The organism is Alicycliphilus sp. T452 (assembly GCF_054512775.1).
The window spans coordinates 1-56101 of record NZ_JBTNEH010000022.1; the positions used below are offsets into that span (position 1 = coordinate 1).

The 56101-nt window shown below is 67.4% G+C and carries 52 protein-coding genes and 1 tRNA gene (1 of these 53 cut by a window edge); 37 read left to right on the forward strand and 16 right to left on the reverse strand.

Translation table 11 applies throughout. From position 1 onward, the window contains the following. Positions 1 to 124: 124 nt before the first annotated feature. Both ACX12L_RS17590 and ACX12L_RS17595 read right to left on the reverse strand, forming a co-directional pair. Positions 125 to 664 carry a DUF924 family protein gene (locus tag ACX12L_RS17590; RefSeq protein WP_459263750.1) on the reverse strand — a complete coding sequence of 180 codons (540 nt, stop codon included), beginning with the start codon at positions 662 to 664 and terminating at the stop codon, positions 125 to 127. A gap of 16 nt (positions 665 to 680) precedes the next feature. Then, the gene (locus ACX12L_RS17595; RefSeq protein WP_459263751.1) at positions 681 to 2492 is read right to left on the reverse strand and encodes a glutamine--tRNA ligase/YqeY domain fusion protein; all 1812 of its coding nucleotides are present in this window, start codon (positions 2490 to 2492) and stop codon (positions 681 to 683) included. Between the two features lie 139 nt (positions 2493 to 2631). Between ACX12L_RS17595 and ACX12L_RS17600 the strand changes: the two genes are divergently transcribed. The 5 genes from ACX12L_RS17600 to ACX12L_RS17620 all read left to right on the forward strand — a co-directional run bounded on the left by ACX12L_RS17600 (position 2632) and on the right by ACX12L_RS17620 (position 5761). Continuing rightward, entirely contained in the window at positions 2632 to 2973 is a 342-nt protein-coding gene (locus ACX12L_RS17600; RefSeq protein WP_459263752.1) for a hypothetical protein, read from the forward strand. A gap of 108 nt (positions 2974 to 3081) precedes the next feature. Then, on the forward strand, positions 3082 to 3531 hold the full coding sequence (gene aroQ / locus ACX12L_RS17605) for a type II 3-dehydroquinate dehydratase (RefSeq protein ID WP_459263753.1): 450 nt from the start codon (positions 3082 to 3084) through the stop codon (positions 3529 to 3531). Further along, complete coding sequence (locus ACX12L_RS17610; protein WP_459263754.1) at positions 3525 to 4418, forward strand: alpha/beta fold hydrolase; 894 nt, start codon at positions 3525 to 3527, stop codon at positions 4416 to 4418. Before aroQ ends, ACX12L_RS17610 begins: the two co-directional genes overlap by 7 nt. After that, the gene (gene arfB, locus ACX12L_RS17615; RefSeq protein WP_459263755.1) at positions 4415 to 4840 is read left to right on the forward strand and encodes an alternative ribosome rescue aminoacyl-tRNA hydrolase ArfB; all 426 of its coding nucleotides are present in this window, start codon (positions 4415 to 4417) and stop codon (positions 4838 to 4840) included. Before ACX12L_RS17610 ends, arfB begins: the two co-directional genes overlap by 4 nt. 87 nt (positions 4841 to 4927) lie before the next feature. After that, on the forward strand, positions 4928 to 5761 hold the full coding sequence (locus ACX12L_RS17620) for a DODA-type extradiol aromatic ring-opening family dioxygenase (protein WP_459263756.1): 834 nt from the start codon (positions 4928 to 4930) through the stop codon (positions 5759 to 5761). Positions 5762 to 5776: 15 nt separating this feature from the next. Here ACX12L_RS17620 and ACX12L_RS17625 read toward each other — a convergent pair whose 3' ends face one another. Beyond that, on the reverse strand, positions 5777 to 6244 hold the full coding sequence (locus ACX12L_RS17625; RefSeq protein WP_459263757.1) for an Lrp/AsnC family transcriptional regulator: 468 nt from the start codon (positions 6242 to 6244) through the stop codon (positions 5777 to 5779). Between the two features lie 102 nt (positions 6245 to 6346). Between ACX12L_RS17625 and mdeB the strand changes: the two genes are divergently transcribed. Continuing rightward, positions 6347 to 8989 (forward strand): alpha-ketoglutarate dehydrogenase, encoded by a 2643-nt coding sequence (gene mdeB, locus ACX12L_RS17630; protein ID WP_459263758.1) that lies wholly within the window; start codon positions 6347 to 6349, stop codon positions 8987 to 8989. A gap of 16 nt (positions 8990 to 9005) precedes the next feature. Here the strand turns inward: mdeB and ACX12L_RS17635 are convergent, their stop codons facing one another. Both ACX12L_RS17635 and ACX12L_RS17640 read right to left on the reverse strand, forming a co-directional pair. After that, positions 9006 to 10289: an amidase gene (locus ACX12L_RS17635; protein ID WP_459263759.1), complete on the reverse strand. Its 1284-nt coding sequence runs from the start codon at positions 10287 to 10289 to the stop codon at positions 9006 to 9008. Between the two features lie 8 nt (positions 10290 to 10297). Further along, positions 10298 to 11299, reverse strand: coding sequence for a tripartite tricarboxylate transporter substrate binding protein (locus tag ACX12L_RS17640; protein WP_094436503.1), 1002 nt, complete (start codon positions 11297 to 11299; stop codon positions 10298 to 10300). A gap of 113 nt (positions 11300 to 11412) precedes the next feature. Between ACX12L_RS17640 and ACX12L_RS17645 the strand changes: the two genes are divergently transcribed. Continuing rightward, a complete protein-coding gene (locus ACX12L_RS17645) occupies positions 11413 to 12342 on the forward strand; it encodes a LysR family transcriptional regulator (RefSeq protein WP_459263760.1) in 930 nt (309 codons plus the stop codon). A 315-nt stretch (positions 12343 to 12657) separates the two neighbouring features. Beyond that, positions 12658 to 13437: a FadR/GntR family transcriptional regulator gene (locus ACX12L_RS17650; RefSeq protein WP_459263761.1), complete on the forward strand. Its 780-nt coding sequence runs from the start codon at positions 12658 to 12660 to the stop codon at positions 13435 to 13437. Positions 13438 to 13453: 16 nt separating this feature from the next. On the opposite strand, the gene ACX12L_RS17655 is transcribed toward ACX12L_RS17650, so the two are convergent. Beyond that, a complete protein-coding gene (locus ACX12L_RS17655; RefSeq protein WP_459263762.1) occupies positions 13454 to 13591 on the reverse strand; it encodes a hypothetical protein in 138 nt (45 codons plus the stop codon). On the opposite strand from ACX12L_RS17655, the gene ACX12L_RS17660 reads away from it, so the two are divergent. The 6 genes from ACX12L_RS17660 (at position 13590) to otnI (ending at position 19824) form a co-directional block, all read left to right on the forward strand. After that, positions 13590 to 14912, forward strand: coding sequence for an MFS transporter (locus ACX12L_RS17660; RefSeq protein WP_459263763.1), 1323 nt, complete (start codon positions 13590 to 13592; stop codon positions 14910 to 14912). The two genes, ACX12L_RS17655 and ACX12L_RS17660, sit on opposite strands and share 2 nt — an antisense overlap. Before the next feature lie 164 nt (positions 14913 to 15076). Further along, positions 15077 to 15973: an L-threonate dehydrogenase gene (ltnD, locus tag ACX12L_RS17665; RefSeq protein WP_459263764.1), complete on the forward strand. Its 897-nt coding sequence runs from the start codon at positions 15077 to 15079 to the stop codon at positions 15971 to 15973. A gap of 90 nt (positions 15974 to 16063) precedes the next feature. Then, the gene (denD, locus tag ACX12L_RS17670; RefSeq protein WP_459263765.1) at positions 16064 to 17077 is read left to right on the forward strand and encodes a D-erythronate dehydrogenase; all 1014 of its coding nucleotides are present in this window, start codon (positions 16064 to 16066) and stop codon (positions 17075 to 17077) included. Positions 17078 to 17080: 3 nt separating this feature from the next. Further along, entirely contained in the window at positions 17081 to 18343 is a 1263-nt protein-coding gene (gene otnK, locus ACX12L_RS17675; protein WP_459263766.1) for a 3-oxo-tetronate kinase, read from the forward strand. Beyond that, positions 18340 to 19005 carry a class II aldolase/adducin family protein gene (locus tag ACX12L_RS17680; RefSeq protein ID WP_459263767.1) on the forward strand — a complete coding sequence of 222 codons (666 nt, stop codon included), beginning with the start codon at positions 18340 to 18342 and terminating at the stop codon, positions 19003 to 19005. The genes otnK and ACX12L_RS17680 overlap by 4 nt, the downstream gene beginning before the upstream one ends. Before the next feature lie 9 nt (positions 19006 to 19014). Further along, complete coding sequence (gene otnI, locus ACX12L_RS17685) at positions 19015 to 19824, forward strand: 2-oxo-tetronate isomerase (RefSeq protein ID WP_459263768.1); 810 nt, start codon at positions 19015 to 19017, stop codon at positions 19822 to 19824. 49 nt (positions 19825 to 19873) lie between these two features. On the opposite strand, the gene ACX12L_RS17690 is transcribed toward otnI, so the two are convergent. After that, a complete protein-coding gene (locus tag ACX12L_RS17690) occupies positions 19874 to 20056 on the reverse strand; it encodes a hypothetical protein (RefSeq protein WP_459263769.1) in 183 nt (60 codons plus the stop codon). A gap of 251 nt (positions 20057 to 20307) precedes the next feature. On the opposite strand from ACX12L_RS17690, the gene ACX12L_RS17695 reads away from it, so the two are divergent. After that, the gene (locus ACX12L_RS17695; protein ID WP_459263770.1) at positions 20308 to 21177 is read left to right on the forward strand and encodes a DUF3014 domain-containing protein; all 870 of its coding nucleotides are present in this window, start codon (positions 20308 to 20310) and stop codon (positions 21175 to 21177) included. Between the two features lie 118 nt (positions 21178 to 21295). Here ACX12L_RS17695 and ACX12L_RS17700 read toward each other — a convergent pair whose 3' ends face one another. The 6 genes from ACX12L_RS17700 to ACX12L_RS17725 all read right to left on the reverse strand — a co-directional run bounded on the left by ACX12L_RS17700 (position 21296) and on the right by ACX12L_RS17725 (position 26556). After that, positions 21296 to 22117: a M90 family metallopeptidase gene (locus ACX12L_RS17700; protein ID WP_459263771.1), complete on the reverse strand. Its 822-nt coding sequence runs from the start codon at positions 22115 to 22117 to the stop codon at positions 21296 to 21298. 4 nt (positions 22118 to 22121) lie between these two features. After that, positions 22122 to 22904 carry a UDP-2,3-diacylglucosamine diphosphatase gene (locus ACX12L_RS17705; RefSeq protein WP_459263772.1) on the reverse strand — a complete coding sequence of 261 codons (783 nt, stop codon included), beginning with the start codon at positions 22902 to 22904 and terminating at the stop codon, positions 22122 to 22124. After that, the gene (locus tag ACX12L_RS17710) at positions 22904 to 23431 is read right to left on the reverse strand and encodes a peptidylprolyl isomerase (protein ID WP_459263773.1); all 528 of its coding nucleotides are present in this window, start codon (positions 23429 to 23431) and stop codon (positions 22904 to 22906) included. The genes ACX12L_RS17705 and ACX12L_RS17710 overlap by 1 nt, the downstream gene beginning before the upstream one ends. A 21-nt stretch (positions 23432 to 23452) precedes the next feature. Then, positions 23453 to 24040: a peptidylprolyl isomerase gene (locus ACX12L_RS17715; protein ID WP_459263774.1), complete on the reverse strand. Its 588-nt coding sequence runs from the start codon at positions 24038 to 24040 to the stop codon at positions 23453 to 23455. Continuing rightward, positions 24037 to 25419, reverse strand: a complete 1383-nt coding sequence (locus tag ACX12L_RS17720) for a L,D-transpeptidase family protein (protein ID WP_459263775.1) — start codon at positions 25417 to 25419, stop codon at positions 24037 to 24039. Before ACX12L_RS17720 ends, ACX12L_RS17715 begins: the two co-directional genes overlap by 4 nt. Before the next feature lie 78 nt (positions 25420 to 25497). Then, the gene (locus ACX12L_RS17725; protein WP_459263776.1) at positions 25498 to 26556 is read right to left on the reverse strand and encodes a YybH family protein; all 1059 of its coding nucleotides are present in this window, start codon (positions 26554 to 26556) and stop codon (positions 25498 to 25500) included. A 223-nt stretch (positions 26557 to 26779) separates the two neighbouring features. On the opposite strand from ACX12L_RS17725, the gene cysS reads away from it, so the two are divergent. The 19 genes from cysS (at position 26780) to ACX12L_RS17820 (ending at position 48480) form a co-directional block, all read left to right on the forward strand. Further along, the gene (gene cysS / locus ACX12L_RS17730; RefSeq protein WP_459263777.1) at positions 26780 to 28156 is read left to right on the forward strand and encodes a cysteine--tRNA ligase; all 1377 of its coding nucleotides are present in this window, start codon (positions 26780 to 26782) and stop codon (positions 28154 to 28156) included. A 45-nt stretch (positions 28157 to 28201) separates the two neighbouring features. Then, positions 28202 to 28849 (forward strand): DNA-3-methyladenine glycosylase family protein, encoded by a 648-nt coding sequence (locus tag ACX12L_RS17735; protein ID WP_459263778.1) that lies wholly within the window; start codon positions 28202 to 28204, stop codon positions 28847 to 28849. 53 nt (positions 28850 to 28902) lie between these two features. Further along, positions 28903 to 29880, forward strand: a complete 978-nt coding sequence (locus ACX12L_RS17740) for an acetyl-CoA carboxylase carboxyltransferase subunit alpha (RefSeq protein WP_459263779.1) — start codon at positions 28903 to 28905, stop codon at positions 29878 to 29880. Positions 29881 to 29947: 67 nt separating this feature from the next. Continuing rightward, the gene (gene tilS / locus ACX12L_RS17745) at positions 29948 to 30955 is read left to right on the forward strand and encodes a tRNA lysidine(34) synthetase TilS (protein WP_459263780.1); all 1008 of its coding nucleotides are present in this window, start codon (positions 29948 to 29950) and stop codon (positions 30953 to 30955) included. A 36-nt stretch (positions 30956 to 30991) separates the two neighbouring features. Beyond that, positions 30992 to 32260 carry an aspartate kinase gene (locus ACX12L_RS17750; RefSeq protein ID WP_459263781.1) on the forward strand — a complete coding sequence of 423 codons (1269 nt, stop codon included), beginning with the start codon at positions 30992 to 30994 and terminating at the stop codon, positions 32258 to 32260. A gap of 44 nt (positions 32261 to 32304) precedes the next feature. After that, a tRNA-Ser gene (locus tag ACX12L_RS17755) sits at positions 32305 to 32397 on the forward strand. A 686-nt stretch (positions 32398 to 33083) separates the two neighbouring features. Next, positions 33084 to 34142 carry a LacI family DNA-binding transcriptional regulator gene (locus ACX12L_RS17760; protein WP_459263782.1) on the forward strand — a complete coding sequence of 353 codons (1059 nt, stop codon included), beginning with the start codon at positions 33084 to 33086 and terminating at the stop codon, positions 34140 to 34142. Between the two features lie 65 nt (positions 34143 to 34207). After that, positions 34208 to 35506 carry an ABC transporter substrate-binding protein gene (locus tag ACX12L_RS17765; RefSeq protein ID WP_459263783.1) on the forward strand — a complete coding sequence of 433 codons (1299 nt, stop codon included), beginning with the start codon at positions 34208 to 34210 and terminating at the stop codon, positions 35504 to 35506. A gap of 71 nt (positions 35507 to 35577) precedes the next feature. Next, a complete protein-coding gene (locus ACX12L_RS17770; RefSeq protein ID WP_459263784.1) occupies positions 35578 to 36432 on the forward strand; it encodes a carbohydrate ABC transporter permease in 855 nt (284 codons plus the stop codon). Continuing rightward, positions 36425 to 37252 (forward strand): carbohydrate ABC transporter permease, encoded by an 828-nt coding sequence (locus ACX12L_RS17775; RefSeq protein ID WP_459263785.1) that lies wholly within the window; start codon positions 36425 to 36427, stop codon positions 37250 to 37252. The genes ACX12L_RS17770 and ACX12L_RS17775 overlap by 8 nt, the downstream gene beginning before the upstream one ends. A 47-nt stretch (positions 37253 to 37299) precedes the next feature. Then, the gene (locus ACX12L_RS17780; protein ID WP_459263786.1) at positions 37300 to 38928 is read left to right on the forward strand and encodes a GMC family oxidoreductase; all 1629 of its coding nucleotides are present in this window, start codon (positions 37300 to 37302) and stop codon (positions 38926 to 38928) included. Position 38929: 1 nt separating this feature from the next. Further along, complete coding sequence (locus ACX12L_RS17785; RefSeq protein ID WP_459263787.1) at positions 38930 to 40369, forward strand: NAD-dependent succinate-semialdehyde dehydrogenase; 1440 nt, start codon at positions 38930 to 38932, stop codon at positions 40367 to 40369. Positions 40370 to 40386: 17 nt separating this feature from the next. Beyond that, a complete protein-coding gene (locus ACX12L_RS17790) occupies positions 40387 to 41445 on the forward strand; it encodes an ABC transporter ATP-binding protein (RefSeq protein WP_459263788.1) in 1059 nt (352 codons plus the stop codon). After that, the gene (locus ACX12L_RS17795; protein WP_459263789.1) at positions 41442 to 42773 is read left to right on the forward strand and encodes an FAD-dependent oxidoreductase; all 1332 of its coding nucleotides are present in this window, start codon (positions 41442 to 41444) and stop codon (positions 42771 to 42773) included. Before ACX12L_RS17790 ends, ACX12L_RS17795 begins: the two co-directional genes overlap by 4 nt. 27 nt (positions 42774 to 42800) lie before the next feature. Next, the gene (gene ilvD / locus ACX12L_RS17800; protein WP_459263790.1) at positions 42801 to 44486 is read left to right on the forward strand and encodes a dihydroxy-acid dehydratase; all 1686 of its coding nucleotides are present in this window, start codon (positions 42801 to 42803) and stop codon (positions 44484 to 44486) included. A 326-nt stretch (positions 44487 to 44812) separates the two neighbouring features. After that, positions 44813 to 45418, forward strand: a complete 606-nt coding sequence (locus tag ACX12L_RS17805; protein WP_459263791.1) for a TetR/AcrR family transcriptional regulator — start codon at positions 44813 to 44815, stop codon at positions 45416 to 45418. Further along, positions 45418 to 46569, forward strand: coding sequence for an efflux RND transporter periplasmic adaptor subunit (locus ACX12L_RS17810; RefSeq protein WP_459263792.1), 1152 nt, complete (start codon positions 45418 to 45420; stop codon positions 46567 to 46569). The genes ACX12L_RS17805 and ACX12L_RS17810 overlap by 1 nt, the downstream gene beginning before the upstream one ends. Then, positions 46566 to 47765, forward strand: coding sequence for an ABC transporter permease (locus ACX12L_RS17815; protein WP_459263793.1), 1200 nt, complete (start codon positions 46566 to 46568; stop codon positions 47763 to 47765). Before ACX12L_RS17810 ends, ACX12L_RS17815 begins: the two co-directional genes overlap by 4 nt. 4 nt (positions 47766 to 47769) lie before the next feature. Further along, on the forward strand, positions 47770 to 48480 hold the full coding sequence (locus ACX12L_RS17820) for an ABC transporter ATP-binding protein (RefSeq protein ID WP_459263794.1): 711 nt from the start codon (positions 47770 to 47772) through the stop codon (positions 48478 to 48480). 70 nt (positions 48481 to 48550) lie between these two features. Here the strand turns inward: ACX12L_RS17820 and ACX12L_RS17825 are convergent, their stop codons facing one another. Further along, positions 48551 to 49876 (reverse strand): lytic murein transglycosylase, encoded by a 1326-nt coding sequence (locus ACX12L_RS17825; protein ID WP_459263795.1) that lies wholly within the window; start codon positions 49874 to 49876, stop codon positions 48551 to 48553. Positions 49877 to 49922: 46 nt separating this feature from the next. On the opposite strand from ACX12L_RS17825, the gene sbcB reads away from it, so the two are divergent. From sbcB to ACX12L_RS17840, 3 genes are all read left to right on the forward strand, one after another. Then, positions 49923 to 51359: an exodeoxyribonuclease I gene (gene sbcB / locus ACX12L_RS17830; protein WP_459263796.1), complete on the forward strand. Its 1437-nt coding sequence runs from the start codon at positions 49923 to 49925 to the stop codon at positions 51357 to 51359. Continuing rightward, positions 51331 to 52179, forward strand: coding sequence for an NAD-dependent protein deacetylase (locus ACX12L_RS17835; RefSeq protein ID WP_459263818.1), 849 nt, complete (start codon positions 51331 to 51333; stop codon positions 52177 to 52179). The genes sbcB and ACX12L_RS17835 overlap by 29 nt, the downstream gene beginning before the upstream one ends. Before the next feature lie 132 nt (positions 52180 to 52311). Further along, positions 52312 to 54675, forward strand: a complete 2364-nt coding sequence (locus tag ACX12L_RS17840) for an AI-2E family transporter (protein ID WP_459263797.1) — start codon at positions 52312 to 52314, stop codon at positions 54673 to 54675. 73 nt (positions 54676 to 54748) lie between these two features. On the opposite strand, the gene upp is transcribed toward ACX12L_RS17840, so the two are convergent. Together upp and ACX12L_RS17850 are read right to left on the reverse strand one after the other, a co-directional pair. Then, positions 54749 to 55378 carry a uracil phosphoribosyltransferase gene (gene upp / locus ACX12L_RS17845; RefSeq protein ID WP_459263798.1) on the reverse strand — a complete coding sequence of 210 codons (630 nt, stop codon included), beginning with the start codon at positions 55376 to 55378 and terminating at the stop codon, positions 54749 to 54751. A gap of 87 nt (positions 55379 to 55465) precedes the next feature. After that, positions 55466 to 56101, reverse strand: the 3' portion of a protein-coding gene (locus ACX12L_RS17850; RefSeq protein WP_459263799.1) for a threo-3-hydroxy-L-aspartate ammonia-lyase. Its footprint extends 351 nt past the window's final position; the window shows 636 of its 987 coding nt (coding positions 352–987); the start codon falls outside the window, past its right edge; its stop codon occupies positions 55466 to 55468.

Consider the following 56101-nt stretch of genomic DNA (forward strand, 5'->3'; position numbering starts at 1 on the left):
TCGTGCGCCTGACGCTGCGCAGTAACAGCTCTATCTCGGCAAACTTCTCTCGGCTGATGTCGCTCGGGTATTGCTTTCTTTTCACACCCCTATTGTCTGAGGTCGGAAGATCGCAAACAGGCTCTTAGAACGAGGAGCCGGGCTCGCGCAGGAACGCCAGTTCCTCGTCGCTGGACTCGCGCCCCAGGATGGCGTTGCGGTGCGGGTAGCGGCCGAAGCGCTCGATGATGGCCCGGTGCTGCAGCGCGAACGGCAGGTTGCCCTCCAGCCCTGGCTCGGCGAAAAGCCGCACCGACTGCGCCTGCACCACGCGGGATTCGCTGTGCATGTAGGGCATGTAGGCAAAGGCACGCTGCGCGGGCGGCAGGGCGCCGGCCTGCCCGCTGGCCACGAGTTCCTGCGCCAGCACCAGCGCCATGCCGTCCTGCCCGAAGGCGCGCGGCGTGTCGCGGTATACGTTGCGCGAGAACTGGTCCAGCACCACGATCTCCGCCAGGCGCCCCCGGGCGCTTTGGCGCCAGCCGGACAGCTCGCCGCCCGCGGCGGCCTGCAGCGTGGCGCCGAAGCGTTGGGCGATGGCGGCGTCCAGCGCAGCGTCCTTGGCGAACTGCTGCGCGGGGGCCAGTTCCTCGAACCAGAAGTGCAGGATGGATTCGGGCGTCATGTGCGAAGGCGCAGGTTCATTTGCCCCAACTGTCCTTGAGCCCCGTGATGCGGTTGAACACGGGCCTGCCGGGCGCGTGGTCCTTGCGGTCGGCCACGAAGTAGCCGAAGCGCTCGAACTGGAACTTCTCGTCGGGCCGGGCGGCGGCCAGCGAGGGCTCCACGTAGGCGTTCACCACCTTGAGGCTGTCCGGGTTGAGCAGCGCCAGGAAGTCCTTGCCGCCCGCGTCGGGCTGGGCATCGGTGAACAGGCGGTCGTACAGCCGCACCTCGGCCTGCAGGCCGTCCTGCACGCCCACCCAGGTGATGGCGGCCTTGACCTTGACGCTGTCGGCGCCGGGCGTGCCGCTCTTGGTGTCCGGCACCACGGTGGCCAGCACCTTGGCCACGCGGCCTTCGGCATCCTTCTCGCAGCCCGTGCATTCGATCACGTAGCCGCCCTTGAGGCGCACCCTGTTGCCAGGGAACAGGCGCTTGTAGCCCTTGGGCGGCACCTCCTCGAAGTCCTCGCGCTCGATCCAGACCTCGCGGCCCAGCGTGAAGCGGCGCTCGGGCGCGCCTTCGTGCGCCCCATCGTGGGAATGCGGCAGGGCGGGCAGGCTGCAGGGCTCCAGGTGGTCCGCGCTGCCGAACACCTCGGCCCAGTTGGTCAGCTCCAGCCTGAGCGGGTCGAGCGCCACCATGGCGCGGTGCGCCTTGGCCTCCAGGTCCTCGCGCAGGCAGCCTTCCAGCGTGGCGTAGTCGATCCAGCTGTAGTCCTTGGTCACGCCGATGCGCTCGCAGAACATCTGTATGGATTCGGGCGTGTAGCCGCGCCGGCGCAGGCCCACGATGGTGGGCATGCGCGGGTCGTCCCAGCCGCTCACGATGCCGTTGTCCACCAGGTGCCTGAGCTTGCGCTTGCTGGTGACCACGTAGGTCAGGTTGAGCCGCGCGAACTCGTACTGGCGCGGCTGCGGCGTGGCGATCAGGCCGCCCTCGGCCAGGCGGTCGAGCAGCCAGTCGTAGAACGGGCGCTGGTCCTCGAACTCCAGCGTGCAGATGCTGTGGGTGATGCACTCCAGCGCGTCCTCGACCGGGTGCGCGAAGGTGTACATGGGATAGATGCACCACGCATTGCCGGTGTTGTGGTGCTCGGCGTGCTTGATGCGGTAGATGGCCGGGTCGCGCAGGTTGATGTTGGGCGACGCCATGTCGATCTTCGCGCGCAGCACGGCGGCGCCGTCGGGCAGCTTGCCGCCCTTCATCTCGCGAAAGCGCGCCAGGTTCTCGGCCGGCGTGCGGCTGCGGTAGGGGCTGTCCACGCCGGGCCTGCCGAAATCGCCGCGGTTCGCGCGCATCTCCTCGGGCGTCTGCTCGTCCACGTAGGCGTGGCCGGTCTCGATGAGGTACTCGGCCGCGCGGTACATGAAGCCGAAGTAGCTGCTGGCGTAGTACAGGTTCTCGTGGCCGTCCGGGTCCTTCCAGTCGAAGCCGAGCCAGTGCACGGCGTCGATGATGCCGTCCACGTATTCCTGGTCTTCCTTCTCGGGGTTGGTGTCGTCGAAGCGCAGGTGGCACACGCCGCCGTAATCGCGCGCCAGGCCGAAGTTCAGGCAGATGCTCTTGGCGTGGCCCACGTGCAGGTAGCCGTTGGGCTCGGGCGGGAAGCGCGTGCGGATTTTCGCGGGGTCTGCCGGGCCGGCGCCCTGGTGGGCCGCGTCGCCGGGGCTGCCGGCCCAGCGGTTGCGTGCATGCGTGCCCTGGGCCAGGTCGGCTTCTATGATCTGGCGCAGGAAGTTGCTGGGTTTGACGGTATCCGTGCTGTCGTTGTGGACTGGGGTGCTCATGCCCGGATTCTAGGCCGCGCCAGGGCCTGGACAGGCCCTGGCGGCAACGTTCGGAAACAACATGGATGCCGATCCATGCCAACCTGTCGCCGGTCTGGCGCGTTGAGAGCAGGCCTCGCAGTCAAAGGAGATTTTCATCATGACCCAACGTCGCTCTTGGTTTGCCGCCGCCGCATCGGCCGGCGTGGCCCTGGCCTTGATGACGGGCGCTGGCGCTGCGCAGGCGCGCAGTGACGTGTACTGGTCCGTCGGCGTGGGCGCCCCCGGCGTGGCCCTGGGGGTGGGCAATGCCGCCCCGGTGTACTACGCACCGCCCCCGCCCGTGTACTACGCGCCGCCTCCGGTGGTCTATGCGCCGCCGCGCCCCGTGTACTACGCGCCGCCGCCTCCCGTGGTGTACGTGCCGCCCGTGGGCTACTACCAACGCGGCTGGGGCGGCCACCGCCACCATCATCACCACGGCCGTCGCGATTGGCGCTGAGGCACTTGGCGGATTGCCGAGACGAGCGGCCCTGCGGGGCCGCTTTTGCATGGTGGCCGCCCCGCATAATGAAGGGCTGCGGGTCAGATCCCGCCCGGATTGCACTTCATGACCACCAAAACCGTCTACGTTCTCAACGGCCCCAATCTCAACCTGCTGGGCACGCGCGAGCCGCAGGTCTATGGCTCCCAGACCCTGGCCGACGTGGAGCAGATCTGCGCGGCGGCCTGCGCGCGCCATGGCCTTTCGCTGGTGTTCCGCCAGAGCAACCATGAGGGCGCCCTCGTGGACTGGATCCACGAGGCGGGCCGGCTGCACGCCGAGGGCAAGCTGGCCGGCGTGGTGCTCAACGCCGCGGCCTATACGCACACCAGCGTGGCGCTGCTCGACGCCGTCAAGGGCACGGGCGTGCCGCTGGTGGAACTGCACATCAGCAACGTGCACGCGCGCGAGAACTTCCGCCACCGCTCCTACCTGGCCGGCGCCGCGCGCGCCGTGATGTGCGGCTTCGGCGTGCAGGGCTACGCGCTGGCCATCGCCGGGGTGGCGCAATGGTGACGGCGCGGGCGCTCGCCACGCTGCCCGTGCCCGCCCAGGTGCTGGCCCTGGAGCGGCAGGCCAGGCGCGAGACCACGCCCTGCGGTGCCGGCGACATGGTCTGGCACACCTGGGGCACGCCGCGCGACGGCGTGCCGCCGCTGGTGCTGCTGCATGGCGGCAGCGGCAGCTGGACGCACTGGGTGCGCAACATCGCCGGCCTGGTGGACGCGGGGCGCGAGCTGTGGATCCCCGACCTGCCGGGTTTCGGCGATTCGGCCTCGCCCGCCTCGGGCGGGGACGCCGACGCCCTGGCCGGGCCGATGGCCGAGGGCCTGCGCGCGCTGTTCGGCCCGCGCCAGTGCGACCTGGTGGGCTTCTCGTTCGGCGGACTGACGGCCGGCCTGCTGCTGGCGGCCCACCCCGAGCTGGCGCGCCAGCTGGTGGTGGTGGGCGCTCCGGCCATGGGCGTGGTGCCGCAGCGGCAGGTCGCGCTCAAGGCCTGGCGCCACCTGCCCGAGGCCGCCCAGATCGCGGCGCACCGCTACAACCTGGCCGCGCTCATGCTCGAGGACGAGGCCCTGATCGACGCCCTGGACGGCCTGGCGCTGGGCCTGCACGTGGCCAACGTGGTGCGCGACCGCATGCCGCGCCGCCGCCTGGCGTACACCGATGCGCTGGCGCGCGCGTTGTCGCGGGTCGATTGCCCCGTGCATGCCATCTATGGCCGCAGCGACGCGCTCTACAAGGAGTGGATAGGCGCGCTGGAGGGCGCCTACGCCGCCGCCGCGCCCGATTTCCGCGGCCTGGCGCTCATCGATGACGCGGGCCACTGGGTGCAGTTCGAGCGCCCGCAGGCCTTCATGCAGGCGCTGCTGGCGGCGCTGCGCGCGGGCGCCGGCGAGTGACCGGACGCCATTGCCCGCCGGCCCTGCGGGTGGACCCCGCCGAGGTGGAGCTGACCGCCATGCGCGCCCAGGGCGCGGGCGGGCAGAACGTGAACAAGGTGTCGAGCGCCGTGCACCTGCGCTTCGACATCGCGGCCTCGTCGCTGCCCGGCGACGTGAAGCAGCGCCTGCTGGCCCTGCGCGACAGCCGCATCACGCAGCAGGGCGTGCTCGTCATCAAGGCCCAGCAGTACCGCACGCAGGAGGCCAACCGTCTGGACGCGCTGGCCCGCCTGCAGGCCCTGGTGGACAGCGTGGCCCGGCCGCCGCGCGTGCGCCGCGCCACGCGGCCCACGCGGGGGTCGCAGCAGCGGCGGCGGGAATCCAAGAGCCGGCGCGCGGGCATCAAGGCGCTGCGCGGCCGCCCGGCCGCGATGGATTGACGCCCGCACGGGTGCGGCGGATGGAACGCACCATCCCATGCATGGCCCTTGGCATTGCCCCGGCCGCACCCACATGATGGCCTGACCATGACCACCGACACCCTCCCTTCCTCCTCCACGGCGGCCGGCCCCGGCGCGCTGCCCGCGCTGTTCGTCTCGCATGGCGCGCCGCTGTTCGCGCTCGAACCCGGCAGCACCGGCCCGGCGCTCGCGCACTGGGCCGCCGGGCTCGGGCGCAGCCACCCCGGCCTGCGCGGCGTGGTCGTCATGTCGCCGCACTGGATGGCGCGCAGCGCCACCGTCATGACCGGCGCGCGGCCCGCCACCTGGCACGACTTCGGCGGCTTTCCGCCCGCGCTCTACACGCTGCAATACCCGGCCGCGGGCGATCCGGCCCTGGCCCGGCAGGTGCTGGACCTGCTGCGGCAGGCCGGCATCGCCGCGCAGGGCGACGCGGCGCGCCCCTTCGACCACGGCGCCTGGGTGCCGCTCATGCACCTGTTTCCGCAGGCCGGCCTGCCGGTCGTGCAGGTGGCGCTGCCCGCGGGCGCCGGCCCGGCCCAGGTGCATGCCATGGGGGCGGCCCTGCGCGGCCTGCGCGCGCAGGGCGTGCTGGTCGTGGGCTCGGGCAGCATGACGCACAACCTGGCCGAGTTCTTCGGCGGCGTCCATGACGAGGCCGCGCCCTATGTGCTGGAGTTCAGCCGCTGGATCGAGCGACAGGTCGAGCGCGGCGACCTCGCCGCGCTGCTGGACTACCGCGCCCGGGCGCCGCACGCCCGGCGCGCCCATCCCACCGAGGAGCATTTCCTCCCGCTGTTCTTCGCGCTGGGCGCCGCGGCCGAGGGCGCCCGGGTGCAGTACCTGAGCCGCGAGGTGATGTACGGGGTGCTGGCCATGGATGCGTTCGCGCTGGAGTGACGCCGGGCAGCCGCGCTATGCCTTGGGCAGGGGCAGGGCGGTCTTGTAGCGCACCTGCTTGAGCGTGAAGCTGGTGCGGATCTTCTCGATGCCCGGGATGGGCGTGAGCTGCTCCAGGATGAAGCGCTCCAGCGCGGCGATGTCGGGCAGCGCCACGCGGATCAGGTAGTCGCTGTCGCCCGTCATCAGGTAGCACTCCATCACCGGGTCGTGCTCGGCGATGCGCTGCTCGAACGCGGCCAGCGCCTCCTTGCTCTGGCTCTTGAGGCTGATGCTGATGAACACGTTGAGCCCCAGCCCCAGCGCCCCCGGGTTGGCCAGCGCCACGTAGCGCTGGATGACGCCCGCCGCCTCCAGCGCCTTCACGCGCGCCAGGCAGGGCGAGGGCGACAGGTGCACGCGCCGCGCGAGCTCCACGTTCGAGAGCGAGCCGTCGGCCTGCAGTTCGGCGAGTATGCGCAGATCGGTAGTGTCGAGCTTCATGTGCTGTTGTTGATTCGGAAGTCGGCAGATTGTGCTGCAGATATTCGCCACGGCCTGCAAATCGGCACCCTGTTTTACCGGCGCCGGAATACAGTGGCGGGCATGAACGCATGCACACCTCCCTCCACCCCGTCCACCGCCGGCACCGCGGTGGATACCGACCCCCAGGAAACCGCCGAGTGGCGCGATGCCTTCGCGGCGCTGGTGGCCACGCAGGGCCCGCAGCGCGCCCGCTTCGTGCTGGACGAGCTGGCGCGCGCCGCCCATGCGGGCCAGGTGGGCTGGCGGCCGGACCTGAACAGCCCCTACGTCAACACCATCGCCGCGCAGGCGCAGCCGGTGTTCCCGGGCGACCTTGCGATCGAGGAGCGGCTGGCGTCGCTGATGCGCTGGAACGCGCTGGCCATGGTGGTGCGCGCCAACCAAGCCTATGGCGAGCTGGGCGGCCATATCGCCAGCTACGCGAGCGCGGCCGATCTGTTCGAGGTGGGCTTCAACCATTTCTTCCATGCCCGCGAGGGCCTGGAGCCCGGCCAGCACCGGGGCGACCTGGTGTTCTTCCAGCCGCACAGCGCGCCCGGCGTCTATGCCCGCGCCTTTCTGGAGGGGCGCCTGTCCGAGCAGGACCTGCTGCATTTCCGCCAGGAGATCACCGCGCCCGGCCAGGGCGCGCGCGGCCTGTGCAGCTACCCCCACCCCTGGCTGATGCCGGACTTCTGGCAGTTCCCGACCGGCTCCATGGGCATAGGGCCCATCAGCAGCATCTACCACGCGCGTTTCATGCACTTCCTGACCGACCGGGGCCTGCTGGACTGCGCGGGCCGCAAGGTTTGGGGCGTGTTCGGCGACGGGGAGATGGACGAGCCCGAGAGCACCAGTGCCCTGACGCTGGCCGCGCGCGAGGGCCTGGACAACCTGGTCTGGGTGGTCAACTGCAACCTGCAGCGCCTGGACGGCCCGGTGCGCGGCAACGGCCGCATCGTCGACGAGCTCGAGCGCCTGTTCACCGGCAGCGGCTGGAACGTCATCAAGCTCCTGTGGGGCAGCGACTGGGACGGGCTGTTCGCCCGGGACCTGACCGGCACCCTGGTGCGCACGCTGGGCGACACCGTGGACGGCCAGATGCAGACCTTCGCCGCCAAGGACGGGCGCTTCAACCGCGACCACTTCTTCGGCCAGACCCCCGAACTCGCCGCGCTGGCCCAGGGCCTGACCGACGAGCAGATCGACCGCTTGAAGCGCGGCGGCCACGACCTGGTGAAGATCCACGCCGCCTACGCCGCGGCCGCCGCCCACCGGGGCCAGCCCACGGTGATCCTGGCCCACACCAAGAAGGGCTACGGCATGGGCCAGGCCGGCCAGGGCAAGATGACCACGCACAGCCAGAAGAAGCTGGACGAGACGGACCTCATCGAGTTCCGCAACCGCTTCAACCTGCCGCTCACCGACGCGCAGGCCACGGGCCTGGCCTTCCTCAAACCCGCAGCCGACAGCCCCGAGATGCAGTACCTGCAGGCGCGGCGCAAGCGCCTGGGCGGCTACCTGCCCCGGCGCGAGAGCCGCTGCGAAACCCTGCCCGTGCCGCCGCTGCAGCAATACGCGCAGTTCGCGCTGGCGGCCGATGGCAAGGAGATGAGCACCACCATGGCCTTCGTGCGCATGCTGGGCGCGCTGCTCAAGGACGCCACGCTGGGCCCGCGCATCGTGCCCATCGTGGCCGACGAGGCGCGCACCTTCGGCATGGCCAACCTGTTCAAGCAGGTGGGCATCTACAGCAGCGTAGGCCAGCAGTACGCGCCGGAGGACATCGGCTCGGTGCTCTCGTACCGCGAGGCGCTGGACGGCCAGATCCTGGAAGAGGGCATCAGCGAGGCCGGCGCCATCGCGAGCTGGACGGCGGCGGCGACGAGCTACAGCGTGCACGGCCTGGCCATGCTGCCGTTCTACATCTACTACTCCATGTTCGGCTTTCAGCGCGTGGGCGACGCGATCTGGGCCGCCGCCGACCAGCGCGCGCGGGGCTTCCTGCTGGGCGCCACGTCGGGGCGCACCACGCTGGGCGGCGAGGGCCTGCAGCACCAGGACGGCAGCAGCCACCTGGTGGCGGCCACCATCCCCAACTGCAAGGCCTACGACCCGGCCCATGCGGGCGAGCTGGCCGTGATCCTGGACGCGGGCATGCGCGAGATGATGGTGGAGCAGAAGGACGTGTTCTATTACGTCACGCTCATGAACGAGAACTACGCCCAGCCCGACCTGCCCGCCGCGGCGCACGAGGGTGTGCTGCGCGGGTGCTATGTTATGGATAGCTGCCAGCGCTTGCTGGACAAGCCTGGGGGCCCGATTTCATCTGAAAAACAGGTGACCTTGCTGGGCTCCGGCGCCATCCTCACCGAGGCCGCCCGGGCCGCCGCCCTGCTGGCCGCCGAGGGCATCGCCGCCACCGTGGTCAGCGTCACGAGCTGGAGCGAGCTGGCGCGCGACGGCATGGCCTGCGAGCAGGGCGGCGGCACGCCGTGGATCGCCCGGGTGCTGGCCGGCACGCACGGCCCCATCGTCGCCGCCACCGACTACGTGCGCGCCGTGCCCGAGAGCGTGCGCGCCTACCTGCCCGAGGGCCGGCGCTACCGCACCCTGGGCACCGACGGCTTCGGGCGCAGCGACACGCGCGCCGCGCTGCGAGGCTTCTTCGGCGTGGATGCGGCGCGCATCGCGCAGGCGGCGCGGGAGGCGCTCGCATCCTGATCGCCGGCGGGGGCCGTCATGCCAGCGCGGCCTGCTGCGCCACGTGGTGGATAAAGGCCGCCGCCTGCAGGGTGCGCAGATCGTCACCGTAGGCGCCGATCGCCTGCACCCCCATGGGCAGGCCGCGCGGCCCCCGGGCGATGGGCACGCAGACGCAGGGCACGTGCATCAGGCTCCAGAGCGCGCCGAACTGCGCGGAGCCCGAATCGGCGATGCCTTCGTCCGCCTCGCCCTGCGCGGGCGGGTACAGGATCGCGTCCACGTCGCCAAACAGGCCCGCCAGGGCCTGGCGCCCGGCCAGGGCGCGCTGGCGCATGGCGAGGTATTGCGCGGCGTCGATGCCTTCGCCGCCCGCCAGGCGCGCCTGTAGCCGCGGGCTGAACAGCGCCGCATGGTGCTGCCGCTCGTATGCCAGGGACTGGCGCGCCTCGAAGGCGAAGAGCCGGCCCTGCATCCCGATCAGCGGCTCCAGCGCGGCCGGCAGCCGCATGCGCCGGACGGTGGCGCCCGCGCGCTGCGCCGCGGCGGCGATGCGCTCGATGGCCTCGGCCATCTCGGGGCGGACGGCATCCCATTGCGACGACTGGCACACCGCGAGCCGGGGGCGCTCCAGCGGGCCGGCCTGCACGCGCATGCCGTGCAGGCCGAAGGCGCACAGCGCCGCGTCCTGCACCGTTCTCGCCAGCAGCGTGATGGTGTCCTGCGACGGGCTCAAGGGCTTGAGGCCGGCCGTGTTGAGAAAGCCGAAGGTCGGCTTGTAGCCCACGATGCCGCAATAGGACGCGGGCCGCACCGTGGAGGCCGTGGTCTGCGTGCCGAAGGCCACGGGCGCCATGAAGTCGGCCACGGCCGCGGCCGAGCCGCTGGACGAGCCGCCGGGCGTGTGCTCTAGGTCGAGCGGGTTGCGCGTGCTGCTCGGCGTCTGCGTGGCGAACTCGCTCGTGGCCGCCTTGCCGAGGACCAGCCCGCCGAACTCCCGCACCCGCGCCACGCAGGCCGCATCGACCGCGGGCCGGTGGCCGGCGTAGATGGGCGAGCCGTAGGCGGTGGCCAGGTGCCGGGTGTCCAGCACGTCCTTCACGGCGAACGGAATGCCCCGCAGCGGCGCGGCGCCGGCGCGGTCCGCGGCGCGCGCCTGCGCCAGCGCCCAGCCGGCGTCCATGGCGGTGAAGGCCTGCACCTGGCCGTTGCGTTCCTCGATGCGCTCCAGGCATGCCTGCGTGAGCGCCTCGCTCGTGAGGCTGCCTTCCTCCATGGCGCGCAGGGCCTGCAGGACCGACAGGCGGTTCGGCGACTCCATGGGCGCGCTCATTGCGGGGCGATGCCTGCTTCGCGGATGGTCTTGGCCCAGCGGTCGTGCTCCTTCTTCACGAAGGCCGCGAACGCCTCGGGGCTGTCGCCGATGGGCTCGGCCCCCTGGGCCAGCAGCGATTCCTTGACCTTGGGGTCCTGCAGGATGCGCACCACCTCGTGGTTCAGCCGCTGGATGATGGGCCGCGGCACGCCCGCGGGGGCGAAGAGGCCGAACCAGCCTTCCACCTCGTAGCCGGGCACGCCGCTCTCCGCGATGGTCGGCACCTCGGGCAGCAGCGGCGTGCGCCTGGCGGAAGTCACGCCGAGAGCCTGGAGCTTGCCCGCCCGGATATGCGGCAGGCACAGCGGCAGGTTGCAGAACATGGCGCTGACCCGCCCGCCCATCACGTCGGTGACGGGAGCGCTGCCGCCCTTGTAGGGGATGTGCAGGAAGTCGGGGATCTGGGCCATGCTCTTGAACAGCTCGCCCGACAGATGCATGCTGCCGCCCGCGCCGCTGGAGGCGAAGCTGTATTTCTCCGTCTTCGCGGCCTGGATGAAGTCCTTGACGCTGCGCGCCGTCACCTGCGGCCCCACGACCAGCACGTTGGGCATGGACGCGACGTTGGTGATGGGCGCGAAGTCCTTGATGGCGTTGAACTTCAGGTTCTTGTGCAGGCTGGGGTTGATGGCGTTGGTGCTGGCCGCGCCCATCATCAAGGTGTAGCCGTCGGGCGCCGCCGCGGCGGCGTATGCGGCGCCGATGTTGCCGTCGGCCCCGGCCCTGTTGTCCACGACCACGGGCTGCCCCAGCGCATCGCCCAGGCGCTGGGCCACGATGCGCGCCAGCAGGTCGGTCACGCTGCCGGCGGCGAAGGGCACCACCATGGTGACGGGCTTGGCGGGGTAGTCTGCCGGCGCAGGCGCCTGCGCGTGTGCCGGAGCGGCCGTGGCGGCCAGGGCGAGGATGGCGGACGCGAGCAGGGCGCGGCGATGGGTGGAGCGGGGCAGGGGCATGGCTGTGTGAGGGATGAGTGGATGGGCGACGTTGCTTGCCGAAGGCTATGGCCGTCCAACTGATATGTCCAATATAAAATTAACGAACAATTAGGACGTAATTTGAAATAATGATGCTCTCCCGCAACCTGCTGGCCTTCATCGCGGTGGCCGAGGAACTGCATTTCGGCAAGGCCGCGCAGCGGCTGCACATCAGCCAGCCGCCGCTGAGCCAGCAGATCCGCCAGTTCGAGGAAGAGGTCGGGGCGCCGCTGCTGGTGCGCACCACGCGCTCGGTGCAGCTCACCCCCGCGGGCCGCCTGATGCTGGAGCGCGCCCACCTGCTGCTGGCCGAGGCGGGCGCCGCGCTGCACTCCGTCCGGCGCCATGCCGTGGGCGACGAGGGCGTGCTCACGCTGGGGTTCACCCACAGCACGGTCTACCGCGTGCTGCCCAAGGTGCTGCACGCTTTTCGGCAGGCATGCCCCGACGTGGTGCTGGAGCTGCGGCAGCTCACGTCCGACCTGCTGGTGCAGGAGGTGCGCAGCGGCCGCCTGGACGTGGCGATGCTGCGGTTTTCCTCCTCCATGGAGAGCGCTGACCTGATGTCGCGGGTGATCACCCACGACCCGATGGTGCTGGTCCTGCCGCTGGGGCACCCGCTCGCGGCGCATCGGCGCGTGCCGGTCCGGCTCCTGCAGGGGCTGCCCTGGGTGGGTTATGAGATACAGGGCGCGCGCTATTTCCATGAACTGGAGGAAAAGGTGCTTGCCGGCGCGCGGGTGCGCCCCAGCGTGCAGCACCGCAGCCTGCTGCCGACCCTGCTTGCCCTGGTGGAGGCGGGCATGGGCGCGGCGCTCGCCCCCGCGTCCGCCGTGCAAGGGGTGGCGGGGCGCATCGAGTGGCGGGAACTGGCGCTGCCTGAGGGCTGTGCGCCCCTGGATGCGGTGCTTTCCTGCGTCTGGGCCGCGGACAACTACAACCCGGTGGTGCAGCGGTTCCTGGGCTGCCTGTCCGACGCGGTACCGCCGGACGAAAGGTCGGGTATGGATGCCAGGGGTTGACTCAGAGCCTGTTCAATATCTTTTCATGGTGCCCGCAAGGCAGCAAAAAGCCGCAATCGAGGCGCGCGCCGCAGGCCATGCTGGCGGCCTGGACAAGGTGCGCAACGACGAGTGCGGCTTTTTGCTGCCTTGCCCGAAGGGTTGTCCCGAAAAGGCAGCGTCTGCGGCGTTGCAAATCCTCGCCGGGCCACCAGCCCGGCTGCGGTTTGCGCCTTGCATCCACTGCCTTTTCGGGGCAACGGGCACCATGAAAAGATATTGAACAGGCTCTCAGACGTTAGAGTGGCGGGCCACGCCACCAGAACGAACCACACGATGACCCTGCAGTTCCAGCCCGTCGCCTCCGGCGCCCGCCTTGCCGACCAGGTGGCCGATGCCCTGGAGGCAGAGATCCGCGGCGGCCGGCTGGCGCCCGGCGCGCGGCTGCCGACCGAGGCGGTGCTGGCCACGCAGTTCGCCGTGAGCCGCACGGTGGTGCGCGAGGCGGTGTCGCGGCTCAAGTCGCTGGGCATGGTGGATTCGCGGCAGGGCAGCGGCGTGTACGTGCGCGCGGCCGGCGCCGAGCCGCTGCGCTTCGAGGCGGCGCACCTGGCCTCGCGCGATGCGGTGGTCCAGATGGCCGAGCTGCGCCGGCCGCTCGAATCCGAAGTCGCCGCGCTGGCCGCCGAGCGGCGCACGCCGCAGGACCTGGAGCGCATCCGCGCGGCCATCGGCGCGCTGGACGAGGCCGTGGCCGCGGGGCAGGGCGGGGCCGAGCAGGACCTGGCCTTCCACCTCGCGGTGGCCGAGTCGGCCCACAACCCGTTCCTGATCGGCACGCTGCAGTACCTGCACGGCTTGCTGCAGGGCGCGATCCGCGTCACGCGGGCCAACGAGGCGCGGCGCGACGATTTCGCGCGCGAGGTCGCGCGCGAGCATGAGCGCATCGTCCAGGCCATCGAGGCTGGCGATCCCGTGGCCGCGCGCGAGGCGGCCAAGGCGCACATGGACAACGCCATCCGCCGCATCGGGCAGGCCGACCCTGCGTTCTGGCGGCAGGAGGGCGCGCGGCTCGCGCAGCCGCTGGTCGAAGGGCGCGCCACGCGCCAGCGCTGATTCCTCATCGTCAGGGTTAACCCTTATCGGCATGGAATCCCATAATTTGTATGATGACCTGATGAATTAATCCTTCGCCCAGCAAGGATGGCACCCGCGGACAGGGCCTTTCGCGCTCCTGCGCCGTCATTTCGATCCGGGAATCAACGCTCATGTCTTCTTCTGTTTCCGCCGTGCTTGCGGCGGCCGGCGCCGAGGGCGCGCTCGAAAAGCGGGCCTACGGCAAGGTGTTCTGGCGCCTCGTGCCCTTCCTCATGCTCTGCTATGTGGTCGCGTACCTCGACCGCGTCAACGTGGGCTTCGCCAAGCTCCAGATGGCGCAGGACCTGGGCTTCAGCGAGACGGTGTTCGGCCTGGGCGCCGGCATCTTCTTCCTGGGCTATTTCCTGTTCGAGGTGCCCAGCAACCTGCTGCTGCACCGTGTGGGCGCGCGCATGTGGATCGCGCGCATCATGATCACCTGGGGCATCCTGTCGGGCTGCTTCATGTTCGTGGAGTCGCCCACCGGCTTCTACGTCCTGCGCTTCCTGCTGGGCGTGGCCGAGGCGGGCTTCTACCCCGGCGTGATCCTCTACCTGACCTACTGGTACCCGGCGCACCGGCGCGCGCGCATCATCGCCGTGTTCATGTCGGCCATTCCCGTGGCGGGCATCTTCGGCAACCCGCTGTCGGGCTGGATCATGGACGCGTTCCACGGCGCGTCCTCGCTGCAGGGCTGGCAGTGGATGTTCCTGATCGAGGCCGTGCCCGCGGTGCTGGTCGGCATCATGGTGCTGCTGTACCTGGACAACGGAATCCAGAAGGCCCGCTGGCTCACCGCTGAGGAAAAGGCGCTGCTGGAGCGCGAAATCGAGGCCGACCACGCCCAGGGCGGAGCGCAGGGCCCGCATTCGGTGGCGGGCGTGTTCCGCGACATGCGCGTGTGGTGGATGGCGCTGATCTACTTCGCCTTCGTCATGGGCCAGTACGCGCTGACCTTCTGGATGCCCACGCTGGTCAAGGCCACGGGCGTGCAGGGCAACTTCCACATCGGGCTCCTGAGCGCGATTCCCTTCCTCTGCGCCATCGTCGCCATGAACTTCTTCGGCCGCAGCGCCGACACGCGCCGCGAGCGCCGCTGGCACCTGATCGTGCCCTCGCTGATGGGCGCGGTGGGCTTCACCATGGCGGCCTCGTACACGCAGAACACGGTGGTGGCGCTGGCCTTCCTGTCGCTGGCGGCCGCCGGCGTGCTGACCTGCGCGCCGCTGTTCTGGTCGCTGCCCACGGCCTTCCTGTCGGGCACGGCCGCGGCGGCGGGCATTGCGGCCATCAATTCCGTGGGTAACCTTGCGGGGTTCGCGAGCCCCTACCTGATCGGCTACCTCAAGGACCTGACCGGCAGCACGCAGATCGGCATGTACGTGCTCTCGGCCGTGCTGGTGCTGGGCGCCATCGGCGTCTGGCTGGTGCCCAGGAAACTCGTCAACCGCTAGAGTGAGAAACAACCCCCTGAGCGGCTGCGCCGCTTCCCCCTTCTCTCGGCTTCGCCGGGAAGGGGGACGCCGCCAGCGCGGCGGGGCGGCCCTTGCGCGGCGGCCTTCGCTTAGGCAGTGCGCCAGTTTCATGGGTGGCGCAATGAGCAACTGAAAGGGAACTTATGAGCAGCAGCGCATCGCAATCTACCGTCGGCCTCGTGGGCCTGGGCGCCATGGGCCTGGGCATGGCGCAGTCGCTGCGCCGCGCGGGCCACGCGCCCCACGTGTTCGACCTGCGGCGCGAGGTGGCCCAGGACTTCGCCAGGGACGGCGGCACGGCCTGCGAGACGCTGGCCGAGCTGGGCGCGCGCTGCGACGTGGTGGTCTCGGTGGTCGTCAACGCCGCGCAGACCGAAAGCGTGCTGTTCGGCGACGATGGCGTGGCCGCCGGCATGCGGCCCGGCAGCCTGTTCGTGATGTGCTCCACCGTCGATCCCAACTGGTCGGTGGCGCTGGAATCGCGCCTGGCCAGGCTGGGCATCCTGTACCTGGACGCGCCGATTTCCGGCGGCGCCGCCAAGGCCGCGAGCGGCCAGATCACCATGATGACCGCCGGCACGCCCGAGGCCTATGCGCGCGCGGGCGGCGTGCTCGACGCCATGGCCGCCAAGGTCTACCGCCTGGGCGACAAGGCGGGCGCGGGCAGCAAGGTCAAGATCATCAACCAATTGCTGGCCGGCGTGCACATCGCCGCCGCGGCCGAGGCCATGGCGCTGGGCCTGCGCGAGGGCGTGGACCCCGCGGCGCTCTACGAGGTGATCACGCACAGCGCGGGCAACAGCTGGATGTTCGAGAACCGCATGGCCCACGTGCTGGCCGGCGACTATCGCGCACTGTCGGCCGTGGACATCTTCGTGAAGGACCTGGGGCTGGTGCTGGACGTGGCGCGCGCGAGCAAGTTTCCGCTGCCGCTCTCGTCCACCGCGCACCAGATGTTCATGCAGGCCTCCACCGCGGGCTTCGCGCGCGAGGACGACAGTGCCGTCATCAAGATCTTCCCCGGCATCACGCTGCCCTAGGAAAACTCCTGTTTCCATAGCTGCTCGCGCTTGATACACAAGCGCTAGAGCCCGATCTGGCTTGTAACTCCACACACAAGGACCCCTCCCATGAACATCCTCATCACCGGCGGCAGCGGTTTCCTCGGCGCGCGCTTGGCGCGCACGCTGCTGGCCCAAGGCAGTCTGGCACTGGCCGGCGCGCCCGCGCAGCCCATCCAGCGCGTGGTACTGGTCGACCGCGTGGCGCCGCCCGCAGACCTGGCCGCCGACGCGCGCGTGCAATCGCTGCAGGGCGACCTGGTCGAGCAGCTCGCCGCGGGTGCGCTGCCGCTGGCCGAGGTGCAGGCCGTGTTCCACCTCGCGGCGGCGGTCAGCGGCGAGTGCGAGGCCGACTTCGACCTCGGCATGCGCAGCAACCTCGACGCCACGCGCCAGCTGCTCGAAGGCTGCCGCCGCGCCGGCCACGCGCCGGTGTTCGTGTTCTCCAGCTCGGTCGCGGTGTTCGGCGATTCGCCCGAGCAGCGCCTGCCCGACGTGATCGAGGACACCACGCTGCCCACGCCGCAGAACAGCTACGGCATCCAGAAGTTCATCGGCGAGCAGCTCGTGGCCGACTGCACGCGCAAGGGCTTCGTGCAGGGCCGCAACGTGCGCCTGATGACGGTGAGCGTGCGCCCCGGCCGCCCGAACGGCGCGGCCTCCAGCTTCCTCTCGGGCATGCTGCGCGAGCCGCTGGCCGGCGAGCGCGCGCGCTGCCCCGTGGCGCCCGAAACGGCCGTGGCGCTCTCGTCGCCCGGCAACACGGTGCGCGGCATCATCCGCGCATCGACTGCCAGCGCTGCCGAGTGGGGCGCGCGCACCGCCGTCAACCTGCCCCCCATCACCACCACCGTGGGCGAGATGGCCCAGGCCCTGGAGCGCGTGGCCGGCAAGGAGGCCACGGCGCTGATCGACTGGGAGCCCGATGCGCAGATCGCCAGGATCATCACGGGCTGGCCCAGCCGCTTCAACCCGAAGCGCGCCCAGGCCCTGGGCCTGGCGGCTGACGAGAGCTTCGAGGCCATCCTGCGCGACTACGTGCGCGAGAACCCGCAGGCCGTCAAGCTCGCGGTGAAGGGCTGAGCCATGGGCAAGCTGCTGCTGGGCTGCATCGCCGACGACTTCACGGGCGCCACCGACCTCGCCAACAACCTCGTGCGCGCGGGCATGCGCGTGGTGCAGGCCATCGGCGTGCCGGAGGGCCCGCTGGCGGCGGACGTGGATGCCGTCGTCGTCGCGCTCAAGTCGCGCACCAACCCCGTTGACGAGGCCGTGGCGCAGTCGCTCGCCGCGCTGCGCTGGCTGCAGGGACAGGGCGCGCACCAGATCTACTTCAAGTACTGCTCCACCTTCGACAGCACCCCGGCCGGCAACATCGGCCCCGTGACCGAGGCGCTGATGGACGCGCTGGGCACCGAATTCACCATCGCCACCCCGGCCTTCCCCGACAACAAGCGCACCGTGTTCAAGGGCTACCTGTTCGTGGGCGACGTGCTGCTGAGCGAGAGCGGCATGCAGAACCACCCGCTCACGCCCATGGCGGACCCCAACCTCGTGCGCGTGATGCAGGCGCAGTGCCGGCGCAAGGTGGGCCTGATCGACCACGCGGTGGTCGCGCGCGGCGCCGCAGCCGTCACCGAGCGCATCGCGCGGCTCAGGGCCGAGGGCGTCGCCATCGCCATCGTCGATGCCGTCTCCAACGACGACCTGCTGCGCATGGGCCCCGCGCTCGCGGCGCTGCCGCTGGTCACGGCGGGCTCGGGCGTGGCGATCGCGCTGCCGGCCAACTTCGGCTTCGCGCCGTCGCCCGCGGCGAGCGTGCTGCCCTTCGGGAGCGGCCTGCGCGCCGTGGTGTCGGGCAGCTGCTCGCTGGCGACCAACCGGCAGGTGCAGGACTTCATCGCGCGCGGCGGCGCGGCGCTCGCCATCGACCCGCTGCGCATCGCCGATGGCGCCGACGTGGTGGCCGAGGCGCTCGCCTGGGCCACGCCGCTGCTCGCGCGCGGCCCCGTGCTCGTCTATTCCACGGCCGACAGCGGCGCGGTGAAATCCGTGCAGTCGCGCCTGGGCGCGGAAGAGGCGGGCGCGATGGTGGAGCGCACCATCGCGGCCATCGCGCGTGGTTTGGTCGAGCGCGGCGTGCGCCAGCTCGTGGTGGCGGGCGGCGAGACCTCGGGCGCCTGTGTGCAGGCGCTGGGCATCACGCAGATGCAGATCGGCCCGCAGATCGACCCGGGGGTGCCATGGTGCCATGCGCAGGCGCTCGGCGCCGGCCTGCACATCACGCTCAAATCCGGAAATTTCGGCGGCGACGATTTCTTCACGCGCGCGTTCGAGGTGCTCGCATGACCGAGGCACAGGCGCGCGAGGAGATCTGCCGCGTGGGCCGCAGCCTGTTCGAGCGCGGCTACGCGCACGCCACGGCCGGCAACATCAGCGTGCGGCTCGATGACGGCGGCTTTCTCATCACGCCCACCGACGCCTGCCTGGGCTTCCTTGACCCCGCGCGCCTCGCGCGCCTGGACGCGCAGGGCCGGCAGGTGAGCGGCGACCGCGCGAGCAAGACCATCGCGCTGCACGCGCGCATCTACGCCGCCGCGCGCGCGTTCGACGCGCAGACCGCCTGCGTCATCCACACGCACGGCACGCACTGCGTGGCCCTCACGCTGCAGCCTGCGGAGGGCGAACTGCTGCCCGCCATCACGCCGTACTTCGTGATGAAAGTCGGCCACGTGCCCGTGATCCCCTACTACCGCCCCGGCGCGCCCGAGGCGGCCGAGGCCGTGGCCCAGGCCATCGCGCGCTACGGCGCGCAAGGCACGCCGCTGCGCGCCGTGATGTTGGAGCGCCTGGGCCCCAACGTCTGGCATGACACCCCCGCCGCCGCGATGGCGACGCTGGAGGAACTGGAGGAAACGGCGCGCCTGTGGCTGCTGTCCTCCCCCAAGCCCGCCGCGCTGGACGCGGCGCAGATCGACGAACTGCGCGCCGCCTTCGGCGCGCGCTGGTAAGGAACCCACATGCCCCGCTTTGCCGCCAACCTCTCCATGCTCTATGGCGAGCATGCCTTCCTCGACCGCTTCGCCGCCGCCGCCGCGGACGGTTTCAAGGGCGTCGAATACCTGTTCCCCTACGAATTTCCCGCCGCCGAGATCGCCCGGCGCCTGAAGGACAACGGCCTCGCGCAGGTGCTGTTCAACGCGCCCCCCGGCGACTGGGCCGCGGGCGAGCGCGGCCTGGCCTGCCTGCCCGGGCGCGAGGCCGAGTTCCGCGAAGGCTTCGCGCGCGCGCTGGACTACGCCGCCGCGCTCGACTGCCCGCGCATCCACGTGATGGCCGGCCTCGTGCCCGCGGGCCAGACGCGCGAGGCCTTGCGCCCGCTCTACACCGACAACCTGCGCTGGGCGGCGGAGCAGGCCGCGCAGGCCGGGCGCAACGTGCTCATCGAGCCCATCAACACGCGCAACATCCCCGGCTTCTTCCTCAACCGCCAGGACGACGCGCACGCCATCGTGCAGGCCGTGGGCGCGCCCAACCTGCAGGTGCAGTTCGACCTGTACCACTGCCAGATCGTCGAGGGCGACGTGGCCATGAAGATCCGCCAGTACCTGCCCACGGGCCGCGTCGGCCACTTCCAGATCGCGGGCGTGCCCGAGCGGCACGAGCCCGACATCGGCGAGCTCAACCACCCCTACCTGTTCTCGGTCATCGACGAGGTGGCCGCGCAGTGCGGCTGGCAGGGCTGGGTGGGCTGCGAGTACCTGCCGCAGCGCGGCGCGATGCCCGGTGGCACCACCGCGGGCCTGGGCTGGGCGCGCGGATGGCTGTAAGGCGCATTCCTTTCAAGGCCTTTGGGTGAAATTTGGCTTTAGCGCTTGTCTAGCAGGCGCAGGTAGCTATCTTTTTTGGTCTAGGTAGCTGGTTTTCATGTTGCTGGCCGGGACTCGTCCCGGCCAGCAACATGAAAATCAACAACAAAGATTCAAAAAAGATAGCTACCCGCGCTTGCCAGAAAAACCCCAAAGCCCATTCCCCCCAAAAACCTTGAAAGGAATGGCTCATACGGATTTGCCTTCAACCGCATAACGTTGCTGGGGCGCGGCAGACAGTGCTGTCGCACGGCAAGGCGCCCCGCCCAGTTATCCGCTTGAATTCAAATCCGTATCAAAGAGCCCGCGAGGGCCATGGCGTAATCCATGTAACGCCGTGTGCCCTCCCGGATCCGCGCCGGATCGGGCGGTAGGATCATCCGGCGCCGGACGCTTTTCCGGCCGCACCGTCTCTGCGCAGCCATCCGCGAAAGGAGCCAGCCCATGCCCGAACGAGATCCCGCCGAGTACCGGCCGCGCTCCGAATCCTCGCCCGCCTGGATCGTGGCGGTGGTGCTGGCCGCCGCCGGGGCGGCGTGGTGGTTCTGGTGGCGCCCCGCACAGGCCCCGCAGGCACCGCCCGTCGTGGCGGAGCCCGCGCCGCCCGCCTCGGAACCCCTGGCGCAGGCTTCGGGCCCGCAGAATCCGGTGGATGCGCTGGAGAGCGCCGAGCCGGCCCTGCCCGCGCTGCGCGATTCCGACGCGTACGTGGCCCAGGCGCTGAACGCGCTGCTGGGCAGCGGGCAGGCCGCCAAGTTCCTGCAGCTCGACGGCTTCGTGCGCCGCGCCGTGGCCACGGTGGACAACCTGCCGCGCGCGCAGGCTCCCGCGCGCCTGTGGCCGGTGCAGCCCGCGCCGGGCCGCTTCACCGTGCTGGGGCCGGAAGACGCGCAGACCCAGGCCATCGCCCCGGCCAACGCCGCGCGCTACGAAGCCTTCGTCGCCTTCGCCGAGGCCGTGCCGCTGGGCGCGGCCGTCAAGCTCTACGCGCGGCTGTATCCGCTGTTCCAGGCGGCCTACGAGGAACTGGGCTACCCCGGCCGCTATTTCAACGACCGGCTGGTGGCCGTGCTGGACCACCTGCGCGCCGCCCCCGAGCCCGCGAGCCCCGTCGCGGTGCAGCTCACCAGGGTCGCGGGCGAGGTGCCTTCCACACGCCCCTGGGTGCGCTACGAGTTCGCCGATCCGCGGCTGGAGGCGCTTTCCAGCGGCCAGAAGATGCTGGTGCGCATGGGGCCGGAGAACGCCCGCCGCCTGAAGGCCGTGCTGGCTGAGCTGCGCCGCCGCGTGGCGACGGGCGATGTGGCACGGTGACGTTCAAAATTCATAGCTGCCAGCGCTTGGCGTTGAATGATTCCAGGTGGGTTTCTATCTGGAGCCATGGAATGGCAGGCGCAGGCAGCTATTGATTTTGAAGCAACTGCCGCAGGCGTCATCCGGCGCGGGGCCGGAAGAAGGCATCGAGCACCGGCATCAGCGCGGGGAATTCCTGCGCGAAGCGCTCGCGGTGCACGAAGTACGCCTCGCAGGCCACGGCGAAGAATTCCGCCGGCGCGGTGGCGCCGTAGCCGTCCAGCCAGGGCCATGCGCCGCCGAAGCGCTCGGCGATGATGACCTGCTCGCGGAACCGCTCGTAAGCGTCGCTCCAGGCCGCGCGCCAGGCTTCGCGCGCCTCGTGGGGGCTGGCCGCGCCCATGAAGCCGGGCGGCAGCGGCGGGCAGCCGTCGGCGCCGCCGTTCTTCATGTCGATCTTGTGCACGAACTCGTGGATCACCACGCTGGTGGCGTGGCCCTCGCGGCCCGCGCCTTGGACGGCGGGCCAGGAGAGCATCACGGGGCCGTTCTCCATGGCCTCGCCGAGCAGCACCTCGTCGTAGTGGTGCACCACGCCGGCTTCATCGACGGCCTTGCGGCGCGCCACGGCCTCGGCCGGGTGCACGACGATGCCCACGAAATCGTCGTACCACGCGAGCGCCTTGCCGGGCTCGCCCCAGTGCAGCAGCGGCAGGCAGGCCTGCGCGGCGATGGCCACGGCCATGGCGTCGGTCACCACGAGGCCGTGCGCGCCCGAGAATTCCTTGCGGTGCAGGAAGAGGGCGCTCAATGCGCGCAGCTTGGCCTGCTCCTGCAGCGGCAGCGCGGCGAGGAAGGGGTAGCGGTTCAGCGTCTGCAGCCACAGGTCGGCGCCGATGTCGGGGATCGGTGCCACGGCGGAGCGCACGCGCCGGGCCAGGCGGGAGAGGAAGCGGGGCATGCCGCTACGTGGGGGCGAGCGGCAGGCGCTGCAAGCCCGCGTCCGTGAGCCGCAGCACGCCGGCGCGCGGCGGCGTGGCCTCCAGGTCCCAGTCGGTGAGCACGTGGCGCGCGAGGCCGGGCGCGAGCACGTGGTCCGCCGGCAGGTGCGTGTGGCCGTGGATCAGCGCACCGGCGCGCGCGGCGCGCAGCCATTCGATGGCGGCGGGGCCGTCCACGTCGGCATAGGGGGCCGTGCCGGCCTGCTTGCGCGCCTCGCTCTCGCTGCGCGCGCTGCGGCCCTGGGCGCGGCGCTCATGCAGCGGGCGAGCGAGCAGCTGCGCCTGCCACTGCGGGTCGCGCGCGAGGGCGCGAAAGCGCTGGTATTCCACGTCCTGCAGGCACAGCGCGTCGCCGTGCGAGAGCAGCCAGCGCCGGCCCGCGAACGTGAGCGCGGTGGGGTCGGCCAGCACGGGAATGCCCGTGCGCCGCGTGAAGCCCTCGCCCACGAGGAAGTCGCGGTTGCCGTGCATGAAGAACAGGGGGCGTCGGCGCGCGGCCTGCGCGAGCAGCGTGCAGCATTCGCCCTCGAAGCTGCCGCGCTCGCCGATCGCGTCGTCGCCCACCCAGACCTCGAACAGGTCGCCGAGCAGGAACACCGCGTCGGCGGGCGTCGCGGCGAGGTAGCGCGCGAACGCCTGCACCGTGGCGGGGTGGCTGCCCTCCAGGTGCAGGTCGGAAACGAAATCGACCGTGCGCCACGCGGCTGGCGCGGCCAGCTCGGCGATGGGCGGCACGGCCTGGGGCATTACAGCGCCACGGCCTTGTCGATCACCACGGCGTCGAACGGCACGTCGTCGTGGAAGCCCTTGCGCGTGGTGCGCACCTTCTTGATCGCGTCCACCACGTCCTGGCCCTTGACCACCTTGCCGAACACGGCGTAGCCCCAGCCCTGGGGCGTGGGCGCGGTGTGGTTCAGGAAGGCGTTGTCCACCACGTTGATGAAGAACTGGGCCGTGGCGCTGTGCGGGTCGCCGGTGCGGGCCATGGCGATGGTGTACTGGTCGTTCTTCAGGCCGTTGGCGGCCTCGTTCTCGATGGGCTCGCCGGTGGCTTTTTGCTTCATGTCGGGCGTGAAGCCGCCGCCCTGGATCATGAAGCCCTTGATCACGCGGTGGAAGACGGTGCCGTCGTAGTGGCCCTTGTTCACGTAGGCCAGGAAGTTTTCGGTGGACTTGGGCGCGTTGGCGGCGTCCAGCTCCAGCGTGATGACGCCGGGGGTGGCCGTCTCGGCCACGTTGATGGTGACGTGCAGTTCGACTTGCGGGTTGCTCATGGCGGGTGTCCTTTCGGTTGTCTACTTGACCAGGGTTGCGGATTGGATGATCACGGGCGTGGCGGGCACGTTCTGGTAGGGCCCGCGGTTGCCCGTGGCCACGGCCTTGATCTTGTCCACCACCTCGGTGCCGCCCACCACCTTGCCGAACACGGCATAGCCGTGGCCGTCGGGGCTGGGGGCGTTGAGCATGGCGTTGTCCTTCACGTTGATGAAGAACTGCGCCGTGGCCGAGTTGGGATCGGCCGTGCGCGCCATGGCGATGGTGTACCTGTCGTTCTTCAGGCCGTTGGCGGCCTCGTTCTGGATGGGGGCCTTGGTGGGCTTTTGCTGCATGTCGGGCGTGAAGCCGCCGCCCTGGATCATGAAGCCGTCGATCACGCGGTGGAAGATGGTCCCGTCGTAGTGCTTGTCCTGCACGTAGGAGAGGAAGTTCTCCACGGTCCTGGGCGCCTTGGCCGCATCGAGCTGCAGCACGATGTCCCCCATGGAGGTGGCGAGCTTCACCTGGGGGGCCGCCGCGGTCTGGGCCAGCGCGGGGGATGCGCCCAACAGCGTGGCAAGCATGGCGCCGGCCAGGGCCAGGGCCGGGGTTCTTCTGGAAATCATCCGATCACTCCTTCGAAAAATATCTGCCAGCGGGCGCCCTTGCGGGTCCAGTACTGGCGCCTGACGGTGCCGGTGCGGGTGCCTTCGGTCACTTCGCCGAAGGTCACCACCATGGTGTCGCTGCTGTCGGTCCAGCGCAGCACGCTCCTGTCCTTGAGCACCACGGCGCGGCCTTGCAGCGCCTGGGCTTCGGCCTGCAGGGCCTGTGACCACTGCTGCAGGTCCTGGTTCCGGTGGCTCTGGAATTCGGGAGCATAAAAGCCCAGCAGGCGCCGCGTGTCACCCTGGGACTTGGCGCCGCGCCAGGCTTCGAGCACGTCGTGGAACGACTGGCGCTCGGCCTGCAGCGCCTGGGGCCTGACCCAGCGCAGATCCCTGGCGATCACCACGGGCGTGGTGCGCGGCTCCACCGTCTTCAGGACGCGCTCCAGGTCCGGGTTGGCCAGGACCAGGCAGCCGTCGGTGGCCAGCGGGGCGCGCGAGAACTGGCTGGGGGGCGTGCCGTGCAGCCAGATGCCGCTGCCCGTCTTGCCCCTGCGCACGTCCAGCGGATTGGGATAGTTGATGGGCAGGGCGCCCGCGCCGTAGAAGTCCTTGAGCGTCGCGGGATCGAGCCGGCTCGTGATGTAGTACACGCCCAGCGGCGTGCGCTGGTCGCCCTCGGCCTGCTTTTCGGTCCCCAGCTTGCCGACGGAGGCGTAGTAGTCGGCCACCAGCACCAGCCCCTTGTCGGTGTTCTCGAACAGGTACAGCCGCGAGCGCGAGGCGTCTATGGCGATGGCGTGGCGCGTGCGCGTGGACAGCTCCAGGAACTGGGCCGGGATACTGCCCTGCGGGGGGCGGGCCTTGAGCGCATCCACGCGCAGGCGCGATTCGGCGCGCAGGTCCGACAGCGTTTCGACCGCCGTGGGCGGCAGGGCTGCCGTGCCGGCGGGCGCCGGAGCGGCCGTGGCCAGCGAGATGCCCGGAATCTGCGCAGGCATGGCCATGGTCATGGCGACGGCCGCGGGCGGCGCGGCAACGTCGCCCACCCGGCCCACGGGGCGCATCCTGGCGGCAAGCAGGTCGCCGAGCGCCAGCTGGGCGAGCTGGAAATTGGGGTGGTCGCGCACCAGGCGTTCGGCCAGGGGCAGGGCCTGGCGGGCGTGCCCCTCGGCCGTCAGGCGGTAGATTTCGAGCAGGCGCCGTTCCGCGTCGCCATCGTGCAGAGGGGCGGCGGCGGGGGCCGCGGCGCGCGCGGGCTTGCGCTGCGCCTTCTTGCCCGATGGCTGGCGGGCCTTCTTCTCGCCTTGTACCGACGCCGCGGCGGGCGCGGCCAGCAGCCCGGCCACGACGGCCGTGACCAGGGCATGGCCGAAGGGAAAAGGGCTCAGGGGCATGCGTGGTGTGCGTTGTGAAAACGGCATGCGGCGGCGCCGGCGCCGCATCCAGTCAAAGGCAGGGCGCGGGCAGAAAGCTCAGCCGCCCGTGGATTCACGAACGATGGTCCAGCGGCCACCTTGGTTCACCATGTCCAGCGTCTTGCGGCTCGAGACGTTCATGCTGCCCGAGCTGTATTGCTGGCGGAAACGCGCCTGGGCCTTGTCGCCGTCCACATGGATGCGCAGGTCGCTGATGCCCACGGTGATCTTGGAGCGGCCGACGATGCGTTCGCGGCGCTCCTTCTCCCAGGCAGCGCGGCTCGACTGGTTCTGGGGCCGGAAGTTCTTGGCGTAGGCGCCCAGGTAGCCATTCATGTCCTGGCTCTCCCATGCGTCCGCCCAGGCGTGGACGGCCTTCGCCACGTCCTTTTCGGGGCTGCCGGAGGCCGCGGCCTTGGGCGCCGCCGGTGCCGGGGCATCGGCGGGAGCCGCCGGAGCGGCAGGAGGCGCGGCGGCGGGGACAGGAGCGGGCGCGGGCGCGGGCGCCGGTGCAGGGGCGGGAGCGGCTGCCGGCGCGGGCGCCGGTGCGCGCGTGGCGGTGGCCACCTTGGAGGTGGCCGCCTTGGCGTCGGCGGAGAACAGCTCGCGGATCAGGGCCAGCTTGGGGCGCAGCGAGTTGGCCTGGGTGGCGTCCAGCTGCAGGGCCTTGTTGTAGGCCTGGCCCGCCAGCTTGGCATAGATGTCGCCGAGGTTCTCGTGCGCCGTGGCATAGCTGGGGTTGGTGCGGATGGCCATCTCCAGGGCGGCGCGCGCCTTGTCGAGCTGGTTCTGGTTGGCGTACAGCACCGCCAGGTTGTTGTAGGGCTCGGGCAGCTCGGGATAGTCTTCCGTGAGCTTGGTGAACGTGGCGATGGCGTCGGCCTGCTTGCCCGTGTCGGCCTGCGCCACGCCGCGCAGGAAGCGCAGCTGGGGGTCGCGCGGGTTGGCGGCGATGCGCTGGTCGGCCTTGACGAGGGCTTCCTGCGCCTTGCCGGCGCGCAGCAGCTGCGTGATCTCGGAGTAGTCGTCCGCCGCATGGGCCAGTGGCAGCCCCAACAGTGCCGACAGGGTGGCAACGCGCAGGAGTCGGGAAAGAGGGCGGCTTGCGTGCTTCATTGGCGAGGGCTGGGTGGGAATGCCGAGGTGGCAGAGAGAGGCGCTTATACTGCGGCGATTGTAGCTGAGGGGGTGTCATGACGGCGCCACGCTGCCGCCAGCCCCGGCTACGGTGCGCGCAGGGCCTGCAGCCGCTTTTCGATGCCGCGCCGGCTGCCGGGTGTTGCCTTGCCGGCCACGCGGCACGCCGGCTGCAATTGCCACTGTTTCTGACTGTTGTCCCATGAGTTTGCGCATCTACAACACGCTGTCGCGTGCATTGGAAGATTTTTCCCCGCTCGAAGCCGGCCATGTACGCATGTACGTATGCGGCATGACGGTGTACGACCTGTGCCACCTGGGCCATGCGCGCTCCATGGTCGCCTTCGACGTGGTGCAGCGCTGGCTGCGCGCCTCGGGCCTGGCCGTCACCTACGTGCGCAACATCACCGACATCGACGACAAGATCATCCGCCGCGCCGTGGAGAACGGCGAGACCATCCGCGGCCTGACGGACCGCATGATCGACGCGCTGCACCAGGACGCCGACGCCCTGGGCATAGAGCGCCCCACGCACGAGCCGCGCGCCACCGAATACGTGCCGCAGATGCTCTCCATGATCGGCACGCTGCAGCGCAAGGGCCTGGCCTACCAGGCGGCCAACGGCGACGTGAACTACGCGGTGCGCAAGTTCCCGGGCTACGGCAGGCTGTCGGGCAAGTCGCTTGACGAGCTCAACGCCGGCGAGCGCGTGGCCGTGCAGGACGGCAAGCTCGACCCGCTGGACTTCGTGCTCTGGAAGGGCGCCAAGCCCGAGGAGCCCGCCGAGGTGAAGTGGCAAAGCGCCTATGGCGAGGGCCGCCCGGGCTGGCATATCGAATGCTCGGCCATGGGCTGCACGCTGCTGGGCGAGAGCTTCGACATCCACGGCGGCGGCGCCGACCTGGCCTTCCCCCACCACGAGAACGAGATCGCCCAGAGCGAGGGCGCCACGGGCAAGCCGTTCGCCCGGGTGTGGATGCACAACGGCTTCATCAACGTGGACAACGAGAAGATGTCCAAGAGCCTGGGCAACTTCTTCACCATCCGCGACGTGCTCAAGGAGTACGACGCCGAAACCGTGCGCTTCTTCGTCGTGCGCAGCCACTACCGCAGCCCGCTGAACTACAGCGACGTGCACCTGGACGACGCGCGCGCCGCCCTGAAGCGCCTGTACACCGCGCTGAGCCTGGTCGCGCCCGCGCCCGTGGCGATCGACTGGGCGGAGCCGCACGCCGCGCGCTTCAAGGCGGCCATGGACGAGGACTTCGGCACGCCCGAGGCCGTGGCCGTGCTGTTCGACCTCGCGGGCGAGGTCAACCGCGGCAAGTCGCCCGGGGCGGCCGGCCTGCTCAAGGCGCTGGGCGGCCACCTGGGCCTGCTGCAGGGCGACCCGCAGGCCTTCCTGAAGGCCGGCGCGGGGCTCGACGAATCGGCCATCCAGGCCCTGATCGCCGCACGCGCGGCCGCCAAGGCCGCGAAGAATTTCGCCGAGGCCGACCGCATCCGCGCCGATCTGCTGGCCCAGGGCATCGTGCTCAAGGACTCCGCCGCGGGCACGACCTGGGAGGCGGCGCAGTAAATGCATTCAGACTCAAATATGCCTCTGGCGCAGGTGGGATAAGCGGTGGCAGCTACAAAAAAAACAGCAGAAGCAACCCCTCCCGACTATTGGGCCGAGGCCTGCAAGCACCTGACCAAGAAGGACCGCGTGATGCGCCGCCTGATCCCCCAGGTGGGCGACGTGGCGCCGTACCCGCGCGGAGACGCGTTCAGCACGCTGGCGCGCTCCATCGTGGGCCAGCAGGTGTCCGTGGCATCGGCGCAGCGCGTGTGGGACCAGTTCGCCGCGCTGCCGCGCAGCATGACGCCGCGCAGCGTGCTCAAGCTCAAGGTGGACGATATGCGCGCGGCCGGCCTGTCGGCGCGCAAGGTGGAATACCTGGTCGACCTGGCGCTGCACTTCGACAGCGGCCAGCTGCACGTGAAGCAGTGGGGCCAGATGGACGATGCGGCCATCGTCGCCGAACTGGTAGCCATCCGCGGCATCAGCCGCTGGACGGCCGACATGTTCCTGATCTTCCACCTGGCGCGGCCCAACGTGCTGCCGCTGGACGACACCACCCTGATCCAGGGCATCAGCCGGCATTATTTTTCGGGCGACCCCGTGAGCCGCAGCGACGCGCGCGAAGTCGCCGAGGCCTGGAAGCCCTGGTGCAGCGTGGCGAGTTGGTATATTTGGCGGTCGCTCGCCCCCCTGCCGGTTGACTATTGATAACGAATGGGAGCAGGGCGGCCGGTTTCGGGCACGCCCCGAGGAGAAACAAGTTGGCAAAAAAGACTTTTCTGGATTTCGAGCAGCCCATTGCCGAGCTGGAATCCAAGATCGAAGAACTGCGGTATGTCCAAAACGAGAGCGCGGTCGATATCTCCGAGGAGATCGACCAGCTCAGCAAGAAAAGCCACCAGCTCACCAAGGACATCTACAGCGACCTGAGCCCCTGGCAGATCACGAAGATCGCGCGCCACCCCGAGCGCCCCTACACCATGGACTACGTGAGGGAGATCTTCACGGACTTCGTGGAAATGCACGGCGACCGCCACTTCGCTGACGACCAGTCCATCGTCGGGGGCCTCGCGCGCTTCAACGGCCACGCCTGCATGGTGCTGGGCCACCAGAAGGGCCGCGACACCAAGGAGCGCGCCGCGCGCAACTTCGGCATGAGCCGCCCCGAGGGCTACCGCAAGGCCCTGCGCCTCATGAAGACGGCCGAGAAGTTCAAGCTGCCCGTGTTCACGTTCGTGGACACGCCCGGCGCGTTTCCCGGCATCGACGCCGAGGAGCGCGGCCAGTCCGAGGCCATCGGCCGCAACATCTACGAGATGGCGCAGTTGGAGGTGCCCATCGTCACCACCGTGATCGGCGAGGGCGGCTCCGGCGGCGCGCTGGCTATCAGCGTGGCCGACCAGGTCATCATGCTGCAGTACTCGATCTACTCCGTCATCAGCCCCGAGGGCTGCGCCTCCATCCTCTGGAAGACCAGCGACAGGGCGCAGGACGCGGCCGACGCCATGGGCATCACGGCGCACCGCCTCAAGGCCCTGGGCCTGGTGGACAAGATCGTCAACGAGCCCGTGGGCGGCGCGCACCGCGACCACAAACAGATGGCCGCCTTCCTCAAGCGCGCGCTGGGCGACGCCTATCGCCAGCTGTCGGACTTGAAGCCCAAGGAACTGCTGGAGCGCCGCTACGAGCGCCTGCAGAGCTACGGCCGCTTCACCGACACCAAGGCCGACAGCCGCTGAGCCTCCCCCGGTCTTGACGGCGACGGCCCTGCGGGGCCGTCGCGCCTCGTGTGCGACCATCGCGCCCATGACCCAGTCCTTCGACGCCGCCATGCAGGCCTTCGCGCCCCGGCTGCCCCTGGCCGTGGGCCTGAGCGGCGGCGCGGACTCGACGGCGCTCCTGCTCGCCTGCGCCGGGCGCTGGCCCGGGCAGGTGCACGCCTTCCACGTGCACCACGGCCTGCAGGCCGCGGCGGACGGGTTCGAGCGGCATTGCGTGGCCCTGTGCGCGCGCCTGCAGGTGCCGCTGTCCGTGCGGCGCGTGGATGCGCGCCACGCCAGCGGCCAGAGCCCCGAGGATGCGGCGCGCCAGGCGCGCTACAAGGCTTTCGAAGCTCTGGCGCTCGACAATCAAGCGCGGGCAGCTATCGGAACAATAGCGCTTGCACAGCATGCCGACGACCAGGTCGAAACCCTGCTGCTGGCCCTGTCGCGCGGCGCCGGCGTGGCCGGCCTGGCCGCCATGCCCGCGCAATGGCAGCGCGGCGGCTTGCACTGGAGCCGGCCGCTGCTGCGCGTGGCCGGCGCCGACGTGCGCGCCTGGCTGCAGCAGCAGGGCGAGCCCTGGGTGGAAGACCCCACCAATGCCGACGAGCGCTACACGCGCAACCGCATCCGCCGCCGGCTGCTGCCCGCGTTGCAGCAGGCCTTCCCGCATTTCCGCGACACCTTCGCGCGCAGCTGCGCGCACGCGGCGCAGGCCGGCGAACTGCTGCAGGAACTGGCCCGGGCAGACCTGGCCGCCGTGGGCCAGCCGCCGCGCATCGCGGCGCTGCGGCTCCTGAGCCGCGCGCGCCAGGCCAACGTGCTGCGCCACTGGCTGCGCAGCGCGCACGGCACCACGCCGGCGAGCGCGCAGCTCGATGCGCTGCTCGACCAGATCGCCGCCTGCGCCACGCGCGGACACCGCATCCACCTCAAGGTGGGCAGCGGCCACGTGGTGCGCGAAGGGGACGCTCTCGGTTGGTACAATCAACAGGTTTTGGACCTTATTTCCGCACGGGACGGCGGCGCACCAAAACAACCTTCGCAATAGCGCCGCCCATCAGCGTTCCGTCATCGCAGATATTCCATGGCACTGTTCGTTCATAAATACGGCGGCACCTCGATGGGCTCGACCGAGCGCATCCGCAACGTCGCCAAGCGCGTAGCCAAGTGGGCACGGGCCGGCCACCAGATCGTAGTGGTGCCCAGCGCCATGAGTGGCGAAACCAACCGCCTGCTGGCCCTGGCCAAAGACCTCGCTCCCGCGCGCGCGAGCGCGGCCTTCCACCGCGAGCAGGACATGCTGGCCGCCACCGGCGAGCAGGCATCGTCGGCCCTGCTGGCCATCGCGCTGCAGGCCGAGGGCATGGAGGCGGTGAGCTACGCCGGCTGGCAGGTGCCGATCCGCACCGACAGCAGCTACACCAAGGCGCGCATCGAATCCATAGACGACAAGCGCGTGCGCGCCGACCTCAACGCGGGCAGGGTGGTCATCATCACGGGCTTCCAGGGCATCGACGACGAGGGCAACATCACCACGCTGGGCCGCGGCGGCTCCGACACCTCGGCCGTGGCCGTGGCCGCGGCCATGAAGGCCGACGAATGCCTGATCTACACCGACGTGGACGGCGTCTACACCACCGACCCGCGCGTCGTGCCGCAGGCCAGGCGCCTGAAAAGCGTGAGCTTCGAGGAAATGCTGGAAATGGCCAGCCTGGGCAGCAAGGTGCTGCAGATCCGCTCGGTGGAGTTTGCCGGCAAGTACAAGGTGCCCATGCGCGTGCTCTCCAGCTTCACGCCCTGGGACATCGACATCAACGAAGAGGCCAAATCCGGCACCCTGATCACCTTTGAGGAAGACGAACAAATGGAACAAGCCGTCGTTTCCGGCATCGCTTTCAACCGCGACGAAACCAAGATCTCCGTGCTCGGCGTGCCAGACAAGCCCGGCATCGCCTACCAGATCCTGGGCCCCGTGGCCGACGCCAACATCGAAGTGGACGTGATCATCCAGAACATCAGCAAGGATGGCCGCACCGACTTCAGCTTCACCGTCAACCACAACGACCACGCGCGCACGCTGGAACTGCTCAAGGAAAAGGTGGTGCCCGCCCTGGGCGCGCAGGAAGTGGTGGGCGACACCGCCATCTGCAAGGTCAGCATCGTCGGCATAGGCATGCGCAGCCACGTGGGCGTGGCCGCCAAGATGTTCCGCGTGCTGAGCGAGGAGGGCATCAACATCCAGATGATCTCCACCTCCGAAATCAAGACCTCCGTCGTGATCGAGGACAAGTACTTGGAACTGGCCGTGCGCGCCCTGCACAAGGCCTTCGACCTGGACCAGCCGGCCGCCTGAGATTTCGCTGAAAGGGCCTCAAACTGAGGCATAATGGCGGGATTGGAGACGTGACCGAGTGGCCGAAGGTGCTCCCCTGCTAAGGGAGTATGGGGTGTAGAGCCTCATCGAGGGTTCGAATCCCTCCGTCTCCGCCAATCCTGAGGAAAAGCTGCCAGCATGGCCCTGAAGCCATAGGCAGCTTTTTTTCGTCCTCGTTCTCCGGCGTGGACAGATCTTCGGCCATCGCGGCCAGTGCTCTGTTAGCCGGTTGTGCTGCGTGCTGGGGGAGGGCTCGCGCAGCGGCTGCTGCCAATGACGCGTACGCCGCACCAGGGTGTTGGTCAACCAGGCCTTGGATACCAAGGTGGCGGTCATCTACCAATCCACCAAAACAGCCGCCGAAGCTGCGCTATGACACGCGGATGCAGGCCAGGCTGGACATCGTCGACTGGATCGAGGGCTGGTAGAACCGCCAGCGCCTTCAGTCGGCCAACGGCTTCCTTGCGCTGTGACATGGGAGATGCGAACTGCCCTCGGAGCCGACCGTCGCGGCTGCCAACGCGCGCCGGCTCCAGCGGGGCGAGACAGTGAGCTTCGATGGTGCCGTGATGGCCGAAGCACCACCGGCGTGGCCGTGCGGATCAACCGAGTGCCCTTCCGCATGCTGCGCTGCGTTCTGGATATCTGAGTCGTCGCCGCACTGTTGCCGGCTGCCGGCGTCAATGGGGCCCTGGTGTCACGCTTGCCTGCTTCTGGACGGGTGGGCGCATCAGGCTTGATTGGCAAAATGACTACGATTGCATTTTTTGGGAAATAATGAGATTCACCATTGACATGAAAAATGACTACGTATACATTTTCAAAAAAAGGAGGTCGCTTGAGTCGTCAGAAAACATCCACGAGCCAGGACGTCGCAAGAGTTGCGGGTGTGTCGCAGGCTACGGTATCCCGTGTGTTTGCCGAGCGTGGGAATGTGCACTCGGAGACAGCTGAGCTGGTGCGACGGGTCGCGCAGGAACTCGGCTATCGCCCCAACATCATGGCGCGCGCGATGCGGACGAGCCGTACGGGTACGGTAGGAGTCGTCGTGTCCCGACTGACGAATCCTCTGTATCCAATGATGCTCCAGACGCTTGGACCTCAGATGGTCGAAGCAGGCCTGAGGATGGTTGTTTGGAGTGTGGATGAGGCAGACGAAAAGTTCGCGATTGATGCTGTGAAGGAGCGCTCTGTGGATGGGGTGCTCGTCATGACTGCCACGGCAGATTCGTCGGCATTGAGGGAGGTAGTCAACTCCGGCTTGCCTGTGGTGCTGATCAACAGAGTTGTCGACGGGTTACCGCTTGACCAGGTGGAATCGGATAACTACGCGGGGGGGGCACGGGTTGCAGAGTATTTTGTGAGATCCGGGCGCAAGCGCATCGCCATGATTGGTGGACCGCAGGCCCCAAGCACCATCCGCAATCGCGACAGCGGATTCAGAGTGCAGCTGCAAAAGCAAAGCGTATCGCTGGAGACGCAGCTTGCCGTGTATGTCGAGAGTTTTTCTTATCAGACAGGGTATGCAGCTGCCATGCGTTTGCTGGAGATGGCGATTCAGCCAGACGCAATTTTTTGCGCTAACGATGTCTTGGCGTTGGGGGCATGCGATGCAGCACGCAGACGCGGCATAAGAGTGCCAGAAGAGCTGTGGATAGTGGGCTATGACGACATAGATATGGCGGCTTGGGATGCCTTTGATTTGACGACCATCCGTCAGCCGATAGCCGATATGTGTCAGGTGGCGACACAGATGCTTGTCGACCGTATCGGTGGATCGAAAGAGGCGCCTGTAAAAGTGGTTGTTCCCAATGAATTGATCATTCGTGGTTCGACTGGGAGGCAGCCGTTTCAAAGCTGAGATTGAGCGGGTTTTGCGATTTTCTAAAACAGGTATCACATATAGGTACGCAAAAGGAGACAATGATGAATATCACGCGAGCACATTTTCTGAAAGCAGTCCTTGGCGCAGGTTGTGCCATGTCCTCCCCTTGGGGAGCGCTGGCGGCGCCCGCCAAGCTGAAAGGGACGGTCAACTATTTGACTTATGAGTCGTTGCCGACGACGAAGAAGGTCATTGGCGACTTGATCTCGGCGTTGGAGGCGGTGAATCCCGATTTGAAAATCAAGCCGCTGTTCACTTCACCGGAAGCAGTTCGCAAGCAAGTGTCTTCCATGCTGCAGAGTGGAGTTTCGCCGGATATCGTCAATCTCGACATCGAAGATGCAACTCTTTATGCCCGAGGCGGGCTTCTGGAACCCATCAATCAGCTGACTGCGGGCCTCTCCGAGGCGTGGCGCGTCAGACCAGATGGGAAAAACGATTACTTCCTTCCTAATGGGATAAAATTCACCTACTCATGGTATCGAACCGACCTGTTTGAAAAGGCGGGATTGCAACCTCCCAAAACATGGGATGAGTATGAGAAAGCTGCTGCCAAGCTGACTGGAGGAGGGCAATATGGTTGCATCATCAACTCCAACACCAGTGGCGACAACCCGGTAAGCGCGTTGTTCAGTTACGCAGTATCCAACGGCGTGAATTTCTTTGATGACGAAGGTAATCTCCTCTTCGATCAGGGAGAGAACCGTAAAAGGCTGGAAGAGACGCTTGCGTTCTTGCTGCGGATGTCCAAGTATTCTCCCAGCACTACGAACTTCACGTGGGCTGATGTGATGAACTCCTATGCGTCGGGTCGTGTTGCAATGGCTGATTACATTGGTGCCCGATTTTTCTCGGTAGTTTCACAGAACAATGCCGAGATTGCCAAAGTCACGAAACCATTTGTTCAACCCTATGGGAAATCTCCGGCCAATCGACTCTCTGCCGAGGGCTACATGATCTTCAAGGGTTCTCAAAATACGGAGACTTCCAAGGCAATCATCCAGTTCCTCAGGGAGGGGCAGCGTTACTACGAGTTCCTGTGGTCCATACCAATGCATGTCCTGCCGATTGAGAAGAAGGATTTTGACGGCCCCTACCAGAGCAACAGCTACGTGAAGAGCCAGCCAGATATCAGTCGTGTCATTTCCGAGGCATGGGAAGGTTCGCGCAATCCGGTATTCGATCTCGCGGGGAAGCGGCCTGCCTGGCAACGAGCCAAGGTCTATACCAGCACCGTCTACAACCGAATGCTGGGAAGCGTGATCCAGGGTGGAGTCACGCCTGAACAAGCTGTGACCGATGCCGCACAGGCTGCCCGATCATTGCTCAAGAGCGCTTGAGCGAGACGATTATGCAGTCCGCAAACCCACTCCGCGGTGGCGGGAGTACTGGGCGCGCTCGCTTCGATTTCATGAGCGTTTCCTTCAGCGTCGTGGCTGTGGTGTTCATCGCCGTGATGATCATCCCGGTGGCTTGGGCAGTCATGCTCGGTTTCACGAACAGCGGCCCATTTCAGTCTGAGGCAACATACGCCGGATTGGCCAATTACAAGGCGGTGCTGTCTGACCCGGCATTCTGGCGTGCGTTGGGCGTTGGCATCAGCTATGCGTTGATCACGACAGCACTGGAAATGATCCTGGGGGTTGGGGTAGCGATTCTGCTGTTCAAATCGAGGAAGCCCATCTTCACCAGCCTGGCCCTGTTGCCCTATATGATTCCCACGGTGACCACCGCACTGGTCTGGCATTGGATGACGAACAGCCTCTACGGCATCGTCAATCATGTGATGCTGCAAATAGGCTGGATCGATATGCCCGTGGATTTCGCCGGCCACTCCACATGGGCGTTTGTGCTCATTTCAGTCGCCAGCATTTGGCAGTTCACGCCATTCGTGATTCTGGTGACTCTATCGAATCTCGGGACTATTCCGCAGAGCGTCTATGAGGCCGCATATATTGATGGAGCCAACTGGTGGCAACAGATATTTCGCATCACCTTGCCAATTATTCGCGCGTCGATTCTGCTGGTGCTACTGCTTCGCGGCATATGGATGTTCAATCGCTTTGATGTAATATGGCTTCTAACGGCTGGAGGTCCAATGGGAGCAACCAGTACATTGCCAGTGTATGCCTACGAGCGTGCATTCGGAGACAATACATACGGGCCTGCTGGAGCGACCTCTACCATCATCTTCGGAATCCTGCTGGTGGTCGGTATTTTCTATATGCGGGTATTCAAGCCCGAGCAGGAGGTGGCACGTGGCTAAGAAAATGCACCTCGGGCGTGCCGTGCCTACGCTCTTGCTGCTGATCTATTTGATCCCGACGCTGTTTCCCTTCTACTGGATGCTGAAGTCAGCCTTGGGAAAATCAGAGGATGTCTACAAACCATCATTGGGGATACACAGCACGTCCTTTGAGAACTTCGCGCAGCTGCTTTCCGGCACGCACTTCCTGACCAATGCGGGAAACAGCCTGCAGGTGGCGTTGGCTACTGCATGCATTGTCGTGGCATGCAGTGCATTGGGCGGCTATGCATTGGCACGCATGCGGTTCAAGCGCAAGGCATTGCTGGCTCAGATCGTTCTGTTTTCCTATATGTTTCCCGAGATCCTTCTGGGAATCCCGTTCTTTGCCATGTTCCAGAAGCTGGGGTTGCTCAATTCCCTATCGGGATTGGCGCTGGCGCATGTGACGTTGAGTCTGCCATTTGGCTTGTGGCTCATGTGGCAGTTCTACCAGTCCTTGCCGGCCTCCTACGAAGAAGCAGCAGAGATTGACGGAGCAAGCAAACTTCAGGTGTTCTATCGAATCATGTTACCGCTGTCCATTCCAGCGTTGGCGGCGGTGTTCATTTTTGGATTCGCTGCATCGTGGAACGACTATGTGCTCGGTCTCATGTTGATCCGTGACGATCAGATGTTCACCTTGCCGATTGCAATGAGTCTCTTCGTTCAGCAAATGGATCTGAACTGGGCAGTCATACAAGCGGCCAACGTGCTTCTCGCACTGCCGGGTCTTCTGCTTGTGTTGTTTGGTCAGAAGTATCTCGTCAGAGGTTTCCAGACGAGCGGTCTGGCCAACTGATCCTCGACCGTCTTTTTGTTTTCGCCGTTTTATTGCGGGAGTAACTCGTGAGTGTTCAAGAAATTGACTACGTAGTCATCGGGGCTGGCTCCGCTGGTTGCGTGCTCGCAAACCGTCTCAGTACCGATACGAAGAGCCAGGTTCTGCTCCTTGAGGCTGGAGGGCAGGACCGCAATGTATGGATCCATATTCCCATTGGCTACGGCAAGACGTTCTTCAACAAAGAAGTCAACTGGATGTTCAAAACCGAGCCAGAGGCCGCCTTGGGAGGACGCTGCATAGATCAACCTCGCGGGCGCGTGCTGGGAGGGTCCAGTTCCATCAATGGGCTGTTGTATGTGCGTGGGCAACCACAAGACTATGACGGATGGGCTGCACAAGGCAATCCGGGATGGAGCTATGCCGATGTTTTGCCATTTTTCAAGCGTGCGGAAGATCAGCAGAGAGGGGCGGATGCCTGGCATGGAGCAGGCGGCCCCCTGCCTGTGAGTGATCTGCCGGAGCCGCATCCCATTGCCGAAGCATTCATTGCATCCGGAGTAGCCAACGGCGTACCGCGCAATCCGGACTTCAACGGTCCCATACAAGAGGGGGTCGGCTACTTCCAGGCTACCGCGCGACGCGGCTTGCGCAAAAGCACTGCACGCGCTTATCTGCATCCAGTGATGGCGCGGCTCAATCTCGAGGTGCAGACCGGCGCACAGGTCTGCCGCATTTTGATAGAGAGACGAGGTACGGGCTTGAGAGCCGTCGGTGTCGTCTACCTGCGCGATGGGAAAGAACAAATTGCCATGGCCCGCAAGGAGGTCATCCTTTGTGCGGGGGCTATTCAATCGCCACAACTCCTGCAGCTGTCGGGTGTTGGGCCAGCTGAGGTACTGGATGCACATGGCATCGATGTTGTGAAAGAACTATCGGGTGTCGGAGAGAACCTGCAGGACCACATGCAAGGCCGCCTCATATACGAAACACATGAGCCCATCACTTTGAACGACGACATGATGAGTCTCGCAGGTCGTGTGCGCATTGGCCTGCGCTATGCGTTGCAGCGCAAAGGACCATTGGGCTGGTGGGCTGGTTTGGCGGGCGGTTTTGCTCGAACCGATATGGCACTGGATCGGCCGGATATTCAATTCCACTTGTACCCATTCAGTACGGACCGCAAGGACAAGCCCGTCTTGCATCCCTATTCGGCTTTCACGTTGACGGTTTGCCAACTACGTCCGTATTCACGAGGGTCTGTGCATATTCAGAGCTCTGACCCGTTGTGCGCTCCGGCCATTCGCGTGAACTACTTCAGCGACTTGCGTGACATGGAGGTCATGACGCGAGGGCTCCAGATGGCCAGAAGGATTGCTGCGACCAAGCCGTTGGCAGAACTTATCAAAACGGAGCGCGACCCAGGCGGGCAGGTGACGTCCGAAGCAGGATTGCGCGAGTTCTTGCGCGACAAGGGAATGTCCGTCTATCACCCGGTGGGAACTTGCAAGATGGGCTCTACGCCAGATTGCGTGGTCGATGCGCGCTTGCGGGTACATGGAGTTGATGGCTTGCGCGTCGCCGATGCTTCGATCATGCCCACGCTGATATCAGGCAACACCAACGCTCCGGCCATCATGATCGGCGAGAAGGCCGCAGACATGATTCTTGCCGACAACCTTCAGAAAGCCTCGTGACATGAACTCATACGCTTACCCTGAGATTGGGCTATTCATCGATGGCAGATGGCTGGGGCCACAGAATAGAAAGACCGAGCCGGTCATCGATCCCGCGACAGAAGATGAACTTGGTCATGTGCCGCATGCAAACGATGCGGACCTGGAGGAAGCGCTGAGCGCTGCTCGTCGTGCCTATGTATCCTGGGCAAAGGTTCCTGCAGGAGAGAGAGCGCAGATTCTGCGCAAGGCGGCTGGACTGGTGCGGGAGCGTCGCGACAGTATCGCGCGCACGCTGACCCTGGAACAGGGCAAGCTGTTGGCCGAGGCGCGAGGCGAAGTCGATGCTGCGGCGGACATCATTGAATGGTCGGCAGAAGAGGCTCGTCGAATCTATGGGCGTGTGATTCCCGGTCGTAGCGAAGACATCACACAAATCATGGTCCAGGAGCCAGTGGGACCTGTAGCCGCATTCACTCCGTGGAACTTTCCAGCGAGCACACCGGCTCGCAAGATCAGCGCGGCCTTGGCCGCAGGATGCACCATCATTCTCAAGGCCTCTGAAGAAACGCCGGGAACAGCTGTTTCTCTGGTGCGCGTATTTGAAGAGTCTGGTGTGCCTCCTGGTGTGCTTGGACTGCTCTTTGGTATTCCAGCACATATATCGCAGAAGCTGATAGGCAGTCCTGTGATCCGCAAAATTTCCTTCACTGGCTCCATCCCCGTCGGGAAGGCGCTTACGCGGCTTGCAGCTGATGGTCTGAAGCGCGTGACGATGGAACTGGGTGGACATGGAGCGGCATTGGTATTTGAGGACGCCGATATCGTCCATGCGGCTCGGACGTTGGCTGCAGGGCGCTTTCGCAATGCAGGTCAGGTTTGCATAGCACCCAGTCGTTTTTTCGTGCATCAGAGCGTGATTCATGCATTCACCGAAGAATTTGTGCGAGCAGCCAAGGAAATCCGAATGGGCGAAGGACTGGATGATGCGAGCACGATGGGTCCACTGGCCAACGAGCGCCGCATACATGCCATGCAGGCATTTGTTGACGATGCACTTGAGCGTGGAGCAAAGCTGGTGTGCGGTGGACAGCGTGCTCAGCGAACAGGCTTTTTCTTTGAACCTACGGTGATTCTCGATCCCTCGCCTGATAGTCGGCTGATGCAGGAGGAGACATTTGGTCCTATTGCGCCCATCGTGCCATTTGGCAGTCTGGATGATGCATTGGAGAAGGCGAACAGTCTTTCCTATGGACTGTCGGCCTATGTGTTCAGTCAGAACATCCGCACTGCCATGGCGGCAGCTCGAGGCCTTGAGTCAGGAATGGTGGCCGTCAACAGTCTTTCTCTGGCACTTACCGAGACGCCGTTCGGTGGGGTCAAGGAAAGTGGTATGGGGCGCGAAGGCGGTGTCGAAGGCGTGGAAGCCTACACGGTCAAAAAATTCATCAGCATCGTTTGAGTAGAAGGGAGTAGTGCATGGCTTCTCTGGAGTTGCGGGATATCCGCAAGACTTACGACAAGCTTGAGGTCATCAAGGGAGTCTCTCTGCATATCGAGGACGGTGAATTCGTGGTCTTTGTCGGACCGTCTGGCTGCGGGAAATCCACGCTGCTGCGAATGATGGCCGGCTTGGAGGACATCAGCGCTGGTGAGATGCGCATTGGCTCCCGAGTGGTCAACGATGTGCCATCCAAGGATCGCGATATCGCCATGGTTTTTCAGAACTACGCGCTGTACCCACACATGACGGTTCGAGGAAACATGTCGTTTGCTCTGGAGCTTCGGGGCGAGTCCAAGGCAGAGATCGCGAGCAGGGTCGATAAGGCCGCTGGAGTGCTTGGACTTTCCCAACTGCTCGATCGCTATCCACGTCAACTGTCCGGCGGACAGCGCCAACGCGTGGCGATGGGGCGCGCCATCGTGCGAGATCCTCAGGTGTTCCTGTTCGACGAGCCGCTTTCCAATCTGGATGCCAAGTTGCGCGTGCAGATGCGTACCGAAATTCGTGAGCTGCACGACCACCTCAAGGCCACGATGATCTATGTGACGCATGATCAGATAGAAGCCATGACCATGGCGGATCGCATCGTCATTCTGCGTGATGGTGTTGTCGAGCAGGTTGGAACACCGCTGGATTTGTATGACCACCCCCAGAGCCAGTTCGTTGCCGGGTTCATTGGTTCTCCCGCCATGAACTTTCTGAATGGCAAGGTCAGTGATGGCGAGTTCGTCTCCGAAGGTGGCATGCACCTCCCCTTGTCGTCTCAATGGAGTGCTTGCAATGGAATGAATGTCGTGTACGGCGTGCGTCCAGAAAACATTCATGTTCATGACGATGGTGTCCCGTTTGAAGTCGTTGTCGTCGAACCGACAGGGTCTGAGACACAAATTGTTGGGCGGCACCACAAGGAGGAACTGGTATTCACCTTGCGTGAACGCAACTTGCCAACAAGAGGTGACAAGGTGAATTTGCTCATCGACGCCAAACGCGTCCATCTCTTTCATGCCGAGTCCGGAGCGGTGATTAAGCCATGAGTACATTGATCGACAACTCCTTCATTGAAGAACCGAATCGACAAACTCAGGTACGGGAGCACGTGGATGTGCTTGTCGTGGGGGGCGGCTCGGCAGGAATGACTGCGGCTGTGGCTGCGGCGCGTCAAGGGGCACGCGTCCTGCTGGTCGAGCGCAACGGCTACCTCGGCGGCACCTTGTCCATGGTGACTTTGGGCAGCTTCTGTGGCATTTACACGGTGACTGATACCGAGGTCATCCCAGTGGTGCGAGGACTGGTGGAGGAGTTCACCACCCTGTTGGCTCGCATGGGAGGCCCCACGGAACCGCTTCGCTGGCTGGAGACCGCCTCGCTGCCCTATGACCCTACATCGGTCAAGCTAGCGGCAGATGACTTTGTCCTCAACGCTGGGGTGCAGATCGCGTTTTATTGCCTTGCCGTAGGCGTGATCAAAGAAGGAGTCGAGATACGAGGCGTTGTTTTTGAAGGGCGGGATGGCCGATGGGCCTGCAGCGCCAAAGTTGTGATCGACTGCACGGGGGATGGCGATGTCGCTGCGTTGGCTGGCGCAGAGTTCGAGCATGACCCTCACATCATTCAGGCTCCCACAACAATGTTTCGCTTCGGCGGTGTTGACGTCGACCGTGCGAGTAGGCTGAGTCGAGAAGAACTGCGGCAGCACTTGGAAAAAGCGGTTGCTTCTGGGATCAATCTTCCGAGAACCGCCGGAGGCGCGTTCAGCATTCGTCCTGGCAGCATGCACTTGAACATCACGCGGGTGGTCAAGGACGGCAGGGCTCCAGACCCCTTGAACACTTGGGAAGTGACGGAATCCGAAGTGGAAGGCCGTCGTCAACTGGCGGAATATCTCAAGGCGTTTCGCAGCTTTGTACCTGGCTACGAGAATTGCTTCATCGAGGATATCGGCGCGCAAATCGGCGTGCGTGAAAGCAGGCGTGTGCGTGGAGACTACTGGCTGACACAGGATGATGTTCTCAATGAAGGGCGCTTTCATGACGCTGTCGCGTGCAGTGCATGGCCGGTGGAAGAGCACGGCGCAGGACGCGCTACTGTGTGGCGCTTCCTGAAACCTGGGACGTATTACCAACTGCCGTATCGAATGATGTTGCCCAAGGGATTGGAGGGTCTGATGGTTGCCGGTCGATGTGCATCTGCATCACACGAAGCACATGCATCGATGAGAGTTGCAGCCGTGTGCATGGCACTGGGCGAGGCCGCAGGTGTGGCCGCTGCGCAAGCTGTGGCTGCGGGAGTCACCCCCCGAAAGATCGATACAGATGCCTTGCGTGGTCAATTGCGTATTCAAAACGCTTTTTTGGGCGATTGACGCTCTTGCATTACGAGTTTCACTTCCATGAAAAACTACCGCTCCAACTTCGAACCCGGTACCACCCGGTGGGCTATTCGCCGCGCGCAATGGCGTGCGTTGGGCATATCAGATGCCGATATGCAGAAGCCGAAGATCGCGATCATCAACTCATCTTCGGACTTGTCCATATGCTTCAGCCATCTGGATGACGTGGCCGAGATCGTCAAGCAGGCCATCATTGAGGCTGGTGGACTCCCATTCATCGTGAAGACCACGGCACCCAGTGATTTCATCACGGCGGCAGGTCGCGGTGGAAGATACCTGATGCCGGCACGCGATCTCATGGTGAACGATATTGAAGTTGCTGTGGAAGGTGCAGTGCTTGACGGGATGGTATGCCTGAGCAGCTGCGACAAGACAGCTCCAGCGCATCTCATGGCCGCTGCCAGATTGAATGTGCCAAGCATTCTGGTAATTGGCGGATATCAGGGGTGTGGCCGAAATGCAGGCAAGCTGGTTGACATCGAGGATGTTTTCGAATCCGTGGGAGAGTTGGCCGCTGGAAAGATCAGCATTCAGGACATTACCGATATGTCCGAGGTGGCTGTACAGGGACCGGGCGTTTGCGCAGGCATGGGTACGGCAAATACGATGCACATCATGGCTGAGGCCTTGGGAATGGCCCTGCCCGGGAGTGCACCTGTGGCCGCACGTGGAGAGCGCATGAGATCACTGGCACGGGCTGCCGGTAGTCGTATCGTCCAGATGATCAAAGAAAACCTGAAGCCCAAGGACATCATGACTCCAGCGGCATTTGCGAATGCCGTGCATGTTGGACTGGCCGTCAGTGGCTCAATCAATATGCTGAGGCATTTGCAGGCGGTGGCCGTCGAGGGAGGCATTGATGTGGATGTGTTCCAACTGATTGATCAGTTGGGCCGCGACGTGAAGGGCCGGTCCAAAGTGCCTCTGCTTTGCGCAATCAAACCCAATGGTCCGGGGCGTATCGAGCAGTTGGAAGCTGCTGGTGGCGCCATAGCCGTTATGAAGCAACTGGAGCCCTTGCTTGACGGAAGTGTTCGTACCGTCAATGGACATACCTTGAGTGAAAACCTGCGAGATATAGAAGTAAAGGATCCGCTTGTCATCGGGAGCTTGGACGCGCCAGTTGGTCCTGGCCCCTCAGTTGTCATACTCAAGGGAACTCTTGCTCCCGAGTGTGCGGTGATGAAGCTCGGGTTGGGCGGAAAGCAAAACCGGTTTGAGGGTGTGTGCCGAGTGTTCGAAACCCAGGAAGATGCCTTGGCCGCACTGTCGCGTGGCGAGATAACTGGCGGCCAGGTCATTGTGCTGAGAGGCTTGGGGGCGAGAGGTGGACCAGGTGTCGCCTCTGCATCGTGGTTCGTCGCAGCAGTGAATGGCACTCACTTGGGAGACGACATCGCGGTCATTACAGATGGGCAGCTGTCTGGACTCAACCGCGGCTTCACTATTGGACAGGTCCTTCCCGAAGCCGCTGATGGCGGCCCGATCGCACTGGTGCGCAATGGAGATATTGTGACAATTGATATTCCGCGACGTACAGTGGATCTGCAACTATCCGAGCAGGAATGGGCTGAGAGAAAAGCAGCGCTCAAGGCTTTTGTTCCTGGAGAGAAGAAAGGCTGGCTCAGCCTGTACCAGCATCTCGTTCAACCTTTGTCTAAGGGCGGAACACTGAGGGCTGGTTAGAAAAGTTGCCTTGCACACTCAATGCTCCCATTCAGTTCGAGGTTGCACGGCGTTTGTGAAGTCCAGCAAGAACAGATGGCCTGCCGGTAGCGGCCAACGTGCTGGATCGCCAGTTTGCTCCTCGGGGGCCAACCTGGCCTGGGTCAGGGATCTGACGTACATCGGCGCTGCTCGGCAACCCGGCCCTTCAATCAACGAGATCCAGTAACTTTCACCCAGGACCCCTGACGAATCGCAGGCACGGCAATTGGGAGTAGGTCAGCGCGGCGCTTGCATTCCGCCATGGCTCTTATAAGATAGTAATAAATTACTTTCTTTTGAAAACCGTGACCGAACATTCCAGATACCTGCCGGCCGACGAGCGGCGCAGCGCCACGGTGGAGGCGGTGATCGCCCTGGCGGCGCAGCAGAATCCGGTCGACATCACGACCACCGCCATCGCGCAGAAGATGGGGGTGACCCAGGGGGCGCTGTTTCGCCACTTTCCGAGCAAGGACGCCATCCTGCAGGCGGTGATGTCCTGGGTCGCGCAGCGCCTGCTGGCCCGGGTGGACATGGCGGCGCAGGCCGTGGCGTCGCCGGTCGCGGCACTGGAGGCGGTGTTCATGGCCCACATCGGCTTCGTGTCCGAGCATCCGGGCGTTCCGCGCCTCATTTTTGGCGAGCTGCAGCGGCAGGAGCAGACCGTCCCGAAGCAGCTGGTGCAGACCTTGCTCGTCCACTACGGCGAGCGGCTGCGCGGTTTGCTGGAGGCCGGCAAGGCGCAGGGCGAGCTGGATGCGGGGCTCGACGTGCAGGCCGCCGCCGTGCTGTTCATCGGCACGGTGCAGGGCCTGGTGATGCAGTCCCTGCTGGCGGGCGACGTGGCGCGCATGCGCCGCGATGCGGCGCAGGTGTTCGCCATTTATCGCCGCGGCATCGGGAGGGCGTGATGAAGGTTCCGCACCTGCAGCGCCGCACGCTGGCGCTGGTTGCAGCCATCGTGCCGCTGGCGGCCTTGTTCGTCTATGTCGTGCTGCGCTCGGGGCCGCTGGCGCCGGTGGCCGTGACGCTGGATACGGTGCGGTCGCGCGCAGTGGCGCCGGCGCTGTCGGGCATTGGCACGGTGCAGGCGCGCTACATCTACAAGATCGGCCCCACGGCTGCCGGCCGCGTGCGGCGCCTGGACGTGCATGTGGGGGACATGGTGCGCGCGGGCCAGGTGCTGGGCGAGATGGATCCCGTGGACCTGGACGAGCGCATACGCGCCCAGCAGGCCGCGATCAAGAGCGCCGAGGCCGGCCTGCGCCAGGCCGAGGCCCGGCAGAGCTACGCCCAGAGCCAGGCACGGCGCTACGGGCAACTGGTGTCCGTGCGCGCGACCAGCGAGGAAAACCTCGCCACCCGGCAGCAGGAGCTGGCAGTGGCCGACGCCGCGCTGGCGGCCGCGCGCGAGGACGCGAGCCGCCTGCGCTCGGAGCTGCAGGCGCTGCGCGCGCAGCGCGGCAACCTGCGCTTGGTAGCCCCCGTGGCCGGGCTGGTGGCCGCGCGCGACGCCGACCCCGGCACCACCGTCGTGGCGGGACAGGCGGTGATCAGGCTCATGGACCCCGCCAGCCTGTGGGTGGATGCGCGCTTCGACCAGATCAGCGCCCAGGGACTGGCGGCCGGCCTGCCGGCCGAGGTGGTGCTGCGTTCGCGCCACGGCCAGCCGCTGGCCGCGCGCGTGCTGCGCACCGAGCCGCTGGCCGACGCGGTGACTGAGGAGCTGCTGGCCAAGGTCGTCTTCGATGCGCTGCCCCGGCCGCTGCCTCCGATCGGGGAGCTGGCCGAGGTCACCGTGCGCCTGCCGCCGCTGCCCGAGGCGCCGACCATTCCCAACGCCGCCCTGCGCACCGTGGGCGGCCAGCGCGGCGTGTGGAAGTTCAGGGACGGCCAGTTGGCCTTTGCGCCGCTGCGCCTGGGCCGTGCCGATCTGGACGGCCAGGTGCAGGTGCAGGAAGGCCTGGCCGTGGGCGATGCCGTCGTGGTCTACAGCGAGAGAACCCTGGGCGCCAAGAGCCGCGTGCACGTGGTCGAGCGCATCGCCGGGGTGTCTCCATGATCAGCCTGGCCGGGCGCGACATCCTGCATGCCTGGGGCAAGTTCGTCTTCACCGGCATAGGCCTGGGCCTGCTGATCGGCGTGACGCTGACCATGGCCGGCGTGTACCGCGGCATGGTGGACGACGGCAGGGTGCTGCTGGACAACAGCGGCGCCGACCTGTGGGTGGTGCAGAAGGACACTCTGGGCCCCTATGCCGAATCGTCCAGCGTGCCCGACGACCTGTGGCGCAGCCTGCGCGCCATGCCCGGCGTGGCGCAGGCGGCCAACGTCACCTACCTGACCATGCAGGTGGGCCGCGGCGACGAGGACGTGCGCGCGATGGTGGTGGGCGTGGCCGCGGGCGGGCCCGGCGTGCCGGGCTGGCCGCCGCAGCTGGTGGCGGGGCGCCAGATCACGCGCGGGCACTACGAGGCCGTGGCCGACGCCGCCGCCGGCGTGCGCCTGGGCGATGTGCTGAAGATCCGCCGCAACCGCTACACCGTGGTGGGCCTCACGCGGCGCATGGTGTCGTCCGCCGGCGATCCCATGGTGTTCATACCGCTCAAGGATGCGCAGGAGGCGCAGTTCCTCAAGGACAACGACGCCATCCTCATGCAGCGCCGCCGCGCCGAGGCCAACCCGGCCTTCAACCGCCCGGCCGTGCCCGACCTGCTCGATGCGGTGGTCGCCTCGCAGACCAGCAACAGCCAGGTGAACGCCGTGCTGGTGCGCCTGCGGCCCGGCTTCACGCCGCAGGAGGTGGCCGATCCGATCCGCACGTGGCTGCGCCTGACGGTCTACGACCGCGCGCAGATGGAGGGCATCCTCGTGGGCAAGCTCATCGCCACCTCTGCCAAACAGATCGGCATGTTCCTGGTGATCCTGGCGCTGGTCAGCGCGGCCATCGTCGCGTTCCTGATCTATACGCTGACCATGGACAAGATCCGAGAGATCGCCGTGCTCAAGCTCATAGGCACGCGCAACCGCACGATTGCCGCCATGATCCTGCAGCAGGCCCTGGTGCTGGGCCTGATCGGCTTCGTCGTCGGCAAGATCACGGCCACCTTCGCCGCGCCGCTGTTCCCGAAGTACGTGCTGCTGGTGCCGTTCGACACCGTGGCGGGCTTTGCCGCCGTGATGGCGATCTGCGTGCTCTCCAGCGTGGTGGCCATACGCGTGGCGCTGCGGGTCGATCCCGCGCAGGCGATAGGGTGATGCCGTGAAACGGCAGGGCATACGCATAGAGCGCCTGAGCAAGCGCTACGGCGCGGGCGACACGGCGTTCCTGGCGCTCAAGGACGTGAACATGCATGTCGCGCCCGGCGAGGTGGTGGGCCTGATCGGCCCCTCGGGCTCGGGCAAGAGCACGCTGCTCAAATGCCTGGGCGCGGTGATCGACCCCACGTCCGGGCGCATGACGCTGGACGAGCAGGTGATCTACGACGACGGCTGGAAGGTCCGCGACCTGCGCGCCCTGCGCCGCGACCGGATCGGCTTCGTGTTCCAGGCGCCCTACCTGATCCCGTTCCTGGACGCCACCGACAACGTGGCCCTGCTGCCCATGCTGGCCGGCATGCCCAACGACGAGGCGCGCCGGCGCGCGCTGGAGCTGCTCACGGCGCTGGACGTGCAGCACCGCGCCAAGGCCATGCCCTCGCAGCTGTCGGGCGGCGAGCAGCAGCGCGTGGCCATTGCCCGCGGCCTGGTCAACCGCCCGCCGGTGATCCTGGCCGACGAGCCCACGGCGCCGCTGGATTCGCAGCGCGCGATGGCGGTGATACGCATCCTCGACGACATGGCGCGGCGCCTGGAGACCGCCGTCATCGTCGTCACGCACGACGAGAAGATCATCCCCACCTTCAAGCGCATCTACCACATACGCGATGGCGTGACCCACGAGGAGGCGGGCGAGGGGCGCGGGTTCGAGTGATTTTCAGTCAAAACAGGCTCCAGCGCCCGTCCATCAAGCGCCGTCAGCTATCAATGAAAGAGCTTGGGCCTCATGGCGCCTGCAGCCGCTGCAGCAGCTCGCGCGTGGCGTAGCCGTCGGCCGGCAGGCCCAGGCTCTGCTGGTAGCGGCGCACGCCGGCGCGCGTGGCAGGGCCTGCCACGCCGTCGGGCGTGCCGGCGTCCAGGCCGCGGGCGTTGAGCAGTTCCTGCAGCGCCTTGACGTTGCTGCGCGACAGGGGCTGAAGGTCGCGCGGCCAGGGGGCGGACAGGCCCGCGCCGCCGTCGATCCGGCGCGCCAGCAGGCCCACGGCCAGGGCGTAGTTCACCGAATTGTTGTAGCGCAGCAGGGCGCGGAAGTTGGGGCCGGCCAGGATGGCCGGGCCGCGCGCGCCCGCGGGCGTGAGGACGGAGGCGTCCGGCAGCTGCGGCAGGGCGGCGCCGTCGATGCCGCGCACGCCCTCGGCGGCCCAGGCGTCGCTCGCCTGGCGCACGCCCAGCTCGGCGCGCGCGTAGTCGAAGCCGGGCGGCAGCCGCACCTCCACGCCCCAGGGCTGGCCGTTTTGCCAGCCCGAGTGGGCCAGGAAGTTCGCCGTGGAGGCGGCCACGTCGGGCACGCTGCCCCAGATGTCGCGGCGGCCGTCGCCGTCGGCGTCCACCGCGAAGCGCAGGAACACCGAGGGCAGGAACTGCGTGTGGCCCATGGCGCCGGCCCAGGAGCCCACGAGCGCGTCGGCCGCCATGTCGCCCTGGTCCACGATGCGCAGCGCGGCCAGCAACTCGCCGCGCGCCCAGTCGCGGCGCCGGCCGTCGTAGGCCAGCGTGGCCAGGGCGTCGATGGTGGAGAAGCTGCCGAAGTTGCGGCCGTAGTTGCTCTCCATGCCCCAGATGGCCGTGATGATGCTGGCCGGCACGCCATGGCGCTGCTCGGCCGCCTCCAGCGCGGCGGCATGCAGGCGGCGCTGCTCGCGCCCCTGGGCCACGCGCTGGGGCGAGACGGCGCTGTCCAGGTAGGCCCAGGGCGTTCGCGTGAATTCGGGCTGGGCGCGGTCGAGCTCCACCACCCGGGGCTGCCACTGGGCGCGGGCCAGCATGGTGTCCACGGTCTGCGTGCGGATGCCGGCCGCCAGCGCCTCTCGGGCGAAGGCCTCCAGCCAGGCGTGGAAGCCCGCGATGGTGCCCGCCATGCCGCTGGCGGCGGGTTCGGTTTCGGGCTCGGGTGCGGGGGGCGGCGCGGGCGTGGCGGCCGCCGGTGGCGGCGTGGCGGGAATGGGGGCGGGTGGGGTGGGCTGGCTGGCGCAGCCCGCAAGGACCGCCAGGCCTATGGCGGTGGGCAGAAGCAGAGAACGCATGGCGTCCATTGTGACGGCACGGGCCATGCATACTCGGGCCTTGCCTTGTTTCCGGCTGCAACTTTCCCAGCTCATGCACACCTTCCTCTGGCACGACTACGAAACCTTCGGAACCGACACGCGCCGCGACCGGCCGGCGCAGTTCGCGGCCATACGCACCGATGCCGACCTGAACGAGATCGGCGAGCCGCTGATGCTGTACTGCCGGCCGGCCAACGACTACCTGCCGGACCCGCAGTCGTGCCTCATCACGGGCATCACGCCGCAGCAGTGCCTGGAGAAGGGCGTGCCCGAGCACCAGTTCGCCGCGCGCATCGAGGCCGAGCTGGCGCTGCCCGGCACCATCGGCGTGGGCTACAACACCATCCGCTTCGACGACGAGATCACGCGCTTCATGTTCTGGCGCAACCTCATGGACCCCTACGCGCGCGAGTGGCAGAACCAGTGCGGCCGCTGGGATCTGCTGGACGTGGTGCGCCTGGCCTACGCGCTGCGCCCGGACGGCATCGAGTGGCCCGTGGCCGATGGCAAGACCAGCTTCAGGCTGGAGAACCTGACGAAGGCCAACGGCCTTGCGCACGAGGCCGCGCACGACGCGCTGTCGGACGTGCGCGCGACGATAGCGCTGGCGCGGCTCGTGCGCGCGCGCAACCCCCGGCTGTTCGACTTCGCGCTCGGCCTGCGCAAGAAGGACCGCGTGGCGGCCGAGCTGCGCCTGCCCGCCACCGCGCGCGAGGCGCGGCCGTTCCTGCACGTCTCGGGCATGTTCGGCGCCGAGCGCGGGTGCCTGGCCGTGATGTGGCCGCTGGCCAGCCACCCCACGAACAAGAATGAGCTGCTGGCCTGGGACCTGGCGCACGACCCGGCCGAGCTGGCCACGCTTTCCGCCGACGAGATCCGCCAGCGCCTGTTCACGCGCGCGGCCGACCTGCCCGAGGGCGTCACGCGCCTGCCGCTCAAGAGCGTGCACCTGAACAAGTCGCCCATGGTGGTGGGCAACGTGAACACCCTCACGCCCGCCATGGCCGAGCGCTGGGGCCTGGACATGGCGCGGGCCGCGCAGCATGCCGAGGCCGCGCGCCGGCTGCCCGACATGAGCGCCATCTGGGCCCAGGTGTTCCAAAGGCCGCAGGAGGGGCCCGTGGACGTGGACCAGGACCTGTACGGCGGCTTCCTCGGCAACGAGGACCGCCGGCGCCTGAACTGCCTGCGCGCGCTCTCGCCCGAAGAGCTCGCGCGCGAGCGCCCCGGGTTTGACGACGAGCGCCTGGCCGAGCTGGTCTGGCGCTACCGCGCGCGCAACTTCCCGCAGACGCTCTCGCCCGAGGAGCGCGAGCGCTGGGAGGCGCACCGCGTCGCCATGCTGGTGGAGGGCGAGGGCGGCGGCCTGACCTTCGACGCCCTGTTCGAGCGCCTGGACGCGCTGGGCGAACAGGCCGACGACGAGCGCACCGAGGCCATCCTGGGCGCGGTGTATGACTATGCCGAAAGCATCGCCCCCGGCATGTGACCCGGGGCTTGCCATCGGGCCGCTGCGGGACTGGCTGCGCCGCCACCCGCGCCTGTTCGTGGTCACCGGCGCGGGCTGCAGCACCGGGGCCGGCATTCCCGACTACCGCGACGAGAACGGCGACTGGAAGCGCCCCCAGCCCGTGACCTACCAGGCCTTCATGGGCGACGCGGCCACGCGCCGGCGCTACTGGGCGCGCAGCCTCGCCGGCTGGCCCGTGATGGGCGGCGCGCGGCCCGGCGTGGCGCACCATGCGCTCGCGCGACTGGAGCGGCAGGGCCGCATCGAGCTGCTGCTGACCCAGAACGTGGACGGCCTGCACCATGCCGCCGGCAGCCGGCGCGTGATCGACCTGCACGGCCGCATCGACACCGTGCGCTGCATGGACTGCGAGGCGCGCACGCCCCGTGCCGAACTGCAGCGCGAGCTGCTGCGGCGCAACCCCGCCTGGGCCGCGCTTTCGGCCAGCGCCGCGCCCGACGGAGACGCCGACCTGGAGGGGCGCGACTTCCAATCCTTCGATGTGCCGCCGTGCCCGCGCTGCGGCACCGGCCTGCTCAAGCCCGACGTGGTGTTCTTCGGCGAAAGCGTGCCGCGCGGGCGCGTCGATGCAGCCCACGCCGCCCTGGCCCGCGCCGACGCGGTGCTGGTCGCGGGCTCGTCGCTCATGGTGTATTCGGGCTATCGCTTCGTGCAGGCGGCGGCGCAGCGGGGCCTGCCCGTGGCCGCCATCAACCGCGGCCGCACGCGCGCCGACGGCCTGCTGGCGCTCAAGCTGGAGGCGGACGTGGGGCAGGCGCTGGAGCAACTATCGTATTGATAGCTGCTGGCGCTTGATAGGCGAGCGCTGGAGGCCGATTTGACAAAAAATGGCCGTTTGGCCTACACGGGTGCCGCCGGGGCATGGGGACAATGACAGGCCCCAGGCCGATACGCTCCAGAAGACCAGACCATGAACCGTGGCGAACCGGATCCCCTCTTGCCCCCGCACAGGGCCTCGGCGCTCGAATCGCTCGTGCCCAGCCTGCGGCTGATGGTCGGCCTCGTCATCGCGGCGCTCATCATCGCGGGGCTGTATTTCGGGCGCACCATCCTCGTGCCGCTGGCGCTGGCCTTCCTGCTGAGCTTCGTGCTCGCGCCGCCCGTGGACCGGCTCAGGCGCCTGCGCGTGCCGGACGTGGCCGCCGTGCTCGCGGTGGTGCTGGCCACGCTGCTGGTGCTGGGCGCGGGCGCCACGCTGGTGGCCAACGAGGCGCGGGCGCTGAGCGCCGAGCTGCCCTCCTACCAGAGCACCATCCGCGGCAAGCTGCGCAACCTGCGCAAGCAGATGCGCGCGCCCGGCATGTTCGACGGCGCCAAGCGCACGCTGGACATCGTGCAGCGCGAGGTGGACGCGGCCACCCCCGCCACGCCCGCCGCCGTGCAGAAGGTGCAGGTGCTGCCCCCGCCCGTCTCGCCCGCGCAGCAGGCGATGGCGGCGCTGGGCTCCGTGAGCGGGCCGCTGGCCGATGCCGCGCTGGTGCTGGTGTTCGTGATCTTCATCCTGCTCGACCGCGTGGACCTGCGCGACCGCCTGCTGCGCCTGTGGGGGCGCGACCTGCACCGCGCCACCGACGCGATGGACGAGGCGGGCGGCCGCATCACGCGCTACCTCACCATGCAGCTGCTGGTGAACGCGACCTACGGCATTCCGCTGGCCGCGGGGCTGTGGTTCATCGGCGTGCCGGGCGCGCTGCTCTGGGGCGTGCTGGCGGCGGTGATGCGCTTCGTGCCCTACGTGGGGCCGCTGATCTCCAGCGCCTTCCCCGTGGCGCTGGCGTTCGCGGTCGATCCGGGCTGGAGCCTGGTGCTGTGGACCATCGGGCTGATCGCGGTGCTGGAGCTCATCAGCAACAACGTCGTCGAGCCCTGGCTCTACGGCGCGAGCACGGGGCTGTCGGCCATGTCGCTGATCGTCTCCGCCACGTTCTGGACGGCGCTGTGGGGGCCGGTGGGGCTGGTCATGTCCACGCCGCTCACCGTGTGCCTGCTGGTCGTGGGGCGCTACCTGCCGCAGCTCGCCTTCCTGGACGTGCTGCTGGGCAGCCAGCCCGCGCTCGACGGGCCCACGCGTGTGTACCAGCGCCTGCTGGCCGGCGACGCGGACGAGGCCATCGAGCTGAGCGCGCAGCAGATCGACGCCGCCCAGGGCGGGGTGCGCGAGTTCTATGCGGGCACGGGCCTGTCCGTGCTGCGCATGGCCGTGGGCGACCACGCACGCGCGGCCACGCCGCACCACCGGCTGCGCGTGGTGGAGGGCATGGACGAGCTGCTGGACGAACTGGCCGAGCAGTACCCGCCGCCGCCCGCCATTGCCGCCGCGCGGCCCGGCGTGGCCTGCATCGGCGGCAAGTGGGAGGTGGACCAGCTTGCCGCGCGCATGCTGGCGCACGCGCTGCAGCTGCAGGGCTGCCCGGCGCAGGCGCACGCGCGCGGCGCGCAGCACGAGGCCGGCCCCGCGCTGGACGGCGCGCAGGTGGTCTGCCTCGCCTGGCTCGCGCCCGACCCGGCCGCCGTGTCCGCTTCTGCGCGCCACCTGTGCCGGCGCGTCAAGCGCCGCTGGCCGCACGTGCAGGTGGTATTGGCGCTGCTGAACGGGGCCGATGGCCTGCCGGGCGAAGAGGCGCCCGGGCAGTTCGGCGCCGATGCCGTCGCCACCTCGTTCGAGGAGGCGCTGCTGTGCATCACCCGCATGCAGGGCGCATCCGCCAGCAACCACTACGAGAACGCCCCCGTGCCCGAGGGCGACGCCGTGCGCGTGGCGGCTCTGCATGCCAGCGGCGCGCTGCACAGCGACGCGCTGGCCGCGCTGTGCCAGGGCGCGGCCCGGCGCGCGGCGGACATCTTCGACGTGCCCACGGCCATGGTCTCGCTGGTCGATGCCGAGACGCAGCACGTGCGCTGCGTGCACGGCGTGCACGGCGGCGGGGACATGCCGCGCGCGCTCTCGCTCTGCGGCCACGTGGTGGCCGGCGGCGGGCCGCTGGTGGTGCCTGACCTCGCGCGCGACGCGCGCTTCGCCGGCAACCCGCTGCTGCGCGAGCGCGCGCTGCGCTTCTACGCGGGCGCGCCGCTGCGCGACGGCGAAGGCCACGTGCTCGGCACGCTGTGCCTCATGGACGCCGCGCCGCGCAGCTTCGACGAGCGCGAGGCCCGGCTGCTGCAGGCCATGGCCGACGACCTCATGGCAAGCTGGCGCGGCGAACGCGCGCCCGGTCAGGGCGGCACGGACGCGCAGCCGCCCTCCGCCACCGTCGGCCAGCCTGTGCCGCAGTAGCCCGCCACCTCGGAAACTGGCGTGCCCCACGCCAGCAGACGCCGTGGAACTGGCTATGCCAGGAAGATGCTCCTTATTTCGTTCCGAAGATGCGGTCGCCCGCGTCGCCCAGACCCGGCAGTATGTAGCCGTGGTCGTTGAGCTCGCGGTCGATGGCGGCGGTGAAGATGGGCACGTCGGGGTGGGCCTTCTGCATGGTGGCCACGCCCTCGGGCGCGGCCAGCAGGCAGACGAACTTGATCGAGCGGGGCTGGAGCTTCTTGAGCCGATCGACGGCCGCGGCGGCCGAGTTGCCGGTGGCCAGCATCGGGTCCACCACGATCACGTCGCGCTCGGCCATCTCCGAGGGCATCTTGAAGTAGTACTCCACGGGCTGCAGCGTGGCCGGGTCGCGGTACAGGCCGATGTGGCCCACGCGCGCGCCGGGCACCACGTTGAGCATGCCGTCCAGGAAGCCGTTGCCCGCGCGCAGTATGGACACCAGCACGAGCTTCTTGCCGTCGATCATCCTGGCGGTCATGGTCTCCAGCGGCGTCTCGATCTGCACGTCCTGCAGCGGCATGTCGCGCGTGACCTCGTAGGCCATCAGCGTGGAGAGCTCGCCCAGCAGGCGGCGGAAACTGTTGGTGCTGGCGTCCTTCTTGCGCATCAGGGTCAGCTTGTGCTGCACCAGGGGGTGGTCGATGACGTGGACGTTGCTCATGGGCGGTGGCCTCTCGTGGTGTAGAGGGAAATAAATGGTTGGCAGGGGCGGAATTTTTGCACGCCGGCTGCCCGCGCGCGGCGGGATTCAGTCCGCCTGCGCCGCGCCCAGCAGCTGCGCGTAGCGCGCCATGTCCACGTTGCCGCCGCTGATGACGACGCCCACGCGTCTGCCGCGCAGCGCCACGCCGCCATGGCGCGCGCCCGCCAGGCCCAGTGCGCCCGTGGGCTCGACCACGATCTTCATGCGCTCGGCGAAGAAGTGCATGGCCTCGATCAGCTGGGCGTCGGTGGCGGTCACGATGTCGGACACGCCCGCGTGGATGATGGGGAAGGTGAGCGAGCCCAGCGCCTGGGACTGCGCGCCATCGGCGATGGTGCGGGGCGTGTCTATGCGCACGATCTTCCCTGCGCGCAGCGATTGCTGCGCGTCGTTGCCGGCCTCGGGCTCCACGCCGATCACCCGGCACTGCGGCGCCAGCCGCTGCGCGGCCAGCAGGCTGCCCGACAGCAGGCCGCCGCCGCCCAGGGGAACGAACAGGTAGTCCAGGTGCGGCACTTCCTCGAACAGTTCCTTGGCCACCGTGCCCTGGCCGGCGATCACGTGGGCGTGGTCGAAGGGCGGGATCAGCGTCATGCCGCGCTCGCTGGCCAGGTGCCGGCTGATGGCCTCGCGGTCCTCGGTGAAGCGGTCGTAGGTCACCACCTCGGCGCCGTAGCCGCG

Bases quoted from the DNA above. Each gene is read 5' to 3' on its own strand.
- ACX12L_RS17590 (WP_459263750.1), bottom strand. From the start codon at position 664: ATGACGCCCGAATCCATCCTGCACTTCTGGTTCGAGGAACTGGCCCCC.
- ACX12L_RS17595 (WP_459263751.1), bottom strand. From the start codon at position 2,492: ATGAGCACCCCAGTCCACAACGACAGCACGGATACCGTCAAACCCAGC.
- ACX12L_RS17600 (WP_459263752.1), top strand. From the start codon at position 2,632: ATGACCCAACGTCGCTCTTGGTTTGCCGCCGCCGCATCGGCCGGCGTG.
- aroQ (WP_459263753.1), top strand. From the start codon at position 3,082: ATGACCACCAAAACCGTCTACGTTCTCAACGGCCCCAATCTCAACCTG.
- ACX12L_RS17610 (WP_459263754.1), top strand. From the start codon at position 3,525: ATGGTGACGGCGCGGGCGCTCGCCACGCTGCCCGTGCCCGCCCAGGTG.
- ACX12L_RS17620 (WP_459263756.1), top strand. From the start codon at position 4,928: ATGACCACCGACACCCTCCCTTCCTCCTCCACGGCGGCCGGCCCCGGC.
- ACX12L_RS17625 (WP_459263757.1), bottom strand. From the start codon at position 6,244: ATGAAGCTCGACACTACCGATCTGCGCATACTCGCCGAACTGCAGGCC.
- mdeB (WP_459263758.1), top strand. From the start codon at position 6,347: ATGAACGCATGCACACCTCCCTCCACCCCGTCCACCGCCGGCACCGCG.
- ACX12L_RS17635 (WP_459263759.1), bottom strand. From the start codon at position 10,289: ATGGAGTCGCCGAACCGCCTGTCGGTCCTGCAGGCCCTGCGCGCCATG.
- ACX12L_RS17640 (WP_094436503.1), bottom strand. From the start codon at position 11,299: ATGCCCCTGCCCCGCTCCACCCATCGCCGCGCCCTGCTCGCGTCCGCC.
- ACX12L_RS17645 (WP_459263760.1), top strand. From the start codon at position 11,413: ATGCTCTCCCGCAACCTGCTGGCCTTCATCGCGGTGGCCGAGGAACTG.
- ACX12L_RS17650 (WP_459263761.1), top strand. From the start codon at position 12,658: ATGACCCTGCAGTTCCAGCCCGTCGCCTCCGGCGCCCGCCTTGCCGAC.
- ACX12L_RS17660 (WP_459263763.1), top strand. From the start codon at position 13,590: ATGTCTTCTTCTGTTTCCGCCGTGCTTGCGGCGGCCGGCGCCGAGGGC.
- ACX12L_RS17655 (WP_459263762.1), bottom strand. From the start codon at position 13,591: ATGAGCGTTGATTCCCGGATCGAAATGACGGCGCAGGAGCGCGAAAGG.
- ltnD (WP_459263764.1), top strand. From the start codon at position 15,077: ATGAGCAGCAGCGCATCGCAATCTACCGTCGGCCTCGTGGGCCTGGGC.
- denD (WP_459263765.1), top strand. From the start codon at position 16,064: ATGAACATCCTCATCACCGGCGGCAGCGGTTTCCTCGGCGCGCGCTTG.
- otnK (WP_459263766.1), top strand. From the start codon at position 17,081: ATGGGCAAGCTGCTGCTGGGCTGCATCGCCGACGACTTCACGGGCGCC.
- ACX12L_RS17680 (WP_459263767.1), top strand. From the start codon at position 18,340: ATGACCGAGGCACAGGCGCGCGAGGAGATCTGCCGCGTGGGCCGCAGC.
- otnI (WP_459263768.1), top strand. From the start codon at position 19,015: ATGCCCCGCTTTGCCGCCAACCTCTCCATGCTCTATGGCGAGCATGCC.
- ACX12L_RS17690 (WP_459263769.1), bottom strand. From the start codon at position 20,056: ATGAGCCATTCCTTTCAAGGTTTTTGGGGGGAATGGGCTTTGGGGTTT.
- ACX12L_RS17695 (WP_459263770.1), top strand. From the start codon at position 20,308: ATGCCCGAACGAGATCCCGCCGAGTACCGGCCGCGCTCCGAATCCTCG.
- ACX12L_RS17700 (WP_459263771.1), bottom strand. From the start codon at position 22,117: ATGCCCCGCTTCCTCTCCCGCCTGGCCCGGCGCGTGCGCTCCGCCGTG.
- ACX12L_RS17705 (WP_459263772.1), bottom strand. From the start codon at position 22,904: ATGCCCCAGGCCGTGCCGCCCATCGCCGAGCTGGCCGCGCCAGCCGCG.
- ACX12L_RS17710 (WP_459263773.1), bottom strand. From the start codon at position 23,431: ATGAGCAACCCGCAAGTCGAACTGCACGTCACCATCAACGTGGCCGAG.
- ACX12L_RS17715 (WP_459263774.1), bottom strand. From the start codon at position 24,040: ATGATTTCCAGAAGAACCCCGGCCCTGGCCCTGGCCGGCGCCATGCTT.
- ACX12L_RS17720 (WP_459263775.1), bottom strand. From the start codon at position 25,419: ATGCCCCTGAGCCCTTTTCCCTTCGGCCATGCCCTGGTCACGGCCGTC.
- ACX12L_RS17725 (WP_459263776.1), bottom strand. From the start codon at position 26,556: ATGAAGCACGCAAGCCGCCCTCTTTCCCGACTCCTGCGCGTTGCCACC.
- cysS (WP_459263777.1), top strand. From the start codon at position 26,780: ATGAGTTTGCGCATCTACAACACGCTGTCGCGTGCATTGGAAGATTTT.
- tilS (WP_459263780.1), top strand. From the start codon at position 29,948: ATGACCCAGTCCTTCGACGCCGCCATGCAGGCCTTCGCGCCCCGGCTG.
- ACX12L_RS17750 (WP_459263781.1), top strand. From the start codon at position 30,992: ATGGCACTGTTCGTTCATAAATACGGCGGCACCTCGATGGGCTCGACC.
- ACX12L_RS17760 (WP_459263782.1), top strand. From the start codon at position 33,084: ATGACTACGTATACATTTTCAAAAAAAGGAGGTCGCTTGAGTCGTCAG.
- ACX12L_RS17765 (WP_459263783.1), top strand. From the start codon at position 34,208: ATGAATATCACGCGAGCACATTTTCTGAAAGCAGTCCTTGGCGCAGGT.
- ACX12L_RS17770 (WP_459263784.1), top strand. From the start codon at position 35,578: ATGAGCGTTTCCTTCAGCGTCGTGGCTGTGGTGTTCATCGCCGTGATG.
- ACX12L_RS17785 (WP_459263787.1), top strand. From the start codon at position 38,930: ATGAACTCATACGCTTACCCTGAGATTGGGCTATTCATCGATGGCAGA.
- ACX12L_RS17790 (WP_459263788.1), top strand. From the start codon at position 40,387: ATGGCTTCTCTGGAGTTGCGGGATATCCGCAAGACTTACGACAAGCTT.
- ACX12L_RS17795 (WP_459263789.1), top strand. From the start codon at position 41,442: ATGAGTACATTGATCGACAACTCCTTCATTGAAGAACCGAATCGACAA.
- ilvD (WP_459263790.1), top strand. From the start codon at position 42,801: ATGAAAAACTACCGCTCCAACTTCGAACCCGGTACCACCCGGTGGGCT.
- ACX12L_RS17810 (WP_459263792.1), top strand. From the start codon at position 45,418: ATGAAGGTTCCGCACCTGCAGCGCCGCACGCTGGCGCTGGTTGCAGCC.
- ACX12L_RS17815 (WP_459263793.1), top strand. From the start codon at position 46,566: ATGATCAGCCTGGCCGGGCGCGACATCCTGCATGCCTGGGGCAAGTTC.
- ACX12L_RS17825 (WP_459263795.1), bottom strand. From the start codon at position 49,876: ATGGCCCGTGCCGTCACAATGGACGCCATGCGTTCTCTGCTTCTGCCC.
- sbcB (WP_459263796.1), top strand. From the start codon at position 49,923: ATGCACACCTTCCTCTGGCACGACTACGAAACCTTCGGAACCGACACG.
- ACX12L_RS17835 (WP_459263818.1), top strand. From the start codon at position 51,331: ATGCCGAAAGCATCGCCCCCGGCATGTGACCCGGGGCTTGCCATCGGG.
- ACX12L_RS17840 (WP_459263797.1), top strand. From the start codon at position 52,312: ATGAACCGTGGCGAACCGGATCCCCTCTTGCCCCCGCACAGGGCCTCG.
- upp (WP_459263798.1), bottom strand. From the start codon at position 55,378: ATGAGCAACGTCCACGTCATCGACCACCCCCTGGTGCAGCACAAGCTG.